This window comes from Nocardia sp. NPDC052112 (assembly GCF_040680135.1).
In the GTDB taxonomy this organism is placed as follows: Bacteria; Actinomycetota; Actinomycetes; order Mycobacteriales; family Mycobacteriaceae; genus Nocardia.
Genome location: NZ_JBFAWD010000045.1, coordinates 1 through 46,411, shown reverse-complemented (window position 1 = coordinate 46,411; position 46,411 = coordinate 1). Strand labels below are relative to the sequence as shown.

Here is a 46,411-nt window from a genome sequence, read left to right as displayed (position 1 = left end):
TCTGGGTTCCGTGTCGTCGAAGCGCATGCGCCGTAGGCGCGAGTCTCGACGGCTCGGACGCGAGACTGAAGGGGGCCGCGAACACGCCGCGCCGCAGGCGCGGCCAATCAAACACTGAGTCCGTGCACCGCCAACCACTGTTGCGGGTCGACGTGCTGTCCGTTGACGATGACCTCGAAGTGCAGATGCGGTCCGGTGGAGTCACCGCGGTTTCCCATGCGGGCGATCTGCATGCCCGCCGGAACGCGCTCGCCGACGGAGACGAAGAAGTCGTACATATGGCCGTAGACGGTAATGCTGCCGTCGTCGTGCCGGATGCGCACCCAGAGCCCGAAGCCCTGTGCGGGACCCGCATCGATGACGGTGCCGTTGGCGACGGCATAGATCGGGGTGCCGATCGGGCCCGCGATATCGATGCCGTTGTGGAATGTGCCCCAGCGCGAACCGAATCCGGAGGTGAAGGTGCCGCGCGTCGGCAAAACCATGCCGGTGATGCCGGGCAGCACCGATCCGGCGGTGACCGGCGCACTGCCCGCCATCCACGGCTGATACTCACCGGAGACGGCAGCCGCCGCCTCGGCCTTGGCGCGTTCCAGCGTGGCGCGGGCCGCGGCCGCCACCACCTCTTGTTCACGGATGCGCTCACCGTTGGCGATGGCATTCAGATAGCGCTTCACCGACGGCGGTGTCGACTGCACCTGCTGCGGATAGGCGAAGGCGACGCGTTGCGCCTCGTCCTTGCCGGGCGTGCGTTCGGTGACGCCCCAGGTGAACGAGGAATCGGCGGCCGCGAAGACGGCGGTGACACAGACTCCGGCGATCAGGATCCGGTGCTTGCGCAACAGTGTGCGGTAGTCGGGTTTGGGCCGGTCCGCCCAGAGCGCGCGCAGGTCGGGTGTCGGTTGCCGACGCAGCCAGACCACGCCGTCCCTACACTCGCCGAGGACCTCGCGTGCCCGCCCCGACAGCGCACGCAACTCGGACCGCCGTCGTTCCCGCGACGCGGCACGCCAATCGGGGGGTATGACACCGATGCCACCCACCCCGGGTACTCGGTCCAGCCGCACACGGCGCGCCTTGTCAAGCATCAGCGCCGACAATAACCCGTGCCGGCCGCCGCGCACGTGCCGAACCACGGGGTCGGTCGCGATTCGGTACCTGATAAAAGCCGAGGATCGGCGTCCACGCGACCTGCGGGACCGTCTACCGTACGTCTAGTGTCCAGAGAATCTCGCCGGTCGACCATTCCACCTTTCTACGTGATGGATGTCTGGAAAGCCGCCGCGGAACGGGCCAGGACGCACGGCGATGTGCTGGTGCTGGCGGCCGGTCAGCCGTCGACGCCCGCACCCGCACCGGTGCTGCGCGCGACGAGGGCGGCGATCGATTCCGAATTACTCGGTTACACAGAGACATTCGGCATTCTGTCGCTCCGCGAGGCGATCGCCGAACACCACCGCGATACCTACGGATACCCGGTCGAACCCGACGATGTCGTGGTGACCACCGGATCCTCCGGCGCGTTCACCCTCATCTTCCTGGCCGCATTCGACGCCGGGGATACCGTTGTGGTGGCCAGGCCTGGATATCCGGCCTACCGCAACTCCCTTGTCGCGCTGGGGTGTCGCGTCATCGAACTCGATTGCGGTGCGGAGACCCGATTCCAGCCGACGGTCGCCATGTTGGCGGCGCTTCCGGAACCGCCCGCGGGTCTGATCGTGGCCAGTCCGGCCAACCCGACCGGCACCATGATCGATCCGGATGAGCTCGCCGCGCTGGCCCGCTGGTGCGATGCGCACGGCACCCTGCTGATCTCCGACGAGATCTACCACGGCATCACCTACCAGGGCGTCAGCGTCGGACGGACGTCATCGGCCTGGGAGACCTCGCGCGAATCCGTGGTCATCGGTTCGGTCTCGAAATACTTTTCCATGACCGGCTGGCGGCTCGGCTGGATGCTGGCGCCGCGCGGATTGCGGCCCGCACTGCAGCGGCTGGCATCCAATATGACCGTGTGCCCGCCCGCGGTCTCGCAGTACGCGGCATTGCACGCGTTCGGTGCCGAGGCCAAGGCGGAACTCGACGGTCACGTTCGGCGCTACGCGGTGAATCGGCAACTGCTGCTGGAGGGGCTGCCGAAGCTCGGCATCACCGACCTGGCCCCGGCCGACGGCGCCTTCTACGCCTACGCCGACATCGGCCATCTCACCGACGATTCCAGGAAGTGGTGCGCCGAGGTGCTCGACCACACCGGCGTCGCCTTGGCGCCCGGTGTCGACTTCGATACCAAGGCGGGGCACCGGACCGTGCGGTTCTCCTTCGCCGGGGCCACCGCGGACATCGAGGCGGCACTCGTTCGGTTGGGTCACTATCTGCGTGGTTGATCATGCTGTCCGACAACGAGTTTGCACAGTTCGGCACCCCGAACGAGCAGATGCGGTAAAACAACGATGGCTGGGTTTCATTCTCTGGGTTTCCTCTCTGATTTCGCACGGATGAACTGATGACGACTGGCACGATGGCACGGTGATAACCGCGACGACCCCGAAAGGCGAACGGCGTCGCCAGGCTTTGGTAGCAGCCGCCGCCGAGTTGTTACTCGAAGGCGGATTCGATGCGGTGCGGCATCGCTCGGTGGCCACGCGCGCCGACCTTCCGCTGGCGTCGACGACGTACTACTTCGAGTCGCTCGATGATCTGATCGCGCGAGCGGTCGAATTCAGCGGCAACGCGGAACTGGACGCGATGCGGCGTCGGGTCGGCGAGGTGAGCCACCGCCGGCGCGGCGCGGAGGCGACCGTCGATCTGGTGTTGGACCTGCTGGTGTGGGCCGACGGACACGACGAGGGCGCACGTGGGCAGCTCATCGCCCGCTATGAGCGTTCGGTGGCCTCGGCTCGGCATCCGGAACTGCGGGAAGTGCAGCTACGACTAAGGGCGCAGCTGGACGAATTGCTCGCCGATGTGCTGCGCCGCTCCGATCGGGCGGTTCGGCCGGAGCAGTTGCGCAGGATGGTCGCGGTGGTCGACGGAGCCGTGGTGGCGGCGCTGAGCGAAATGGATCCGGAACCGCGGCGAATGGCGCGCGGCGCGTTGCTCGAGGTCATCGATATCGTCGCACCCGCGACGCCGCAGCAGGTCGACAGGTTCCGGACACTAGACTGACCGAACGTGAGCCTCGTCCCGAACGTCCTTGCCACCCGGTACGCCAGCCCCGCGTTGGTGCATCTCTGGTCCCCCGAGAACAAGATCGTGCTCGAGCGGCGGCTGTGGTTGGAGGTGTTGCGGGCGCAGTCCGAACTCGGCATCGACGTGCCCGCGGGCGTCATCGCGGATTACGAGCGGGTCATCGATCAGGTGGATCTCGCCTCGATCGCCGAGCGGGAGCGGGTCACCCGCCACGATGTGAAGGCGCGCATCGAGGAATTCAACGCACTGGCCGGCCACGAGCAGGTGCACAAGGGCATGACCAGCCGCGATCTCACCGAGAATGTGGAGCAGCTGCAGATCCGGCTCTCGCTGGAGCATGTGCACGCGCACGGTGTCGCGGTGGCGGCGCGGCTGGCCGAGCGGGCCGCCGAGTACCACACGCTGGTGATGGCGGGGCGTTCGCACAATGTCGCCGCCCAGGCCACGACGCTCGGCAAGCGGTTCGCCTCAGCGGCCGACGAGCTGTTGATCGCGCTGACCCGCCTGCGTGAGCTCATCGACCGCTATCCGCTGCGCGGCATCAAGGGCCCGATGGGCACCGCGCAGGACATGCTCGATCTGCTCGGCGGCGATTCGGCCAAGTTGGCGACGTTGGAGCAGCAGGTCGCGCGGCATCTCGGCTTCGCGAATGTGCTGACCAGTGTCGGCCAGGTGTATCCGCGCTCGCTCGATCACGACGTGCTGTCGGCGCTGGTTCAGGTCGGCGCGGGTCCGTCGTCGTTCGCGCACACCATTCGGCTGATGGCGGGCCACGAGCTGGTCACCGAGGGCTTCCAGCCCGGTCAGGTCGGCAGCTCCGCCATGCCGCACAAGATGAATACCCGCTCCTGTGAGCGCGTCAACGGTCTGCAGGTGGTGCTGCGCGGTTACGCATCGATGGCCGCCGAACTCGCTGGCGCGCAATGGAATGAGGGCGATGTCTTCTGCTCGGTGGTGCGCCGCGTCGCGCTGCCGGATGCCTTCTTCGCCATCGACGGCATGATCGAAACCTTCCTCACCGTGCTCACCGAATTCGGCGCCTATCCGGCCGTCATCTCCCGCGAACTCGACCGATACCTGCCCTTCCTCGCCACCACCCGCATGCTCATGGCCGCCGTCCGGGCCGGTGTAGGCCGCGAAACCGCCCACGAGGTCATCAAGGAACATGCGGTGGCCGTCGCCCTCGCCATGCGCGAACAGGGTCGCGAACCCGATCTGCTGGACCGCTTGGCCGCCGACTCGCGCTTCCCCTTGGACCGCGCGGAATTGGATGCCGCCCTTGCCGACAAGTCCGCCTTCATCGGTGCCGCCGAGGCGCAGGTCTCCGATGTCGCCGCCGCCGTCCAAAAGCTGGTGGACCAGTACCCGGACGCGGCGCGCTACACCCCGTCGCCGATCCTCTAGCCGGGACGGCGATAACCGGCGATAGTGTTCGGCGTGAATCCGTACACGATCTTTGCCGACATTGTGGCTGGGCGGGCGGAGGCCAGCCGGGTGTATGAGGATGATGATGTGGTGGCGTTCATGGACATTCGGCCCATGACGCCGGGGCATCTGCTCGTCGTGCCGAAGGTGGCGGCGCGGAGTCTGGCCGAGTTGGATCCGGTGGTCGGGGGGAAGTTGTTCCAGGTGGCGCAGAAGTTGGCGGCGGCGCTGCGGACCAGCGAGGTGGCGTGTGATGGAGTTAACTTCTTCTTGGCCGACGGGGTGACCGCGGGTCAGGAAGTATTCCATGTGCACCTGCATGTCATTCCGCGGACGCCGGGCGACGGATTCGGATTGCGTGGGCGGCCGACCAGTCCGCACCGTGCCGACCTGAACTATCTGGCGAGTTCGATCCGTGGCGCGCTCGATCGCTGAGCCGTCGCCGGGCCGGGCTGTGACTGCCGGTGCTGGCGTGAAAGTTGCTACCCACCGGGCAGTTTGCCGCGGAAACGCCGGAATTGTGAACCTCTTCTCCAGCGTCTCGGCGTGAGTTACTTTGTAGGCCATTGTCATGTGGTGACGGAGGTAGGTTCGTGCGGCGGACGAAGATAGCTGTTGCGGTGCTGACCTTTGTGATCGCGCTGATGGGCCCCCTGATCGCCGAGTCGGCCACAGCATCGGCCGCACGGATCGACCGGATCGACGAACTGAGCTCGACCCGCTCGGCGTTGTTCATCGAATCGCCATCGATGGGACGGATCATCCAAGTGCAGGTTCTGCACCCCGCGGGTGGCGGCGAGTACCCGTCCTTCTATCTGCTGGACGGACTCGATCCGGGCGTCGACCAGAGCACCTGGACAAATGCCACCGACGCCGAATCCTTTTTCCTGGGTAGGAAGGTCAATGTGGTGCTGCCCGTCGGCGGCCAGGCCAGCTACTACACCGACTGGCAGCGCGACGATCCCGAATTCGGCCGCTACCAATGGGAAACCTTCCTGACCGAGGAGTTGCCGCCGATTATCGACGCCCGATACGGCAATGGCGTCAATGCCATCGGCGGCCTGTCCATGGGCGGTAATGCCGCCTTCATCCTCACCGCCCGCCATCCCGAGTTGTACCGGGCGATCGCGGGCTACAGCGCCTGTCCCGACACCACCCTCGCCATGGGTGCGGTGATGTTCTCCATCGCCAACCGCGGCGGCACGCCGGTGAATATGTGGGGCGGTCCCGGCGACCCCGCCTGGGCCGAACACGATCCCGCACTGCTCGCGGATCGCTTGCGCGGCAAGGCGATCTACCTTTCCACCGGCACCGGCATACCCGGTCCGCACGAGGCCGAGATCAAACCCCAACTGGCCGAGAACATCGTGCTCGGCGGCCCGGTCGAGGTCGGCGTCAACACCTGCGTCGTCTCGTTCGAACAGCGGCTGCGTGCCCTCGGCATCCCGGCCGAGATCGAATACAGCTCAACCGGAACCCACTCCTGGTCCTACTGGCAGGACAGCCTGCACGCCTCCTGGCCGACCATCGGCGCGGCCATCGGAGCCTGACGGGGCGACGGTCAGGCCCGCAGCACGCGGACGATGGCGAATATGACGACGATCGCGGCCAGGAAGACCGCGCCGAGGATGACGATGCCCGCGGGCACGCCGAACAGTTCCACGTTCTCGGTTCGGTAGATCGTCCGGTAGACCTCCGCGTCGCTGGTATCCGCCTCGAAAGCGAAGTCGGAGCGGATATCCGCGGGGTTATCGATCGAGACGCGCAGTTCGGTCAGGAAGTCGCGGCCATTCGTGGTCACCGGTGCCAGTTCCGGATCCGATGTGGCGACGCGGCCCGCGAAGTCGACATGGACACTCTGGGCGGCGGCATCGGGATCGGAGCGGCGCACGCGATGCTCGCTCAGCGTGTAAAGGTGCACGTACTGAGCCTGTTTGGCGGCACTGGACATGCGCATCGGATAGACGAACCGATCCGAATCGAAGCTCAGGCGTACCGGATCCATTGCACCGTCGAGTGGTTGGGTGCTGGTGAGGCGCATGGCGACGAGGGACCAGCCATCGCGCAGATACGGTTCCAGGGTGGTGACCACCTCGGGACGCATCTCGTAGCCGTTGTCGTTGAGCCATTTTCGAATGCCGTCGAGATTGCCGCCGGAAAGGGTTGTCGCCTCCAGCGGTCCGAGTTGGACGCGGTCGAGGACGGTCGGGCCACCACCGGCAGCGCTCATCGCGCCCTCGCCCGTGGCGGCGCTCGAACCCGAGCCGAACCATCGATTTCGGGTGACGACCTTGGGTGCGGTCAAGTTCGCCAGTTCGGTAAAGGTCGCGGTGGAGCCACTCGCGACGGTCGCCGGCTTCGGTGTCGGCACGATCAGCGCCGCCTGCTCGGTACCGGATTTCAGCGCGAGCCGCGTGAGCACCGTCTCCCGCTGCCCGTCCCAGCTGACCAGCGCCGTCTCCTCGCGCACCGAGGCCGGGTGACCGGGTGGATTGGCGACCCCGCCGCACGCGCATGCGGAAGCCGGTGCGAGCGCGCCGATTCCGCTTGTGGCGAACAGCGTCCCCGCGACGGCCAGCAGACGAAGTGCGATTGTGGCGCGCATGGCCGCGAGCCTACTGGGCTTCGCGACCCTGCGTCCGGACCGTCAGGCGCACCGCGTTTCGCGCATCTCCCAGCGTGGACAGTCGCGCTAGCCCGCCGCATCGCGCCCGTACAGCAGTTCCTCGCGCATCGAAAAGCGGCAGACCGTAGGTAATCCGTTCCACCAGATAGGGATTGGCGATGACACGCGTCCGAACGGCACCATCTCGGTGACCCCGCGCCGGAGCACCGCCTCGGCCGCGCCCGCATCGGTGGGCGCGCGGTTCTGCCCGATATGCGCGATGAGCGTGCCGGACCAGCGCAGCCGCAGATCGGCGAGGGCGGGATAGTCGCCGTTATCGGGTCAGATGTAGATAGGGCCAGATGCCCTCGGTCGCGATCCGTCCGGCCGTGGCCCGCCGTGCGTACTGATCGATGACATCGGCGGTCGGCGAGGAGCACCGCCGCATAGACCAGGCCATGGCCGATCCGCACCGGGCGGGCGCGGTACTCGACGAGATCATCCGAGCGGCGGGCGGTGCGCAGCCCGAACAGTAGGGTGGACCCATGGCTCTCGACAGTGGAACCGGAACGATCGCCGGTCCGGGTGATGAATCGGCCGTGGTGGCGGCCCCGATCGCCAAGACGGTGCGCACCGAGCGGGCGCACCACGGCGATGTCTTCATCGACGAGTACGAATGGCTCCGCGAGAAGGAAAACCCGGAGGTCATCGCCTACCTGGAGGCCGAGAACGCCTACACCGAGGCGCGGACCGCGCATCTGGGCGGACTGCGAGGCAAGATTTTCGACGAGATCAAGGCGCGCACTCAGGAGACCGATCTGTCGGTACCGATCCGGATGCGCGAGTACTGGTACTACTCGCGCAGCTTCGAGGGCAAACAGTACGGTGTGCACTGCCGCTGCCCCATCGATGCCGGGGCCGAGGGGATCGACGCCTGGACTCCGCCGCAACTCGAGGTCGATACCGAGATCCCCGGGGAGCAGGTGCTGCTGGACAGCAACGAGGTCGCCGCCGGCCACGACTTCTTCTCGCTCGGCGCGTTCTCGATCAGCCACGACGGCAACCTGCTCGCGTACTCGATCGACACCAGGGGTGACGAGCGCTATCTGCTGCGGTTCAAGGATCTGCGCACCGGCGAGGTGCTCGGCGACGAGATCGCGGATACGGCACCCGGCGCGACCTGGTCGCTGGACGGCACCCATGTCTTCTATCAGACGGTCGACGAATCCTGGCGGCCCGACACCGTGTGGCGGCACCGACTCGGCACGGCCGCGGAGGACGATGTCAAGGTCTTCCATGAGCCCGATGAGCGCTACTGGGTGAGCATCGGCGCGACGCGCTCGGAGAAGTACCTGATGATCTCGGTCAACTCCAAGATCACCAGCGAGGGCTGGGTGCTCGAATCCGATAATCCCGAAGGGGACTTCCGGGTCATCCTGCCGCGCCGCGAGGGCGTCGAGTACGGGGCCGAACACGCGGTGGTCGGTGGCGAGGACCGCTTCCTGATCCTGCACAACGACGTCGTGGACGGGGTGAAGGCGGAGAACTTCGTGCTCGCCGAGGCCCCGGTATCGGATCCGTCGAATATGACGCTGCTGATCGGACATCGCGATGATGTGCGACTCGAGGATATCGACCCGTTCGCCAGTCATCTGGTGCTGAGCTACCGGCGCGAGGCCCTGCCCCGTGTTGCCATTTGGCCGCTGACCGAATCCGGGTACGGCGAGCGGCGCGAACTCGAGTTCGATCTGGAACTCTTCGCGGTCGGTTCCGGCTCCAATCCCGAGTGGGAACAGCCGACGCTGCGGATCGGGCTGACCTCGTTCATCACGCCCACGCAGGTCTTCGACTATGTCCCGGCTACCGGCGCGTTGCTACTGCGCAAGGAGCAACCAGTACTCGGCGGCTTCGACGCGAACGACTATGAGCAGCATCGGGATTGGGCGATCGCCGCGGACGGCACCCGGATTCCGATCTCGCTGGTTCGGAAGAAGGGGTTGCCGGCGGGCCCGAAACCGCTGCTGCTGTACGGATATGGTTCTTACGAGACCCCTATCGATCCGTCCTTCTCGGTATCGCGGCTTTCGCTGCTCGACCGCGGCATGGTGTTCGCGGTGGCGCATGTGCGCGGCGGCGGTGAAATGGGACGGCTCTGGTACGAGCACGGCAAGACGCTCACCAAGAAGAACACTTTCACCGACTTCATCTCTTGCGCAAGGCATCTCATCAATACCGGTGTCACATCGGCGGACCGGCTGGCGGCCGACGGCGGCAGTGCGGGCGGTCTGCTGATGGGCGCGGTGGCGAATCTCGCGCCCGAGCTGTTCAAGGGAATTCTGACCAACGTCCCGTTCGTCGATCCGCTCACCTCGATTCTCGATCCGTCGCTGCCGCTCACCGTCATCGAATGGGACGAGTGGGGAAATCCGTTGGCGGACAAGGGTGTCTACGACTACATGAAGTCCTACGCCCCCTACGAGAACATCGAAGCCAAGGACTACCCGGCCATTCTGGCCGTCACCGGCATCAACGACACCCGCGTGCTCTACGTCGAGCCCGCCAAGTGGGTCGCGAAACTGCGCGCCACCAAGACCGGCGATGCGCCGCTGCTGCTCAAGACCGAAATGAGCGCGGGCCACGGCGGCGTCAGCGGCCGCTACGAGGTGTGGAAGGAAGTCGCGTTCGAATACGCCTGGGTCCTCGACACCCTCGGCCTGGCCGACGCGTAGGTTCGGCGAGCGGCCGGTCCACCCCGGCCGCTCACCCGGCGGGTGCCAATAGCTTGCCGAGTAGCGCCGTGAGCTGGCGGCGCTCGGCGGCGGTCAGCGCCGCGAAGGTCGCATCGAGGAAGGCCGGAATTGCCGCCTCCGCCTCGTGTAGCCGTTCGCGGCCCGCGTCGGTGACGGTCACGGCATAGGAGCGCCGGTCGTGCGGATTGCGTTCGCGCCGTACATAACCCGACTTCTCCAGGTCATCGCAGACGCTGACCATGACGCTGCGATCGATCCGGAGTTCCTCGCTCAGCGTCTGTTGTGAACAGGCGCCGACGGCATCGAGCATTTTCAACACCAACTGCTGACCGACACCCAAACCCTGTGTCGCGGCGTGGATTTCGCCAGCCCTGGCCACGGCTGTCGACGCGCGGCACAGCGCGATATCCGGCCGCTCCGCGGTCAGCCGTGGAAAGTAGGTCGGCTTGGTGTCGGTCGTCATGGTTCCTCGCTATCGGTCGTGTCAGCCTACCATCAACCATCTGCTGGCCAATCATTTGACAGCAGATGATTTGTGGACATACGGTCTGATCAGACGAATTCGGCCCGAGGAGCACCTGATGACAACGCTGGATCTGACCCCGGATGAGTTGCTGTCCACAACCCGTGCCGTGCGCAAACGCCTGGATTTCGACCGTCCGGTGCCGCGCGAGCTGATCGAGGAGTGCATCGATCTCGCGACCCAGGCGCCGACCGGCCGCAATCGGCAGCGCTGGCATTTCATCGTCGTCACCGATCCGGCCAGGCGTCGAGTGGTCGGCGATATCTTCCGTCGCGCGCTCACCGTCGGGACCGGACAGCCGCTGACCGTCGATGATGTGTGGCGCATGAACTACGCCCCGCGTTCGACCGAGCGGGTTTTCGACGGTCTGCGCTATCTCGCCGACAACATCCATCGCGTTCCGGCCATCGTGATTCCGGCCATCGAGGGCCGAACCGATCGCGCCTCGGTCGAGATCCAGTCCGGCGCTTGGGGTTCCATCCTGCCCGCGGTGTGGAGCTTCATGCTCGCCGCTCGAGCCCGCGGACTCGGCACCACCTGGACCAGCGCGCAGGGGCCGCTGGAGCGTGAACTCGCTGCGGCACTTGGGATTCCGTACGACAAGGTGATGCTCGCGGCATTCATTCCGCTGGCCTACACCCTCGGCACCGACTTCAAACCCGCCGTCCGGGTGCCGAGGGCGCAGGTACTGCACTGGGAGCGCTGGTAGGCGCCGTATTCAGAGGCCGCAGGTGCGCATGTTCTCCAGGAATGTCTCGCGATCGCTGTCGCGATATTGCTCGATCCCTTGATATGCGCCGTTCGCGTCCATGATCGTGATGTAGGCATCGGCGATCTGATCCGGTGTCGCCTCCGGAGTGCGGCTGCGCACCTGGTCCACGAAACCCTGTGTCGCCGTGCACTTTTCGTCTTGGCTGAAAATCTGGGGATCGCCCGGATCGGCTAGCGCCGTCGCCGGGGCGATGAGGAGGAGTGGAACGGACAGAGCGCTGAGCAGGGCTGCCTTCACGTCGGAGATACTAGGGCAGATGTGCCGCGGGTGTGGCGCAGTGTTCGTCGGCGGGTCATCCGCCCTGCACGCCGAGTACATCTGCGGCTGGCACCGTGAGGTCATGAACGCTGAGCTGATCGTGTCGATTTCCGGGATCCGGGACACCACGCGGGACGCGGCTATCGAATTCGCGGCCGAAATGGATCGCCGCGATGTACGACTTTCGCTGCTGGTCGCGCCTCGATTGAAGGGTGGCTACCGGCTGCTGGAAGACCCGGCGACACAGGCCTGGCTGCGTGGTCGGCGGGCCCGCGGCGATGCGATCGTGTTGCACGGCTACGACCAGGCGGCGACCAAGCGGCGCCGAGCCGAATTCGCCACCCTGCCCCGGCACGAGGCGCGCCTGCGGCTGACCGCGGCGGATCGGGTGCTCGAGCAGGCGGAATTGCGCACCCGGCTGTTCGCGGCCCCACGCTGGGATGCCTCGGCGGGCGCCATCGAGGCCCTGCCCGAGGCCGGTTTCCGGGTCGCGCTCGGGTTGACCTCGATTCTCGATCTCGAGCGCAATATCGCGCAGAAGGCGCGTGTCTACGGCATGGGCGAGGGGTTCCGCGCCGAGCCGTGGTGGTGTCGGGCGCTGGTGCTCGGTGCGGCCAGGACCGCACGTCGCGGCGGTGTGCTGCGCCTTGCCGTTTCCGCCGCTCAGCTCGGCCGATCCGGTCCGCGACAGGCAATGCTCGACGCGGTCGATCTCGCGCTGTTGCACGGTGCGGCCAGCGAGGTGTACCGCTGGCAGCCGTTCGCCATCGCCAAGGCGGCCTGATCGGGTCTGCCGGCAGCCGTGTAGGGGGTGTGGTCGGCACCCGCCGCACGAGGCGCCGCCGCCCGTAATGGCGTAATCGGGCGGCGGCGCGCAGGGTAATCGATTATCCGCCAGCGCTATTCGGTGCTCGGCCGGACGGGCTCGGCCTTGGCGCTCGGTACGGCCGCGGTCGCATTGTGCGTGAAGCCGCCCGCTTCCTCTCGGGTGAGTGGTTCGGTCTGTGGATGCTTCGCCAGGTGCTCCATACCGCGCGCGATATCGGCGAGCAGTATGTCGGCCATATCGATGCTGAACCCGTGCCGAACCAGCGCGCGCATGATCGTCTCGTGTTCGCGGTTGGCGGGCAGCGGATATGCGGCGATCAGCCACCCCCTGGTCCGCAGCCGATCCGACAGTTCGTAGAGATTGAATCCGACATCCTCGGTCAGTCGCCACGACACCGCTGCGATGCCCCGCTGCGGATCGCCATCGTGGATCATCTCGAACGGACCGAGTTTGCGCAGGCCTTCGGCCAGATGCTGGGCGACGTGGTAGAGCTGGGACTGCAGGCGGGCGTATCCGGTGTGGCCGAGCCGGATGAATTCGTAGTACGAGGTGATCACCTGCCCGCCGGGGCGGGAGAAGTTGAGATTGAAGGTGGCCATGCTGCCGCCGAGGTAGTCCACATTGAAGATCAGCTCCCTGGGCAGATCGGCGGCCTCGCGCCAGAGCGCCCAGCCCGAGCCGAGCGGCGCGAGCCCGGTCTTGTGACCGGAGGCATTGATCGACTTGACCCGTGGCAGCCGGAAATCCCAGATCAGATCCGGCGCGGTGAACGGCGCGAGGAATCCGCCGCTGGCGGCGTCGACATGGAGGGGGATATCCAGGCCGCTGACGTCCTGCAGCCGATCCAGTGCCCGGCTGATCCCGGCGACATCTTCGAACACACCGGTGTAGGTCTGTCCGAAGGTCGGTACCACCATGATGGTGTTCGCATCGCAGTAGGCGGATAAGTCATCGGGATGCATGGTCAGCCGGTCCCCGCGCAGCGGAATCCGGCGGATCTCCACATCGAAATAGCGCGCGAACTTTTCCCAGCACACCTGCACCGGGCCGCAGACGAAATTCGGAGTTCCGGTGCCGCCACGCTTGCGCCAGCGGAATTTGGCGGCCAGACCGCCGAGCATCGCGGCCTCACTGGATCCGGTGGTGGAGGTGCCGAGCGTGCTGGCCGCATTCGGCGCATGCCACAGATCGGCGACCATCCGCACGCAGCGCCGCTCCAATTCGGCGGTCTGCGGGTATTCGTCCTTGTCGACGATGTTCTTGTCCAGGGATTCGTTCATCAGTCTGCGGGCCTGGTCGTCCACCCAGGTCGTGCAGAAGGTCGCCAGATTCATCCGGGAGACGCCGTCGAGCATCAGCTCGTCGTGCACGATCTCGTAGGCGACCTGCGGGATCAACTCGTTTATCGGAAATCCGGCCTTTGGTGCCGACCGGCGCAGGCCCGGCAGTGCGAATAGGTCGTCGGGCTCAAGTCCTTCTGTCATCGAACCGCCTCCGAACAGGGTCGCGTGATGTTTGTGAAACAGCGGCAACCAGCGTCTATCAGCTTGGCATAGCGGCGACCGGATTTTCGGTGTTCCGATCCGGACGACACAGACCGATCGGTCGGCTGATTTCTCCGTGTGCACCGAGCGGTTCATGCCAGAGTGGGCGGGTGGCCGCATCGGTGTGCAGGACCGGGACGAACGGAAAATGTGTGGGGAAGGAGCAGCCCAGACGATGAACGAGGTTTCGCAGATGAACGACGACTCCCGGATCGCGGTGCTGCGCGAGCGGGTGGCCGCTTTGATGCCGCAGGCGAAAACCGATCTCACCCAACTGGTTTCGTTCAAGTCGGTGGCCGACCCGCGGCAGTTCCCGCCGGAGGAGTGCGAGCGGACCGCGCAGTGGGTGGCCGACGCCTTCGCCGGGGCGGGTCTGACCAAGGTCGGTCTGCACGAAACTCCCGACGGCAGTAAGGCCGTCATCGCCTCGCGTCCCGCCCCGAAGGGGGCGCCGACGGTATTGCTCTACTGCCATTACGACGTGCAGCCGCCGCTCGACGACGGTGCCTGGCGCACCCCGGTCTGGGAGTTGACCGAGAAGGACGGCCGTTGGTACGGGCGCGGCAGCGCGGACTGCAAGGGCAATATCGTCATGCACCTGACCGCGCTGCGGGCCCTTGGCGCGGAGCTGCCGCTCGGGGTCACGCTGGTCGCGGAGGGTTCCGAGGAGCAGGGCACGGGTGGACTCGAACAATTCGTCGAGGCCAATCCGGAGCTGTTGCGAGCGGATGCGATTCTGGTCGGCGACTGCGGCAATTTCGCGATCGGCGTGCCGACCTTGACCGAGACCCTGCGTGGCAGTGTGAACGTTGTCGTCACCATCGAAACCCTCGCCGGGCCAATGCATTCCGGTATGTTCGGCGGTCCCGCCCCCGATGCGCTCGCCGCGCTCATCCACCTGCTCGCCTCCTTGCGCGACGAATACGGCAACACCACGGTGGCCGGTCTGCCCAACGATCAGCGTTGGACCGGTGTGCAGTATCCGGAGGACCAGTTCCGTGCCGACGCAGGTGTACTGGGCGGTGTCGAACTCACCGGGGACGGGAGCGTCGCCGATATGCTCTGGGCGCGACCGGCTTTGACGGTGCTCGGCATCGACGCGCCGAAGGTCGTCGGCTCGTCGGGCGCCATCCAGCCCGCCGCGCGGGCCCGACTCAACCTGCGCATTCCACCGGGCACCGATCCGGATCAGGCGCTGAAGCTGCTGACCGCGCATCTGCGGGCACATACGCCATGGCACGCCGACCTCACCGTGGAGACCGAGTCGATCGGCGCACCGTTCCGGTCGGCCAGCGGCGGTCCCGCCCGCACCGCCATGGAGGCCGCGCTCACCGCCGCATACGGCCGCGCGACGACCACCCAGGGCCAGGGCGGCTCGATCCCACTGTGCAATGTCTTCGCCGACACCTATCCGCGGGCGGAGATCATGCTGCTGGGCGTCGAGGAACCCAAATGCCTCATCCACGCCCCCAACGAGAGCGTCGACCCCACCGAGATCGAACGCATGGCCCTCGCCGAGGCCCTGTTCCTCGCCACCTACACCGAACAGGGCCGCTGACTCGTCCGGAAATCAGAGTTCGCGCTGGTCCTCGGGGGCGATGACGGTGAATTCGGTACCGGCGGGGCCCATTTCGGCGAGGCGGCCGAAGTAGATGCCCTGCGCTTCGGGTTGGATGATGCCGAAGTGGATGGGGAAGGCGGTGCGGGGGGCGACCGCGCGCAGGTAGTCGACGGCCTCGCTGATGCGCATCCACGGTGCGGATGCCGGCAGGGCGAGAACGCCGACCGGCACCGGTGGCACCCAGAGCGAGTCGCCGGGATGCACGAGTTGGGCCGGGTCGTCGGGGGTGCCGAGTTGGAAGACGGTGTTATCGATCACCGGGATCTCCGGGTGGATCACCGCGTGCCTGCCGCCGCCTCCGGTGATCTGCAGATCGCCGAGGGTGAGCACGTTGCCCGCATGCACCGGCTCCCATGGTTCGCCGCGCTGCTGTGCGGTCTGCGGGTCGCTGAACAGCCGCGCATTCGGATTGTTGTCGAGCAGGGCCTGGATCCGGTTCGGATCGATATGGTCGGGATGCTGATGGGTGACCGCGATGGCGTCCAGGCCGGTAATGCCCTCGAAGCCGTGCGAAAAGGTGCCCGGATCGAACAGCACCGTCTTGCCGTGCAATTCGACGAGGATGCAGGAGTGGCCGAAGTGGGCTATGCGCATGGGGCCATGCTATTTGACCCGACCCCGACCGTGGCTCGGACAACCCGGACAACTACGCTGCTCAGGTAACCCCAACACCACTTGAGGAGCAACGCGTGGCACGAGTCGTGGTCGAGGTGATGCCGAAGGCCGAGATCCTGGATCCGCAGGGTCAGGCCATCGCCGGCGCGCTCCCGCGCCTGGGATTCGCCGGAGTGTCGGATGTGCGGCAGGGCAAGCGATTCGAACTCGATGTCGACGACAGTGTCAGCGACGCGGAGCTCGAACAGATCGCCGAGGCGCTGCTCGCCAACACCGTGATCGAGGACTGGAAGGTCGTGCGGGTCTCGGCATGAGCGAGCGTAGCGAGCGAATCGAAAACACAGCCGCACTTGCGGGCATGACGGAGCCGAGCGTCAGCGAGGCGCAGTCATGACCGCAAGGATCGGGGTCATTACTTTTCCGGGCACGCTCGATGATGTCGACGCCGCTCGGGCGGTCAAGCTGGCGGGTGCCGAGTCGGTCAGCCTGTGGCATGCCGATGCCGATCTGAAACAGGTCGACGCGGTGGTCGTGCCGGGTGGCTTCTCCTACGGTGACTACCTGCGCGCCGGTGCCATCGCCCGATTCGCCCCGGTGATGGGTGAGGTCGTCAAGGCCGCGGGGCGGGGCCTGCCGATCCTGGGTATCTGCAACGGTTTCCAGGTGCTGTGCGAGGCGGGCCTGCTGCCCGGTGCGCTGACCCGCAACGAGGGGCTGCACTTCGTCTGCCGCGATGAATGGTTGCGGGTCGAAACCTCGAATACCGCGTGGACCTCGCGCTTCGAGCCCGGCGCCCAGATCCTCATCCCGGTCAAGAACGCCGAGGGGCGCTACCAGGCGTCCGAGCGGGTGCTCGACGAACTCGAGGGCGAGGGGCGGGTGGTCTTCCGCTACGCGGGCGACAATCCGAACGGCTCCCAGCGTGATATCGCGGGCATTTCCTCGGCCGACGGCCGGATCGTCGGCCTGATGCCGCATCCCGAACATGCCACCGAACCGCTGACCGGCCCGAGCGACGACGGCCTCGGCCTGTTCCTCTCCGTACTGGACACCCTGATCGCTGCGTAATGGGCCGCGCCTCCGGCGCGAACTCCTCGCCCGTAAGACTCGCTGCGTGGTGATTGCCGTGCCGGACGCCGGTCAAGTGATGCGGGCGATGATGTCGAAATCGACGCCGTCGGCCCGCGCGATAAAGCCGTGCTGTTGGGCCTGGTTGCCGAGGAATCTTCGGGAACCGCCGGGTGTTTCGAGCCGCACGCCCCGACCGAGTACCGCGTGTACGTCGGGCACGCGTAGTGATCCGACCGTTTCGCCGATCGCGCGCAGGGTGGTAGCTCATATTGCTGAAGCTGGTCAGTGCGGGAGCAAAGGTGCCGTGTAGTCGGCGGTAGCGGGTCCTCCGGTCGCGGCCGTCATCGGTGTGCGGGTCCACGAAGAAGATCGATGCCACGTAGAAGTTGTGGTTGGCCTCGGGACCCGCGGTCAGCAGTACGTTCTCGTCGGCGGCCGGGCTGACGCGCAGCAGTGTGTCGGCGCGTCCGGTGTCGGCGAACTGCCGGTTGAAGCGGGAGACATCCGCGCCGACCATCAAGATCATGACGGCATCGGCTCGATCCAATGCGGGGTGGTCGAGGAATTCCCCGAAGTCAGGTGCGCCGAGCGGTACGAAACGCTCCAGCACCAAGGTGCTCGGATCGCCCAGGCTGTGGCGCACCGCCTTGGCCGATTCGCGCGGCCAGATGTAGTCGTTGCCGATGATCGCCCAGTGGCGCACACCGTATTCGCGCTCCAGCCAGTGCACCGCGGGCAAGGTCTGGCCCGCCGGATGCTCCCCGAGCATCAGCACCCCGGGTAGCTCATTGGTCAGGCCCTCGTGTCCGGTGGCGAAACATAGGGCACCCGACTGGCATTGGCGCGCGCGACGGCCGATCGCACCGCCGAGGTGTGCCAGCCGGTGATCGCGTGCACCATTCCGGTGGCGAGCAGCGCGGAAACCTCATCGGCGACCTCGTGCGGATTCCGGCCGCCATCGATATTCGTAGTATGAATTTCGCGGCCGAGAAATCCGGCGCCAGCATTGATTTCGTCGACGGCGAGGGAAATCGCCGCATCGCACGACGCCGCGACGATACCGCCCGGTCCCTGCATCGGGACTATGTTCAGGATCTCGATCGTGCCGTCTGGGCTCTCGCCGAACGCTGACATTCGGTACTCTTCTTCTCGTTCGAGCGAAAATTCATGGCAGGGCGGGAAATAATGACGACCGTTGTAAGCGGATATTCCACGCTGCATGGTGCGCTGCGTGCTGCGGAACGGCGTTGGCTGGCGCATCTCGACGCCGCCCTGTGCGCCAGGCAACTGACGGCCGATCAATGGTCGATGCTGTCGAATCTGTCCACCGAGTTCGGGGTCACCATGAGTGAGCTCGCGGCCAGGTCACAGCTGCCGCCGTCGTCGGCGACCAGGCATGCCGACGCACTCGCCGAACGCGGTCTGATCTTCCGGGTGGCCGCCGAGGACGACCGCCGTCGTATCCTGATCGGCCTGAGCAGGCTCGGTTCGGACCTGGTCGACGCGGTGCGCGCCGAGGAGGAACGCGCCGAACAGGAGTTGCGTTCGCGTATCGGCGTACGGCGTTATGCCGAGCTGATGCGTTTGCTCGAACTCGTTTCCGCCGAGTAGTTCACATCGGTAAGGGCAGCCTCAGTCGTCGGATGAATTAATCCGAATAAATATCGGATTTGCTGCTGCGGGCACGTGAATATCCATTCTTATGGTTATGTTCAGAATGGAAGTATTCGACGCGAGGGGTTCGTCGACGCGCACTCCGACAGTGGCGATTCGGCGCTGATCGATCGGGACGGAAGGTCGGCGGAATGCGGCTCCGAGTCGAACGGGATTCGCACCATCCGGTTCTCGTTGCGTGCGGGCGGCGATATCGATGATCCGCGCTGGGCGCACCAGCAGATACGGGATCTGTTCGAGCTCGAGCCGATCGGATCCCGAGGTCCGTCGCAGGCGTGCCTAGGATCGCAGGCATGCCCGTTTCCACTACCGCTGCCACGGCCGCCGGGTTGTGCGCCTTCATCGACGATGCACCGTCGCCGTTCCACGTGTGCCGGACGGTCGCGCGAGAATTGGACGCCCATGGCTTCACCCCGCTCGCGGAGTCGGCGTCGTGGCCCTCGGACGGTCCGAGCCGCCATTACGTCGTGCGGGGCGGTTCGCTGGTCGCGTGGGCGACGGCCGATTCCACGGGGGTGACGCCATTCCGGGTGGTCGGTGCGCACACCGACAGTCCGAACCTGCGGGTGAAGCAGCATCCGGATCTGGCCGCGGTGGGCTGGCAGTTGGTCGGGTTGGAGCCCTACGGCGGGGCCTGGCTGAATTCGTGGCTGGACCGGGAGCTCGGCATCTCCGGACGACTCAGCGTGCGCGACGGAAACGCGGTGCGCGACCAACTGGTTCGCATCGATGAACCGATGCTGCGGGTGCCGCAGTTGGCAATACACCTGTCCGAGGACCGCCGTGGTGTCACCCTCGATCCGCAGCGGCACGTCAATGCGATCTGGGGCCTGGGTGCGCAGCCGCGCTCGTTCCTCGATTTCGTCGCCGAATACGCCGAGGTCGATCCGCGGGCGGTCCTCGGCTGGGAGCTGATGACCCATGATCTGGCACCGAGCCGGTTGGTGGGCCGGGATCGCGATCTGGTGAGCGCGCCGCGCCTGGACAATCAGGGCACCTGCTATGCGGGACTGCACGCCTTCCTCGCGGCGATCGAGGAACCCGGTGCGGCCATTCCGGTGCTGGCGATGTTCGACCACGAGGAGGTCGGCAGTCAGTCCGACCGGGGCGCGCAGTCCGATCTGCTGCCGACGGTGCTCGAGCGCATTGTGCTCTCGCGCGGCGGCGGTCGCGCCGAATACCTGGCCGCATCGGCCGGATCCGTCTGTGCCTCGGGCGATATGGCGCATGCGACGCATCCCAACTATCCGGACCGGCACGAGCCCGCGCACCGCATCGAGGTCAATGGCGGTCCGGTGCTCAAGGTCAACCAGAATCTTCGCTACGCCACGGATGCGGCAGGCGCGGGCGCCTTCGCCCTGGCCTGCGACCGAGCCGGGGTCCCCCTGCAGCGCTACGTGCACCGCGCCGATCTCCCGTGCGGCTCCACCATCGGCCCGATGACCGCCGCCCGCACCGGCATGTCGACCGTCGATGTCGGTGCCGCACAACTGGCCATGCATTCCGCACGCGAAATCATGGGCGCGGAAGATGTTTCGGCCTACGCCGCCGCGCTTGCGGCCTTCCTGACCCCGGCCCCGCTCGACTCCTAGGCGCCAGGGCGGCCAGGGCTCCACTCTGGGTGCGCCCACCGCCGAATCGGCGAGGCCGTGCTGCGACATTCCACGATGGGGTCTGCATGCCGCCGCGAGGGCGTTCGGTGCCGGCGGCGCATTCGGCAGCAGGCGCCACCAGCGGGCGAAGAGAGCTCCGCACGCGCTTGTTCGCGGCCCGGCAGGCCGTCGCCGATCAGGCTGCTGCGCTGGTCTTATCGCGTTCTGCGGCTTCGGTCGGGTGGTATTCGATGACGGCGACAACGAATATCGCCAGGGTGGTGAGAACGTAGCTGCTGCCGATGAGCTGCTGCCACCAGGCCCAGCCGAGTTCCAGATCCTTCGAATGCGGCAGGAGCCATTGGGGGCCGACCATGAAGAGCACGGTGCCGGCGGCGACGGTGCCGATGAGCCAGCGATTGCGGGTGCCGCGGGCGATGGCGTCGGCGGCGACCAGCATGGCGGGTGCGATCCAAACCCAGTGGTGCGACCAGGAAACCGGTGACACCAGCAGTACCGCGGCCGCGTTCACCAGCAGGGCGGCAACCTGCTGGCCAGCTCTCATCAGCCGGTGCATCCATACCGCCGCGAGGGCGATCGCGATGAGCGACAGCGCGATCCAGATCATCGTGGCCAGTGAATCGGAGACCCCGAGACGGAAGGCCATACCCTTGATCGACTGGTTGCCCGCGAAGTATGGCGGGCCGATGCGACCGGTATCGAACAGGGTGTGGAACCAGTATTCGACCGAATCGCCCGGGAACAGCAGGAATCCGAGTCCGACCGCGACAATCGCGGAGACGATCAGCGTGCCCGCCGCCTTCCAATCCCGACGTAGCAGGAAGTACAGCAGATATCCGGCCGGAATCAATTTCACCGAGACCGCGATGCCGATGAGCATGCCGCGCGGCCAGAACGGTTTGCGGACAAGGCAATCCATGGCGATCGCGGCCATCAGGACCAGATTGATCTGGCCGAAGCCGAAGGTCGCCCGGATCGGTTCGGACATCTGCGCCACCGCGACCATACCGATGACCAGCGCCAGCATGGTCCGCCGCTCGAGGGTCGGGCGCAGCCGCGCGAGCACCAGCCACAGCGTGATGCCGAGGCTGAGCACCGAGGTCGCGGTCACCAGCACCTCGGCCAGCACCAGCGGCATCAGCGCGAGCGGTGCGAAGAACAGGGCGGCCAGTGGGGGATAGGTGAACGGCAGTCCGATCCCTTCGACCGGGGGCATCGGACCGTACAACTCACCGTCGTCGAGCCAAACGCGCGCGCCGTTGCGATAGACCTGGAGATCGATGTAGCCGTTCCACCAGTGCACCACCAGTGAGACGGTGGCCGATACGACGAACAGGCCCACGGCGATCAGCAGCCAGCGCACCTGCTGGTTCGACATCGATAGGCGTGGCGAGCCGGGTTCGAGCCGGGTGTTCGCCGTGGTGACGGGCTGCTCCGCCGGATCCGCAACCCCCGATCGATCGTTCACGGCCAAAGCGTAGCGGTCGCGACGTCGCGCAAGGCGGGCCGACCCTAGGCATTCGGCCCGATCTGCACCATGTTCCGCATCACATTCGCTGCCCTCGAATTCGGTTCGGGCGCGCGCAAAACCCGGTGATCCGGGCGACGCGTCGATGCGACCGGCTGCCCACGACGGGCCACAGCTAAACTTCATGGCGAATCCCCAGCTTCGCGCTCCGGCCCGAAAGGACCCTGGTACTCCGTGACTCCGCAGGTCGACACCGTCAGCGCAGCCGCAGCGACTCCCGATGCCCCGCAGCCGTACAAGGAGCTCGGTCTCAAGGACGACGAGTACGCGCGGATCAAGGAAATCCTCGGCCGTCGGCCCACCGACGCCGAACTGGCCATGTACTCGGTGATGTGGAGCGAGCACTGCTCCTACAAGTCCTCGAAGGTGCATCTGCGCTACTTCGGCGAGACCACCACCGAGGAGATGAAATCCGCGATGCTGGCCGGCATCGGTGAGAACGCGGGTGTTGTCGATGTCGGCGACGGCTGGGCGGTCACCTTCAAGGTGGAAAGCCACAATCACCCCTCCTACGTGGAGCCGTATCAGGGCGCGGCCACCGGCGTCGGCGGCATCGTGCGCGACATCATGGCCATGGGCGCGCGGCCCATCGCGGTCATGGATCAGCTGCGCTTCGGTGCGGCGGACGCACCCGATACCCGGCGCGTTGTCGACGGCGTGGTGCGCGGTGTCGGCGGCTACGGGAACTCGCTCGGGCTGCCGAATGTGGGCGGCGAAACCGTCTTCGACGCCTCGTATCAGGGCAACCCGTTGGTCAATGCGCTGTGCGCGGGTGTGATGCGGGTCGAGGATCTGCATCTGGCCTTCGCCTCCGGTGCGGGCAACAAGATCATTCTGTTCGGCGCGCGCACCGGCCTCGACGGCATCGGCGGTGTTTCGGTGCTGGCGTCGGATACCTTCTCCGGTGACGAGTCCGGGACCGGCCGCAAGAAGCTGCCGAGTGTGCAGGTCGGCGACCCGTTCGCCGAGAAGGTGCTCATCGAGTGCTGTCTCGAGCTGTACGCGGCCAAGCTGGTGGTCGGTATCCAGGACCTCGGCGGTGCCGGATTGTCCTGCGCCACTTCCGAGCTCGCGGCCGCGGGCGACGGCGGTATGCATATCGACCTGACCAAGGTGCCGCTGCGCGCCAAGGGCATGACCCCGGCCGAGGTGCTCTCCAGCGAATCGCAGGAGCGCATGTGCGCGGTGGTCACGCCGGAGAACGTGGACGCGTTCATGGCCGTCTGCCACAAGTGGGATGTGCTGGCCACGGTCATCGGTGAGGTCACCGATGGCGACCGGCTGGTGATCAGCTGGCACGGTGAGACCGTTGTCGATGTGCCGCCGCGCACCGTCGCGCATCAGGGGCCGGTGTACGAGCGCCCGGTGCAGCGACCGGATTTCCAGGACGCGCTCATCGCCGACACCCCGGACACGCTGCCCCGCCCGAAGACTCCGGAGGAACTGCGCACCACCGTGCTGCAGATGGTCGCCAGCCCGCAGCTGTGTAGCCGCCGGTGGATCACCGAGCAGTACGACCGCTACGTCCGCGGCAATACCGTGCTCGCCGAACATGCCGACGCGGGTGTCATCCGGATCGACGAGGAGTCCGGTCGCGGCATCGCGCTGGCCACCGACGCGTCGGGCCGCTACACCAAACTCGACCCCTACACCGGTGCGCAGCTCGCGCTGGCCGAGGCCTACCGCAATGTGGCCACCACCGGCGCGACGCCGAAGGCCGTCACCAACTGCCTCAACTTCGGTTCGCCCGAGGATCCGGGCGTCATGTGGCAGTTCCAGCAGGCGGTCCGCGGTCTCGCGGACGGCTGTGTGGCCCTCGGCATTCCGGTCACCGGCGGCAATGTGAGCTTCTACAACCAGACCGGTCAGGACGCCATCCTGCCGACGCCGGTGGTGGGCGTGCTCGGCGTCATCGACGATGTGCACCGGCGCATCCCGACCGGCCTCGGCCTGGAGCCGGGCGAGACGCTGATCCTGCTCGGCGAGACCGCCGACGAATTCGGCGGCTCGATCTGGTCGCAGGTCGCGCACGATCATCTCGGCGGTGTGCCACCCAAGGTCGACTTCGCCCGCGAGCAGCTGCTCGCCGAGGTGCTGACCGCGGGTTCGCGCGACGGCATGATCAGTGCGGCGCACGACCTTTCCGAGGGCGGTCTGATCCAGACCGTGGTCGAGGCCGCGCTGGCGGGTGAAACCGGCTGCCGTGTCCTGCTGCCCGAGGGTTCGGATCCATTCGTGCAGCTGTTCGCCGAATCGGCGGGCCGGGTGCTCGTCGCGGTGCCGCGCTCGGAGGAGACCCGGTTCACCAAGATGTGCACCGCGCGCGAATTGCCGTGGGTGCGCATCGGTGTGGTCGACCAGGGTTCGGATTCCGTTGAGGTACAGGGCCAGTTCTCGATCACGCTGCACGATCTGCGCGAGGCGCATGAGGGCACGCTGCCGAAGCTGTTCGGGGCCAGTGCCGTTTGAGCACACCGGAGGCTCGTGAAGTCTCGGTAGTCCTACGCGACGGCGTCGGCAAGATCGTCGGCACCGTCGAGCGCTTCTTCCATCCGAACTATGTGGGCCTCATCGTGGCCACGGTGTTCTTCGGCTGGTCGCTGACGCCCTCACTGCTGCCGCGTGATTGGCTGTTCGAAGGTTTGGTCAGCGGTATCAATGCGGCCATCGGCTACGGCGTCGGCTGTCTGTTCGAGTGGGTGTACCGCAAGTGGTTGCGCAAGCCGTTGCGTCGCAAGCTCGCTCGACTGCCCGCATCGGTGACGCGACTGTGGGCGCGGCGGCCGAAGTGGCTCTCGGGCGCGGTCAAGACCACGATCGTGCTGGCCTGCCTCGGCGTCGCGGTGTTTCTGCTGGTCGAGTCGGCCAGGTGGCAGCGCGAAATCACCGCGCTCATGGCCATGGAACCGATCACGACCTCCAGCTTTCTGCGCACCGGTGCGTTGAGCGCCGCGGTCGGTGCGATTGCCATCGGAGTGTTTCGTGCCCTGCGCAGGATCGTCCGCTCTATCGCGTTCGAGTTGATCCGGCGCGCCCACTTTCCGCGCCAACTCGCCGTCCCGACCGGCGTGCTCGTCGTGGTCGTCGTGGCGGTGCTGCTGTTCAACGGCGTTCTCACCAGAGTCTTTTTCGATGTGGCGAACTCGGCCTTCAGCGTGCGTAACGGGCACACCTCGCCGAATGCCGTGCAGCCGCAACTTCCCGAGCGTTCCGGCAGTCCGAATTCGTTGGCGGCCTGGGACACCCTCGGCTCCGAGGGCCGTTGGTTCGTATCGTTCGTGCCGACCGCCGCGCAGATCAGCGAGGTCACTGGAAAGCCAGCGCGCGAACCGATTCGGGTCTACGCCGGTCTGGAGTCGGCCGACGGCCCGCAGGCCCAGGCCGAGTTGGTCGCGGCGGAACTGGAGCGCACCGGTGCGTTCGAGCGCAAGGTGCTGGTGGTGGTGACGACGACGGGCACCGGCTGGGTCGATTCGACCAGTGCCGAATCCATCGAGCTGATGTACGGCGGCGATACCGCGATCGCCGCGACCCAGTATTCGTATCTGCCCAGCGTGCTGTCGTTCCTTTCGGATAAGGACAAGGCCACCCGGATGGGGAAACTGGTCTTCGACAAGGTCTATGAGCACTGGTCGGCGCGGCCGCAAGGGGCGCGACCGAAATTGCTCGTCTATGGCGAGAGTCTGGGCTCACAGGGCTCCGAGGGCGCGTTCACCGGCCTGGCCGATATTCGCGCGCGCACCGATGGCGTGCTGTGGGTGGGACCGCCGAATTCCAACCGGCTCTGGAGCGAATTCACCGCCCGCCGCGATCCCGGCACACCGGAGATCCTGCCGACCTATGCCGACGGACTGGTGGTGCGCTTCACCGACAGTCGCGGCGACCTGTGGAAGCCTGGGGATACCTGGCTGCCGCCCCGGATCGCCTATCTGCAGCACGCCTCCGATCCGGTGGTCTGGTGGTCGCCGGATCTGCTGTTCTCCGAACCGGATTGGCTGCGCGAGCGGCGCGGTCCCGATGTGTCCTCGCGCATGGCGTGGTATCCGATCGCCACGTTCTGGCAGGTCGCCGCGGATCTGCCCAACGCCCAGCGGGTCAGCGACGGACATGGGCACAACTACGGCGATCTGGTGCTCGACGGGTGGGCCGCGATCGCGCAGCCACCGGATTGGTCGGCCGATATGGCAGCGCGGATCCGCGATTATCTGGCGGTATCCGCGGCTCGTGAACGTCAATTGAAATAGCTCCCCACCTGGACTGATGGGTATTCGGCAGGCTACGCACCCCGGCGGGCTCGAACCCCTCGTCGCCGAGCTCGCCCGGGTGCGCGCCCTCAGGCCACGGATTTGAACGGATCGTGCTCGGCGATCAGTTTCTCCATCCGCGCCTCGTCCAAGCGGCGGCTGATGGTCGCCGCCTCCTGTTGGTCGCGAACCACCTTCGCCAGCGTGAAGGTGCTCGACACCAGGAACAGCACGGACATGCCGAGAAAGCCGCGCTGCGCGATATCCAATGGGAGATAGCAGATGCCGACGCCGGTCCCGATGAAGCTGACGCCGAACGCGATCGCGGCTTGCGCGAGAAAGGCCGATGTGGTTTTCGGCTGGGCATTGGGAGTGCTCATGGGTACCGAGTCTGCGGATTCGGCGCGCGATGCGACCGCGTACAACTACTCGAGCGGGATGGGTAGTTGCCGGACCTCGCGGTAAGGGTCACTGCCGCAGGATGATTCGCGAATCCAATCGGTCGGTCGCGGCGCAGCGCCACCACCGACGGCACTGTGATCTGTGCCAGCCATACCGCGTGGCGGTGCGCCAACGCTCCCGCTGATCGAAATGCACCCGCATACTGGTCGGGTGAAGATCGATACGGACCCGTCGTCGCCCGTGCCCGATCCCGACCGCCACGATCTGGGCATCGCGCCGTCTCGCTGACCGATGCTCGACTCCGACCCCACCCTGACGAAGCTGCGTGCACGCGGCATTGTGGCGGTGCGGCGCGCCGAGGACATTATCGATCTCAACTACGTCGGACTGATCTTCGCGACCATCTTCTTCGCGCTGTCGGTGACACCGTCGCTGGTTCCGCGCGACTGGCTGTTCCAGGGCCTGATCAGCGGTATCAATGCCGCGCTCGGTTACGGCCTCGGCTGTGTGCTGGAGTGGCTGTTCCACCTGTGGGCCCGGCCGCGGCTGGCAAAGCTGCTGCGCGATCGGATCGCGCCGCCGCCGACCTGGGTGCGCTATGCGGTGAAGTCGGCGATCCTGTTCACCGCCGCGGTCACCGCGGCCCTCATGCTGGTGCAGTCGGCGCGCTGGCAGCGCGAGATCACCGCGCTGATGGGCATGGAGGGCACCACCACCCCGGCGTATCTGCGCACCGGACTGCTCAGTATCGCGGTGGGGACCGGGGTGGTCGCGGCTTATCGGACATTGCGCGAGATCATCCGGTTCCTGGCCCGCCAGCTCAACCGCTGGGTGCGGGTGCCGCGCGAGCTGGCGCCATCGGCCGGCTTCCTGGTCCTGGTGATCCTGGCCGTCACGCTGTTCAACGGCGTCGCCACGCGCGCCTTCTTCGCGGTGGCCAACTCCGCGTTCAGCGTGCAGAACGATCACACCTCACCGAATGCGGTCCAGCCGGTGCAGCCCGAGCGGTCGGGCAGTCCGGCCTCATTGGCGAAATGGGATTCGCTCGGATTCGAGGGCCGCTGGTTCGTCTCGCACGGTCCCTCCGCTGCCCGGATCACCTCGATCACCGGTAAGCCCGCGCGCGAGCCGATCCGCGCGTATGTGGGGCTGGAGTCGGCGCAGAGCGGTGCCGCGCGGGCCGATCTCGCGGTCTCCGAACTGGAGCGCACGGGTGCCTTCGACCGGAAGGTGCTGGTAGTGGTCACCACGACCGGCACCGGCTGGGTGAATTCGATGGCGGCCGGTGCCATCGAATACATGTACGGCGGCGATACCGCCATCGTGGCCTCGCAGTATTCGTATCTGCCCAGCGTGCTGTCCTTCCTCGCGGACCGTGGCAAGGCATCGGATGCCGGCAAGCAGCTGTTCGACGCGGTGTACGCGCACTGGTCGGCGCGGCCGGAGGGGGCGCGGCCGAAGTTGTTCGTGTACGGCGAGAGCCTGGGCTCGCAGGGGTCGGAGGCGGCCTTCGACGGCCTCGCCGATCTGCGCTCGAAGGTGGACGGTGCGCTGTGGGTCGGGCCGCCGAATTCGAATCGACTGTGGGAGCAGTTCGTTTCGCGCCGCGATCCCGGATCACGCGAGGTCGAACCGATGTACGCCGACGGTCTCGTGGTCCGATTCGCCTCCGACAGTGCCGATCTCGCGCGCCCGAAGACCGAATGGCGCGCCCCGCGCATCGCCTATCTGCAGCACGCCTCCGACCCGATCGTCTGGTGGTCCTCGGATCTGATTTTCTCCCAACCGGATTGGCTCTCCGAACCCCGCGGCTCCGACGTGTCCTCGCAGATGCGCTGGTGGCCGTTCGTGACCTTCTGGCAGGTGACTTGTGACCTGTCCAACGCCCAGGGCGTCACCGACGGACACGGCCATCGGTACGGCAGTCTGGTACTGGACGGCTGGATCGCCGTTGCGGCACCACCGGATTGGACCGTGGAACAGTCCGACAAGATCCGGGCCCAGATCGAGGCCGCCGAGGACTACGAGCGCGAGATCAAATGACATTATTCGGGCGGGTCGCGAAGGCGGCTGTCGCAGCTGGTGTTCCATTGGCATGGAGCAATTGGGCGTTGCCGCGCTTGCAGCTCGAGCTGCGTGGTCGTACCGCTGCCAATGTCGGATTCGCGACCGGCTACGCGCTGGTATTTCGCGGCCGACCGAACTGGTTCTCCGCGCGGGGACTCGGATACGGACTCGCCGCGGCGAGCGTGGTCGCCGCCGGTTATGGTGCGGCCGTGGCCATTCCGGCGATACGCGAGCGCATCGGCGGATTCGCGGACCGGGCTCCGGACGTCCCGCTTGATGAGTGGGTCGCGGTACACATCCCGATCGGAACCGTCTACAGCGAGGAACTCATCTTCCGCGCGACATTGAACCCGTTGCTGGATGACGAGTTCGGGGCAGGAGGTGGTGCGTTGATCGGAGCAGTTACCTTCGGCCTCTGGCACATCTATCCCGCACGCGCCGCAGGCGACAGCGTTCCCGCATCGATTGCCGCGACCGCTGCCGGTGGCGTCCTATTCGACCTGCTGCGCCGCCGCGCCGGCAGTGCCACTGCCCCCGCTCTGCTGCACTTCGCCGTGAACGCCGGTGGCGCGCTCGCGCCGTACCTCGCCGTGGCGGGTTCGCCGAGCAGTTGACCGGCTTTCAGCCGCTGTCACGTAGCGGCTCCCAGCTCGTGGCCGAACCGCCCATCCCGGCGCCAACGGGCCGGACGCGCATACTTGACCGTGACGACCGAACTCGTTGCCGCCATTGACAATTGAAGGGCGCTCTACCAGCATGGCTGCGGTACTCAGTGCTCGGGACACTCACAGGCGCGAGGTTTTCGTCGGCCACGGCAAAGGAGACCAGGCTCATCATGGGGGACGACCAGCACGACGAGGATTCCCGGAACTCGACCCGACCCCAGCAGGAAGTTCCCCCTGAGCGGCGCAGCTGGGCCAGTCGCCACCCTGTCCTCGGCGCGTTACTCTTGCCGGTCATTCCCGGTTTGATCGTCGGCTTGATCATCCTTGTACCGGACAAGTTCTTCGATGCCAAGCAGGACGGAAACTCCTCCGCACAGTCCCCGCCACCGGCCCGGACCGAGCCCGCCGACCGACCGACCACTGTCTCCGCGCCCGCTACTTCCCCGACATCGACCTCGTCGGAGGAGGTTCGCTGGTCCGGCACGGTCAACCTGACCTACCTCGACCTGGACTCCGTCCCGCCCAAGGTGGTATCCGGGAACAATGGCGCCAGCACGTGGGCCAGCTACAACTACTCTTCGTCCAAGAAATTCGCCGAGGCCACGCTCTACGGTCGGCGAGGTGACTTCCTCACCGTGCAGCCCACCATCGCGTCCTGGAGCGATCCGACCAAGCCGACCCGGCAACAGTGCGCCGACCTCATCGCCACCCAGGGCGTCGAATCCCTACCCATCAGCAAGAACAGCAGCTACTGCGTCGAGACCGCGGCCAATCGCGTCGCCTTCATTACCGAACTTTCGGTCAGCGACGCCATCCACGCCTACACGGCCGTGGTGACCGTCTGGTCGGCCACCAGCTGATGGGCCTCGCCCACCACCCCATTCTCGTCTGGTCGTCGGCAGCGACACCCTGCCGATGATCAACGAGGTGCAAACACCTGATAGCCGACACCGGCGTCATCTTCGATGGCGCACAACCACTTCTCGTATGAGGGCAGCTCACCAGCGTGCCGCTGGTCGCCTGATGGCTTCTCGGGTACCCGGCTGGTCCGGCTCGACACCGTCCGCTGAGCGATCGACCCACACTCGGGCCGCAGCGCATATTCTCGCTCGATCCGGCGGGGATTCCCCGGATTCGGCCAAGAGCGCGGGCGCTGGGGCCGGGCGTCTCCCAGTATTCTCGGCATCGTGGCAGGAAAAGCAAAGGTTGATCCGGCGGAACTACGGACAGCAATCGCGGCGGTCAGTGCTTGGCTGCGCGACGATTCGACGCCCGCACCCGCCCGGCCCGAACTGGCCGCCGCGGTCCGCACCACCGCTCGCACCCTCGCCGCCTCAGCGCCCGGCCATTCCGTCGAGGTCCGCGTCCCACCTTTCGTAGCCGTGCAGTGCATCGAGGGACCACGGCACACCAGGGGCACACCACCGAATGTCGTCGAAACCGATCCGCGCACTTGGCTTTTGCTTGCCACCGGTCTTCTCGACTTCGATGTTGCGGTGGCGTCGGGCGCGGTCAGCGCTTCCGGCAGCCGAACCGGCGAAGTGGCCCACTGGCTGCCCATCACACGTGCCACCGCAGAATGACGATCGTCCTGGCCAGTCGCACCGTCCACGTGCGGACTGCTCGGGATTCGCCCACCGTTCACGGCCACTGTGCCCCAGAGTTGCATGAATTCCGTTGGGAGATAAGAGGATTCGCAGACCTAGGGGTATACGGTGTCGGCGGCTCGGGTCAGGCGATCCAGCAGCGCGGTCCTGATGGCCGGGCGGGAGCCGAAGACCAGCGTGAAGGTGGCCTCGCGGACAGAGCGCTCGGCGAGGTTACCGCGGGTAACTGCCCCGCTGCCGACCGCGGTCACCAGAGCCGTCGCCACGCGGACCGCGAGTTCGGAGGCACGGGCGCGGGCCAGGTAGACATCCGACTGGCCGGTGAGCGCATCGTCGAGTTCGGTTCGGATGCGGGCGGCTTCGGCGGCCGAAGCGGTGGTGTCGATGCCGAGCCGTGTGAGTTCGCCGAGGCAGCGCCGCACGATGCCGAGAGCGATCGCGCCGTTGCGCCAGGCAGCCAGGATGAGGGAGGCGTTGAAGCTACGCAGCGAAATCCGGTTGTCCACAGCGGAATCGGGCACCTGGACGCCGTCGAAGGTGAGCGTCACGGTCTTGCTCGCGTCGGCGGCGATGAGCGGGAGCGGGGTGGCGTGGACCGTGGGGCCCGGTTCGGCGGGCACCAGCACGCTGATCAGCGATCCCTCGTCGTCGGCATCGCGCGCCATCACGCCGAGAATGTCCACCAGACCCCACCCGGTGACGAACGGCGCGGCGCCGTCGAGCACATACCCGCCGTCGACGCGGCGCGCGATCAATCCGGGCTGGTCGTTCGCGCCCGCGTAGCTCACCCCGGCACGCACCCGTCCGTGCCGGAGGTCCTCGGTGAGTCGTTCGCGCAGTTCGAGATTTGGTGAGGTGGCGATCCGCCGTGCCACCCCGAGATGTTGCGCCCAGACGAAGGTGGTCGTCAGACATCCGGCCACCAGGATCTCGCCGGCCTGGGTGAAGGTGGCGATATCCATATCATCGGCCATGGTCGCGCCGTAGAACCCGAATTCGGCGAGCAAGTCGAAATGGCTCGCGGGTATTTCGCCGCCGCGGTCGACCGCGTCGGCCTGCGGGGCGAATATCTCATCGGCCAGATAGTGCGCGTGTTCGATCCACGAATTCACGTGACCATCTTGGTGCATGGCGCGAACCCGGTCGCGGCCCGCCTCAGCCGCGAGACCGATCGCGCCGGTGCAGCCCCTTGTAGTCGTAGTACCGCGTGATGAAGAACCCGAGCACCAGCCCGATCGCGAGCCCGAGCACCGCCATCCACACCCCGCGCGCCAACCCCGCCTGGAAGTCCGCGTCGAAGTAGAGAATGGCGCGCACACCGACGAACACCTGGTGCATCGGCTCGAATTTCGCCAGCCAGCCGAGATATTTGGGCGTCGCCTCGATCGGCACGGTGCCGCCCGAGGAGGGCAGCCCGAGAATGATGAACAGGATCAGATTGATCAGCAGCCCCGCCGAGCCGGCCGCCGCGAGCACGGACAATCCGGTGATCCCGGCGGCGATGATGGTCAGCGCGCTGTAGAGGAACAACGTGAGCGGATGATCGATCGGCATATCGAGCAGCTGCGCCACAGCGAGGAATACGCCCGCGACGATATTCGCGGTGATCACCATCACACCCCATTTGATCAGCAGCGTATTGAACCGCGAGATCGGAGTGGCCGGGAAATGCACGTACCACGGCCCGTATTCGGTGGGCACGAATCCGAGCGCGGCATCGATCATGGTGTGGATGGTCATCGAGCCGACGAGCCCGGCGAGCAGGAGTAACAGCGCGTAGAAGAACGCGGTCAAACCCTGTCCGGTGCCGGATGGCAGCGGACGGAACGGCGAGATGACGATGTGCACCGGATCCGCGAGCGCCACCCGCGTCGCACCCGTCAGCTCGGGCGCGGCCCCGCCGCCCGGTGGCGTCAGCTGTGCCCGCACCTGATCGGTCAGCTGCTTGCCGACCTGCTCGTTCACCTGGGTCAGTGCCCGGGTGCCGATGGTGGTGACGATCTCGGTGACGAACGCACCGCTGCGCGGATTCGTCTGCAGTGTCAGCGTCGGGCGCTGGATATCACCGGGCACCACACTGCCCACGCCGAGAATGCCGAGGCGCTTACTGAAATCGCTGGGGATGAGGATCGCGCCGTAGACCGCACCGGACTGCATCTTCAGTTCGGCCTCGTTGATGCCGAGCACTCGCAGATCGACTTTGTCCGCCGGAATACCCTGCCGCAGGGCATCGGTGATCTGTGTGCCGAAATTCACCTGCCGCCCACCGACGGTATCGCCGACATCCTGGTTCACCAATGCGATCGGAAAGTCGTGCAGATGCTGCTCCGGATCGACGACGTAATCCAGGTACAGCGTGCCGAGCAGCGCCATGAACAGCGTCAGCACCGCGATCGGGGCCAACCACATACGTGCGGTAAACCGTGTAACCGACCCGCGGGTGCTCGCACTGTCCGAAGTCGTCACGGCTGGCACGGTAACACCGTGCCGCGTGGAAAAACGGCAGCGTCGCCCGGCGATTGCTGTGCCTCCCCGGTGGCGGTGATCGCGGCGCATGATCCACCCGTAGAATGGCGATTGCCCCCAGCCCGCCCGAACAGGGAGCAAACGGTGACCAACGCCGAGATGCCGGTCGAAACTACCCCCGATCAGGTCGAGAACGAACCACGCGAAGAGTGTGGTGTGTTCGGAGTCTGGGCGCCGAGCGAGGACGTGGCCAAGCTCACGTACTACGGCTTGTATGCGCTGCAACACCGTGGCCAGGAAGCCGCGGGTATCGCCGTCTCCGACGGCTCACAAATTCTGGTCTTCAAGGATCTGGGCCTGGTCAGCCAGGTATTCGACGAGCAGACGCTGGCCGCGATGCCGGGTCATATCGCCGTCGGTCATTGTCGCTATTCCACTACCGGCTCCACCACCTGGGAGAATGCGCAGCCGATCTTCCGTACCACCTCGGTCGGTTCCGGACTCGCGTTGGGCCACAACGGAAATCTGGTCAATACCGCCGAATTGAGCGCGCGCGCACGCGAACTCGGGTTGATCGGTATGCCGCCGGTCTCCGGTGGTCGCCCCGCGCCGATCACCGCCACCTCCGACTCCGATGTGATGACCGCGCTGCTCGCGCACGCCGCGGCGGATTCGAGCATCGAGCAGGCCGCCATGAAGCTGCTGCCGACCCTGAAGGGCGCGTTCTGTCTGACCTTCATGGACGAGCACACCCTCTACGCCGCGCGGGACCCACATGGCGTTCGTCCGCTGTGCCTCGGTCGGCTCGAGCGTGGCTGGGTCGTAGCCAGTGAGACCGCCGCGCTGGATATCGTCGGCGCCGCCTTCGTCCGGGAAATCGAGCCGGGCGAACTGCTGGCGATCGATGCCGACGGTGTGCGGTCCATGCGCTTCGCCAATCCGGAACCCAAAGGCTGCGTATTCGAATACGTCTACCTGGCCCGGCCCGACAGCACCATCTCCGGGCGCTCGGTGCACGCCACCCGGGTGGAGATCGGCCGTCGCCTGGCCAAGGAACATCCGGTCGAGGCTGATCTGGTGATTCCGGTGCCGGAGTCCGGTACGCCCGCCGCGGTCGGTTACGCGCAGGGCTCGGGTGTGCCGTACGGGCAGGGCTTGATGAAGAACGCCTACGTCGGGCGCACCTTCATCCAGCCGAGTCAAACCATCCGCCAGCTCGGCATCCGGCTCAAGCTGAATCCGCTGCGCGAGGTGATCCGGGGTAAGCGGCTCATCGTGGTGGACGACTCCATCGTGCGCGGCAATACCCAGCGCGCGTTGATCCGGATGCTGCGCGAGGCGGGGGCGGTGGAGATCCATGTGCGGATCGCCTCGCCGCCGGTGAAGTGGCCCTGCTTCTACGGCATCGACTTCGCCTCGCGCGCGGAGCTGATCGCCAATGGCGCGGGCGCCGATGACAGCTACGACGACATGGTGGAGGCGGTGCGCCGCTCGATCGGCGCGGACACCCTCGGCTACATCTCCACCGAGGGCATGATCGCGGCCACCGAGCAGCCGCGCTCCCGGCTGTGTTCTGCCTGCTTCGACGGCAATTACCCGATTCCGCTGCCCACCGAGGCGGCCATCGGCAAGAACGTGCTCGAGGGCATACTCAGCGGTCAGTCCGAGGCGATGCTGTTGAGCGAGAACGCGAATGCGAGTGCGTTGAGCCGCCCCTGACGGATCCGACCGCCACGAACCCCTCGGCGACAGCCGGGGGGTTCGATCTTGTTCGGGCCGAGCTCGGGCTGGAATTGTCCGCCGCTGTGCCGTGGCCTCCTCGAGACGCGTCAGCGTTGACTTCGGGCCGAACCTGGTCATTCGTCCGGTGATCCGGTGTTGTCCGCGCACCATTCGCAACGTCCGCAACACCCCTGTGATTTTTTCTTTGAAAACGCAACATCCCAGAAATGGATCCTGGGTACGGTGCCCGACATATCGGAAGTTAACCGTGCCCATCGCAGACCTGTGATCCAGGACACGCGGTGCGGCGCGCTCGAGAAGTGGGGCCTGATGATGGTTTCGAGGAAGCCTGGGCGAGGTGACCGGACGCGACGAATCGCGGCGGTCGGGATGGCGGCGCTGGCCGTGTCCGCGATCGCGGGATGCGGATCGGGGCGTACCGGTGGGGGTGGTGACGGGGCCGGCCTGGTGGCCGGCACCACGGACAAGATTTTCTCGCTCGATCCCGCGGCCGCGTACGACAACGGCTCGCTGCTGGTCGAAACCCAGATCTACTCATATCTGTTGAATTTCGCGCCCGGCGATGCCACGCCGAAGCCGGACGCCGCGGAGAAGTGCGACTTCAGCGCGCCCACGGTGTACACCTGCAAGCTGAAATCGGGCCTGAAGTTCGCCAATGGGAACCCGTTGACCGCCAAGAGCGTCAAGTTCTCCTTCGATCGCATGCAAGGCATCAACGACCCGAACGGTCCCGCCTCGCTGCTGGGCAATCTCGCGAAAACCGAGGCCGTCGACGACTTGACCGTGAACTTCACCTTGAAGGTCGCCAACGATCAGACCTTCCCCGCGATCCTGCCGACCCAGGCCGGTCCCATCGTGGACGAGAAGGTCTTCCCGGCCGATAAGGTGCTGCCGGACGAGGACGTGGTGAAGGCCAAGGGCTACTCGGGCCCGTACACCATCGCCAGCTACGACAAGAACAAGCTGGTCGAATACAAGGCGAACCCGGACTACCAGGGCATCCTCGGCACTCCGAAGACGTCGCAGGTCTCCACGAAGTACTACGCGACCTCCGACAATATGAAGCTCGATCTGCAGAGCGGTGCGCTCGATGTCGCGTACCGATCCTTCACGCCGACCGATATCGAATCGCTGCGCAAGGACAGCAAGGTCAAGGTGGATGACGGGCCCGGCGGCGAACTGCGCTACATCGTCTTCAATCTGAACACCATGCCGGGCGGAACCCCCGAGCAGAAGCTGGCAGTGCGCAAGGCCATCGCCTCGTCGATCGACCGACCCGCGCTGGCCGAGGGGGTCTACAAGAACACCTACCAGCCCGCGTATGGCTTTGTGCCGCAAGGCATGCCAGGTGCGGCCGAGCCGCTGAAGGATCTCTATGGCGCCAAGCCCGATAAGGATGCGGCGGCCAAATTCCTCTCCGGCGCCGGCGTCGCGACCCCGGTGGAACTGAATCTGCAGTACAACCCCGATCACTATGGTTCGAGTAGCTCCGAGGAGTACGCGGCGATCAAATCGCAGCTGGAGTCGAGCGGACTGTTCAAGGTGAATCTGCAATCCACCGAATGGGTCACCTACCAGAAGGAACGGGCCCGTGACGGTTACCCGCTCTATCACTTCGGCTGGTTCCCGGACTACCCGGACGCCGACGACTACCTGACCCCGTTCTTCGCGCCCAACAACTTCCTGCAGTCGCACTTCGAGGACCCGAAGATCACCGCGCAGCTCACCGCGGAGACGACCGAGCAGGACAAGACCAAGCGCATCAAGCTGATCGAGGACGTGCAGAAGGATCTCGCGCAGAACTACCTGCCGACCCTGCCGCTGCTGTCCGGTAAGCAGATCGCGGTGTCGAATCCGAGCGTCAAGGGTGTTACAGACACACTCGACGCGTCCTTCAAGTTCCGGTACACGGTGCTGAGCAAGTGACATCGGGCGAAGCCGGGCCCGAATCTGTTGCCACCGCGGAAAAGCGGGCATCGGATCGGGTCCGGCGCTTCGGGCTGCCATGGGTCGGGAAGTTCGGTGGGGATTCCCGACAGCTGGCGTTGTTGCGGTATTTGGTGATTCGACTGTTCTTGATCCTGCCGACGGCGTGGATCCTGGTCACCGTCGTGTTCTTCCTGATGCGGGTGATCGGCGATCCGATCAGCGCCGCGATGGGCGGACGGATGACCCAGCAACAGATCGAAGTGCGCAAGGAGGCGGCCGGTTTGAACCGGCCGATCCTGACCCAGTACTGGGAGTACATCTCTGGGCTGATGCACGGGGATTTCGGCCACTCCCAGGACAATCGGCAGATCAGCGAGGTGGTGACAACCTACGGCGCGGCAACACTGGAGCTGGTGTTCTGGGCGCTGCTCGTCGCCTTCGCGATCGGCGTGCCGCTCGGCAGATACGCTGCGACACACCGTGATTCGACCGCCGATGCCGGACTGCGGTTATTCGCCATCCTGGCCTACGCGGCGCCGGTCTTCTTCGTCGGCCTGCTGCTGAAGCTGATCTTCGCGGTGAAGCTGGAGTGGCTGCCGGTCGCCGGGCGGGCGAGCACGTCGGTGGAACTGCAACTGCAGCATGTTTCGCCGAAGACCAACATCATGGTGGTCGACGCAATCCTGTACGGGGATACCGGCTATCTGATCGATGTGCTGAAGCACGCGATATTGCCCGCGGTCGCACTCGGTCTGTTGACGGCGGGCATATTCCTGCGCCTGGTGCGCGTCAATCTGATCCAGACGCTGCGCAGTGAATTCGTGGATGCCGCACGGGCCCGCGGACTTTCGGCGCGGGTGGTGACGGGCCGACATGCCGTGCGCAACGCGATGATTCCGATCATCACGGTGATGGGCATGTATATCGCGACAATGCTCGGCGGCGCGGTGCTCACCGAGACCACCTTCGAATGGAAGGGGCTGGGTTATCAGCTCGCGGAATACCTGCATCAGCGCGATTTCATCGCGGTGCAGGGCATTGTCGCGTTCCTGGCGCTGGCCGTCGCGGTCATCAGCTTCCTGGTGGATGTCATTGTCGCGCTGATCGACCCGAGAGTGAGGTTCTGATGACCGCTCCGGAATTGGCGAACGAACCACTGGTGATATCACCGGTGCCGCCGACAAAACGCAGGCGGATCCCTGGATTGCGGCTGTTCACCATGACCGCCGGATTGCAGCGGGTGACGCTGATCGTCGGACTCGGGCTCGTCGCGGTATTCGTATTCGTGGCGATCTTCGCGCCGCTGATCGCACCGTATGGACTCGCCCAGAACTCGTCGGACGGTGTCGCCTTCGTGGCCCAGCAACCGCCATCGGGTCAGCATTGGTTCGGTACATCGGTACGTAGCGAGGACGTGCTGTCCCGGGTGATTTTCGGCGCCCGCACCGCGTTGCTGGTGATCGCGATCTCGCTGCTGATGTCGTTGGTCGTCGGAGTACCGCTGGGATTGGTGTCCGGGTACATCGGACGTGCCCTGGACCGGGTGCTCGTATTGTTCATGGACGCCATCTACGCGTTCCCGACCCTGCTGCTCGCGATCGTGGTCTCCATCGTGGTCGCGGGCGGGCAGTCGAGCAGCTTCGGCGGCGTGCTGTCGGCGTCCGTCGCGATTACGGCGATCTATGTGCCGCAGTACTTTCGGGTGGTCCGCAACGCGACCGTCGCGGTGAAGAACGAACCGTATGTGGATGCGGCCAGGGTCACCGGTGCGTCCACCACTCGAATCATGTTCCGGCACATCCTCGCCAATGTCACTCAGTCGCTGCCGGTGATCGTCACCCTGAACGCGGGCGATGCCATCCTGACACTGGCCGCGCTCGGCTTTCTCGGCTTCGGCATCGAACCGACCCAGGCCGCCGAATGGGGCTACGACCTCAATAAGGCGCTTTCCGATGTCTCCAATGGCATTTGGTGGACGGGCATCTTCCCGGGTACCGCCATCGTGCTGGTGGTGCTCGGGCTGACGCTGGTCGGCGAGAGTCTCAACGAGGTGCTCAATCCGTTGCTGCGCACCCGGCGGGCGGTGAGTCCGGCCACCGTCGTGGGCGACGGCGCGAGCGCCGGGGTCGACGGACTCGAAAAGAACACTCCCGCAACGGAACTAACCGTCGCTGAACTGGAGCTGCTGGAAGGCGATAGCGCCGTCGATAAAGACGGTTCAGCAGGGGAAGGAGTATCGCAATGACGGAAGCGATAGCCGAGAAACACCCGGCGCTGTCCATCGAATCGCTCTCGGTCACCTTCGCCACCGATGCCGGGCCCGTCTACGCGGTCAGCGATGTCTCCTATGAGGTATTTCCGGGCGAGGTGCTGGCCATCGTCGGGGAATCCGGCTCGGGCAAATCGGTGAGCTCGCGCACCGCGATCGGACTGCTGCCGCATACCGCTCGGGTCGAGGGCCTGGTCACCCTCGGTGCGGACAAGGTCACCGCGATGAACGAGCGCCAGCTCACCGCGCTGCGCGGCGGCGCGATCTCGATGATCTTCCAGGAGCCGGGTCGCGCGCTCGATCCGCTGTTCACGGTGGGCTATCAGATCGCCGAGGCACTGCGGGCGCACAGCGATATGAGCCGCAAGGCCGCCAAGGCCAGGGCGATCGAATTGCTGCGCATGGTCGGCCTGCCCGATCCGGAACACCGGGTGGACTACTATCCGCATCAGCTCTCCGGCGGTCAGAAACAGCGCGTGATGATCGCGATCGCGATTTCCTGCGAGCCCAAGGTGATCATCGCCGACGAGCCGACCACGGCACTCGATGTCACCGTGCAGGCCGAAATCCTGGAGCTGCTGCGGGATCTGCGTGATCGCATCGGCAGCGCCATCGTCCTGATCACGCACAACATGGGTGTGGTCGCCGATATCGCCGACCGAGTGGTGGTGATGCACGACGGCAAGGTGGTCGAACAGGCGCCGGTGGACGAGCTGTTCGCGCAGCCGAAGCAGGAGTACACCCGCAAACTCCTCGCCGCCGTACCGCATCTGGGGACCGAACAGTTGGAGCACGGAGCGGTCGAAGAGGTCGCCGCCGCCGAGTCGGTGCTGGAGGTGACCGATCTGGTGGTGCAGTTCCCCGGACCGTTCGGCCGACCGCCGTTCCGTGCCGTCGACAACGTCAGTTTATCCATTCGGCCGGGTGAAACCCTCGGCTTGGTCGGCGAATCCGGCTCCGGGAAGTCGACCATCGGCCGCTGTGTCGCGGCATTGCAGCGCCCGACCTCCGGAGTCGTGAAGATACGCGGACAGAACATCGCGGAGCTGTCGCAGCGGCAGCTGCGGCCGATTCGCCGCCGCTTCGGATTCGTCTTCCAGGATCCGGCCAGTTCGCTGAATCCGCGGCTCACCGTCGGCGAGTGCGTGGCCGAACCGCTGATCGTGCACAAGGCGGGCAGTTCCGCGCAGATCCGCGCTCGGGTCCGCAAACTCCTCGATGACGTGCGGTTGCCCGCGGGCACCGAACGCCGCTATCCGCACGAACTATCCGGCGGCCAACGCCAGCGCGCCAGCCTGGCCAGGGCGCTCGTGCTCGATCCGGACCTGCTGGTGGCCGACGAGCCGACCAGTGCGCTGGACGTCTCGGTGCAGGCGGCGGTGCTGGAGCTGTTCGGACAGCTACAGCAGGAGTGTGGCTGGGCCTGCCTGTTCATCAGTCATGATCTGGCGGTCGTCGACCAGCTGGCGGATCGGATCGTGGTGTTGCGCAACGGCGCGGTGGTGGAGCAGGGCGATCGTGATCGCATTCTGCGCCGTCCGGAGCAGGAGTACACCCAGCGACTGGTCGCCGCGGTGCCGGTGCCCGATCCGGTGGAGCAGCGACGCAGGCGTGCGCAGACGGCGGCCCTATTCGCGACAGAGCAGGCTCCCCCGGACTCGTGAGTGCCAGCGGGTTTGATTCGCCGGGCCGACGGATGGGGGCGACACCTTCCTGGCGTGCCCGGTGAGTCACCCGGGTGCGTGCGAGATCAATCGTCGCATTTGTCCTGGTGGTGGCCATCCAGCGTGATGTCCGCTGCAAGCTCGTTATTCGGCTCCGGTAGCGTGAGCTGGCATCTATCCGCCGATTCGGTTTGGAGCTTTCCCCGAAAATGACTGAACAGACCCCCAGTGGTGCCGGTGCCTCGTACGCCGCAGCCGGCGTGGACATCGAGGCGGGTGACCGCGCAGTCGAGTTGTTCGGGCCATTGGCGAAGAAGGCCAGCCGACCCGAAGTACAGGGTGGGCTCGGCGGATTCGCCGGGCTGTTCGCACTGAAGGGTGGCTACCGTGAGCCGTTGCTCGCGGCCTCCACCGACGGGGTCGGCACCAAGATCGCGGTGGCCCAGGCGATGGACAAACACGACACGGTCGGCCTCGACCTGGTCGCGATGGTCGTGGACGATCTGGTGGTCTGCGGCGCCGAGCCGCTGTTCCTGCAGGACTACATCGCTATCGGCAAGGTCGTCCCGGAGAAGGTGGCCGAACTGGTCTCCGGTATCGCGGAGGGTTGTGTGCGGGCGGGCTGCGCACTGCTCGGTGGCGAGACCGCCGAACATCCCGGTCTGATGGATCCAGACGATTACGACCTCTCCGCGACCGGTGTCGGCGTCGTCGAGGCGGATTCGGTGCTCGGTCCGGACCGGGTGCGTCCCGGCGATGTGGTGATCGCCATGGGTTCCTCGGGTCTGCATTCCAACGGCTACAGCCTGGCCCGCAAGGTGCTGCTCGATATCGACCGGATGTCGCTGACCGGGCAGGTCGAGGAGTTCGGCCGCACCCTCGGTGAGGAGCTGCTGGAGCCGACGATCATCTACGCCAAGGACTGCCTCGCGCTGATCGCCGAAACCGATGTGCGCACCTTCGCACACGTCACCGGTGGCGGCTTGGCCGCGAATCTGGGCCGGGTGATTCCCGCGGGCATGGTCGCCGAACTGGATCGCGGCACCTGGAATCCGGCGCCGGTATTCAAGATGATCGCCCAGCGCGGCCGCGTCGACCGGGTCGAGATGGAGAAGACCTTCAATATGGGTGTCGGCATGGTCGCCGTGGTGGCGCCCGAGGATGTCGACCGGGCGTTGGCCGTGCTCACGGCGCGGCACATCGCCTGCTGGACCCTCGGCACCGTCAAGAAGGCCAAGGATGCCGACGCGGTGCGCGCCGTACTGGTCGGCGAGCATCCGCGCTTCTGAGTCCAATTTGCCGCGCCTTCGGCGCTGCGTGTTCGCGGCCCCCTGGTGTCTCGCGTCCGTTCGATGGCCGCGCCGTCGGCGCGGACACGAGACGGGCCGCGAACGGCGCTCGTAAGACTCGCGCGTAGTGGTTCCGTTTGTCGCGCATGGAAATTCACAACAGCGTCCCGCATCGTCGGATGCGGGACGCTGTTGCTGTGCAAGCCTCGAATGGTTCGTCCGGTCACGCGGCGTCAACGGGTGAAGGGGGAGGCCCGTCGGCCTCCCCCTTCATCGTCTACCGAGTCAGCGGCGCCAGTCGTTGTAGTCGTCGTCCTCGTCCCAGCGGGATGAGGATTCGTCCGCGTCGTGCTCATCGGACAGCACACCACCACTCCGCTGGGAGGTGGGGCTACCCGAAAGCTCGCGCTGAAGGCTCGCGAAGTCAGTCGGCGCGGAGCTGTACTTCAGCTCGCGTGCGACTTTGGTCTGCTTTGCCTTAGCCCGGCCACGGCCCATGGCTGACCCCCTCGCGTCACTGCGGGGCGGCCTGGGGTTTGTTGGCGGCCCCGTTCGAATTAATACTCTTCCTGACAGACACTTTAGCGTGTGTCCGGCGGTCGCGCTTCCAGGAGTGGGGGAAGAACTCCGGAAGTGGTGCCGTTTGCCCGGTTGTCGCCGCCGGGGCGACCGCTCAGACGACCCCGGGAATCGCTCGGATGACCCCGACCCTGGCACCGCCGCCGAGCACCGGCGGTGCCGCGAGTTCGGCATGCGCGGCGGTCCACTCGATGCCCATGCGATGCAGAATGGCCAGCGTCAGGGGGATGCGCGCGCGGTCGTGACCGTCGGCGATCTTGTACGCGAACGCTGTTCCATCCGGTAGCGCACCCGCGTGCACACCGTCCGCGCCGATCTTGCAGACCAGGCCGGGGGTGGCCTGCATGGTCAATAAATCGGGTGCGTTCGTGCCGGAAATCACTCGTGGATTCGCGCGGATCGCATCGGCGACGCGTCGCTGCGGCGAACCGGGCGCCGCGGTCGCCATGGCCGCGAAGGCTCGGGCCAGATTCACCAGCGAGACCGGGATGATCGGCAGTCCGCAACCATCGATGCCGAGATCGGTTTCCGGTTCGCCGGTCAGGTCGGTGATGGTGGCGAGCACCGCCTGTTGCAGCGGATGTGCCTGGTCCAGGTAGCCCTCGGTGGGCCAGCCGTTGACGGCGCAGGTGGCGAGCATGGCCGCGTGCTTACCGGAGCAGTTCATGTACACCCGGCGGGGTTCGGGCAGTGCCATGGCCCTTGCGCGCTCCTCCTGCGGCAGATCGGGCGGGCATTCGAGGGCTTCTCGTCGAAGCCGAAACGGTCGAGCAGTCGCTCGACCAGGGCAACGTGATCCGGTTCGCCGTAGTGCGATGCGGTCGCGATGGCCAGTTCGGCATCGTCGATCGGTTCGAAGCCATTGCGCAGCAAGGTGATCGCTTGCATGGGCTTATTGGTGGAGCGCGGGAAGATCGGGACGTGCACCTCGCCGAGTGCCAGGGTCGGTTCACCGTCGGCGCCGAGGAGCACCACCGAACCGCTGTGCACGCATTCGCGGAAGCCGGAGCGGACGACCTCGACCAGTTCGACGGTCATAGCTCGGCTCCGGTCGGTTCGCCGTGCTGCTCGCGGGCGCTTGCCACATCGACCTGCTGCGCGCGGGCGCTTGCCACATCGACCCGCTGCTCGCGGGCACGGTTGGTATTGGCGTGGCGGCGGCCGTGACGCTCGATCTGCATCCGCACATCATCCGAGATCGTCGGTTCGGTCGCGAGCAGAATCGCGAGGCGATCGGGATCTTGGCCGGTGAACAGGTCGCGGACGGTGATGCCGTGGTCGGGCGTGTACACAATGCGCACCTCGTCGCCGGCGCCGATCGTGCCTTCGGTGAGTACGCGCAGGTAGGCGCCGGTATCGCTGTGCAGCGTGAACCGCTTGACCCATTGGGCTTCGCCGGACCAGTGCTGGAAGGTCGAGCACGGCACCCGGGGTGCGCTCACCTCGAGCAGCGTGTCGCCGATAGCCCAGCGGGCACCGATCACCGCATCGCTGACCGGCAGTCCGGCGATACGCAGATTCTCGCCGAACCAACCCGGGGGCAGTTCGCGGCCGAGTTCCTCGCCCCAGCGCCGCGCGTCCTCCTCGGCGTAGGCGTAGACGGCCTGATGCACGCCGCCGTGATGCTTGGTGTCGCATACGTGATCGCCGTCGAGCCCGAGGGCCCGCACGGCGACGCGATGGGGGATCGGTCGCTTATCGATGGCCGTCCGGCCGACGCGGTTCGGCACCTCCAGCTCGGCGTGGACGACGCACACCGCAAGCACCCGAGCACTATCGGGCTGCATCAGCGGCCACGCAACCGGTCGACGGCGATCCGACCCGCCTGGGGTGCGTCGTCGGCGGGGACCGAATCCGGATCGATGGCGGCGGCGGTCGGGCCCGCGACCAGTTCGGTTTCGGCCGGGATGGCGCGTTTGATCAAGGCCAGCGCGATGGGGCCGTATTCGTAGTGGTCGATGACGGTGCCGAGGCGGCCGACGGCCCGTCCGCCCGCGGTGATATCGGTACCGGTGGTCGGGCGTTCGTCGGCGGAGCCGTCGAGATGCAGCAGCACCAGGTGGCGCGGCGGCTTGCCGAGGTTGTGTACCCGGGCCACGGTTTCCTGGCCGCGGTAGCAGCCCTTGTCCAGGTGCACCGCGCCGTGTTCGGCGATGCCGCCGATCCAGCGGGCCTCGTGCGGGATGGTTCGTTCGTCGGTGTCGAGTCCGATCCTGGGGCGCAGCGCCGCGACGCGCAGTGCCTCGAAGGCCCACATGCCCGCGGGTTCGGCGCCCGCCGCGGTGAGGCGGGCCCAGCGGTCGGCGAGTTGGTCGCGGGGGATGACCAGGTCGAAGGAGTCCGCGGTTGGCCATGGCATCCGCCGTAGGAATCCGCCGTCCGGCAGCGGCACTGCCTCGTAGGTCTCCGGAAGGGTGGCAATGCCGAGTGCTTCGGTCAGCTCGGTAATGCGCGGGCCGAGCAGGCTCAGCACCGCGTGATCGGCGGCCTCGACCGGTTTGGCATCGGCCCAGAAGACCATCTTCGTCAGGAATTCCAACAGCGCCGGCCCGCGCTCGCCCTCGGTGTCGATCCACACCGTGCCGTCCAGTTCGGTAAGCACGAAATGGTGCAGCACCCGGCCGTTGAGATCGAGGTCCAGGTTCTCGGCTGACCGACCGTCACCGAGGTTCGCGATGTGCTGGCTGCTGATGGTGTGCAACCAGGTCAGCCGCTCGGCCCCGGTGATCTTCAGGACGCCGCGATGCGAACGGTCGACGATCGCCACCCGCTGCGCGGCGGCGCGCTGCTCTCCGAAGGGATCCCCGTAATGCCAGGCGACGGCGGCATCCGGCGAACCGGTCGGGCCCGCGACGGCGCCCGCGACAGCGAGGATGGGACTGGGTGCAACGACCACGGACACGTAAACCACTCTAAGCGCGAACCTGATCGGCTGCTGTCAGCGGCCTGTCGACCAGTCCCGAACCGTCCTCCGCTAAGCAATTCACGACGGAGTCGGTAACTCACGACGGAGTCAGTCTTACGAGCGACCCGGCTCGCGTCCGCACGAGTGCGCCGCCATTGAATCGGCCGAGCTGTCGAAGCGTATGCGCCGCAGCCCTACCGCTGAGCGGGCACCTATCCGAGGTCGAACACACCGCTCAGACGCCCCCACGGAGTCTTACGAGCGACCGTTCGTGGTCTGTCTCTGCGAGTTGTCGAAGCGGATGCGCCGTAGGTGCGGGACTTACCCGTCTGGTGTGTATACGTCGGGTGCGGAGCACTCTGCTATCAGTGACCACCGCGGAGCGAGTCTTACGAGCGACCGTTCGTGGTCTGTCTCTGCGAGTTGTCGAAGCGTATGCGCCGTAGGTGCGGGACTTACCCGTCTGGTGTGTATACGTCGGGTGCCGGACACTCCGCTATCAGTGACCAGCACGGAGCGAGTCTTACGAGCGACCGTTCGCGGCCCGTCTCGCGTCCGAGTCGTC

The 46,411-nt window shown here is 66.2% G+C and carries 41 protein-coding genes and 2 pseudogenes; 26 read left to right on the top strand and 17 right to left on the bottom strand.

Going from position 1 to position 46,411, the window contains the following annotated elements:
* Positions 1 to 107: 107 nt before the first annotated feature.
* Positions 108 to 1,088 carry a M23 family metallopeptidase gene (locus tag AB0L58_RS41705; RefSeq protein ID WP_364396807.1) on the bottom strand — a complete coding sequence of 327 codons (981 nt, stop codon included), beginning with the start codon at positions 1,086 to 1,088 and terminating at the stop codon, positions 108 to 110.
* 129 nt (positions 1,089 to 1,217) lie between these two features.
* Between AB0L58_RS41705 and AB0L58_RS41700 the strand changes: the two genes are divergently transcribed.
* The 5 genes from AB0L58_RS41700 (at position 1,218) to AB0L58_RS41680 (ending at position 6,164) form a co-directional block, all read left to right on the top strand.
* The gene (locus AB0L58_RS41700; RefSeq protein WP_364396804.1) at positions 1,218 to 2,384 is read left to right on the top strand and encodes a pyridoxal phosphate-dependent aminotransferase; all 1,167 of its coding nucleotides are present in this window, start codon (positions 1,218 to 1,220) and stop codon (positions 2,382 to 2,384) included.
* 142 nt (positions 2,385 to 2,526) lie between these two features.
* Positions 2,527 to 3,165, top strand: a complete 639-nt coding sequence (locus AB0L58_RS41695; protein ID WP_364396801.1) for a TetR family transcriptional regulator — start codon at positions 2,527 to 2,529, stop codon at positions 3,163 to 3,165.
* A 6-nt stretch (positions 3,166 to 3,171) separates the two neighbouring features.
* Complete coding sequence (purB, locus tag AB0L58_RS41690) at positions 3,172 to 4,593, top strand: adenylosuccinate lyase (protein WP_364396798.1); 1,422 nt, start codon at positions 3,172 to 3,174, stop codon at positions 4,591 to 4,593.
* Positions 4,594 to 4,626: 33 nt separating this feature from the next.
* The gene (locus AB0L58_RS41685; RefSeq protein WP_364396795.1) at positions 4,627 to 5,049 is read left to right on the top strand and encodes an HIT family protein; all 423 of its coding nucleotides are present in this window, start codon (positions 4,627 to 4,629) and stop codon (positions 5,047 to 5,049) included.
* Between the two features lie 158 nt (positions 5,050 to 5,207).
* Entirely contained in the window at positions 5,208 to 6,164 is a 957-nt protein-coding gene (locus tag AB0L58_RS41680) for an alpha/beta hydrolase family protein (protein WP_364396792.1), read from the top strand.
* Between the two features lie 11 nt (positions 6,165 to 6,175).
* Here the strand turns inward: AB0L58_RS41680 and AB0L58_RS41675 are convergent, their stop codons facing one another.
* Complete coding sequence (locus AB0L58_RS41675) at positions 6,176 to 7,219, bottom strand: DUF2330 domain-containing protein (RefSeq protein WP_364396789.1); 1,044 nt, start codon at positions 7,217 to 7,219, stop codon at positions 6,176 to 6,178.
* A 413-nt stretch (positions 7,220 to 7,632) separates the two neighbouring features.
* Here AB0L58_RS41675 and AB0L58_RS41670 point away from each other — a divergent pair, with 413 nt between their 5' ends.
* Both AB0L58_RS41670 and AB0L58_RS41665 read left to right on the top strand, forming a co-directional pair.
* Positions 7,633 to 7,755, top strand: a complete 123-nt coding sequence (locus AB0L58_RS41670) for a hypothetical protein (protein WP_364396786.1) — start codon at positions 7,633 to 7,635, stop codon at positions 7,753 to 7,755.
* Positions 7,756 to 7,764: 9 nt separating this feature from the next.
* Positions 7,765 to 9,948 (top strand): S9 family peptidase, encoded by a 2,184-nt coding sequence (locus AB0L58_RS41665; protein WP_364396783.1) that lies wholly within the window; start codon positions 7,765 to 7,767, stop codon positions 9,946 to 9,948.
* A 31-nt stretch (positions 9,949 to 9,979) separates the two neighbouring features.
* On the opposite strand, the gene AB0L58_RS41660 is transcribed toward AB0L58_RS41665, so the two are convergent.
* The gene (locus AB0L58_RS41660) at positions 9,980 to 10,432 is read right to left on the bottom strand and encodes a MarR family winged helix-turn-helix transcriptional regulator (protein WP_364396780.1); all 453 of its coding nucleotides are present in this window, start codon (positions 10,430 to 10,432) and stop codon (positions 9,980 to 9,982) included.
* A 118-nt stretch (positions 10,433 to 10,550) separates the two neighbouring features.
* Here AB0L58_RS41660 and AB0L58_RS41655 point away from each other — a divergent pair, with 118 nt between their 5' ends.
* Entirely contained in the window at positions 10,551 to 11,201 is a 651-nt protein-coding gene (locus AB0L58_RS41655) for a nitroreductase family protein (protein WP_364396777.1), read from the top strand.
* Between the two features lie 9 nt (positions 11,202 to 11,210).
* Here AB0L58_RS41655 and AB0L58_RS41650 read toward each other — a convergent pair whose 3' ends face one another.
* Positions 11,211 to 11,501 (bottom strand): hypothetical protein, encoded by a 291-nt coding sequence (locus AB0L58_RS41650; protein ID WP_364396774.1) that lies wholly within the window; start codon positions 11,499 to 11,501, stop codon positions 11,211 to 11,213.
* A gap of 103 nt (positions 11,502 to 11,604) precedes the next feature.
* Between AB0L58_RS41650 and AB0L58_RS41645 the strand changes: the two genes are divergently transcribed.
* Complete coding sequence (locus tag AB0L58_RS41645; RefSeq protein ID WP_364396771.1) at positions 11,605 to 12,306, top strand: DUF2334 domain-containing protein; 702 nt, start codon at positions 11,605 to 11,607, stop codon at positions 12,304 to 12,306.
* Positions 12,307 to 12,422: 116 nt separating this feature from the next.
* Here the strand turns inward: AB0L58_RS41645 and AB0L58_RS41640 are convergent, their stop codons facing one another.
* Positions 12,423 to 13,835: a glutamate decarboxylase gene (locus tag AB0L58_RS41640; protein WP_364396768.1), complete on the bottom strand. Its 1,413-nt coding sequence runs from the start codon at positions 13,833 to 13,835 to the stop codon at positions 12,423 to 12,425.
* A gap of 253 nt (positions 13,836 to 14,088) precedes the next feature.
* On the opposite strand from AB0L58_RS41640, the gene AB0L58_RS41635 reads away from it, so the two are divergent.
* Positions 14,089 to 15,453, top strand: a complete 1,365-nt coding sequence (locus AB0L58_RS41635; protein WP_364396825.1) for a dipeptidase — start codon at positions 14,089 to 14,091, stop codon at positions 15,451 to 15,453.
* 12 nt (positions 15,454 to 15,465) lie between these two features.
* On the opposite strand, the gene AB0L58_RS41630 is transcribed toward AB0L58_RS41635, so the two are convergent.
* The gene (locus AB0L58_RS41630; RefSeq protein ID WP_364396765.1) at positions 15,466 to 16,110 is read right to left on the bottom strand and encodes an MBL fold metallo-hydrolase; all 645 of its coding nucleotides are present in this window, start codon (positions 16,108 to 16,110) and stop codon (positions 15,466 to 15,468) included.
* Positions 16,111 to 16,205: 95 nt separating this feature from the next.
* On the opposite strand from AB0L58_RS41630, the gene purS reads away from it, so the two are divergent.
* Together purS and purQ are read left to right on the top strand one after the other, a co-directional pair.
* Positions 16,206 to 16,445, top strand: coding sequence for a phosphoribosylformylglycinamidine synthase subunit PurS (gene purS, locus AB0L58_RS41625; RefSeq protein WP_040686358.1), 240 nt, complete (start codon positions 16,206 to 16,208; stop codon positions 16,443 to 16,445).
* A gap of 76 nt (positions 16,446 to 16,521) precedes the next feature.
* Positions 16,522 to 17,199, top strand: a complete 678-nt coding sequence (purQ, locus tag AB0L58_RS41620; protein ID WP_364396763.1) for a phosphoribosylformylglycinamidine synthase subunit PurQ — start codon at positions 16,522 to 16,524, stop codon at positions 17,197 to 17,199.
* 72 nt (positions 17,200 to 17,271) lie between these two features.
* Here purQ and AB0L58_RS41615 read toward each other — a convergent pair whose 3' ends face one another.
* From AB0L58_RS41615 to AB0L58_RS41605, 3 genes and pseudogenes are all read right to left on the bottom strand, one after another.
* Positions 17,272 to 17,421 (bottom strand): hypothetical protein, encoded by a 150-nt coding sequence (locus AB0L58_RS41615; protein WP_364396828.1) that lies wholly within the window; start codon positions 17,419 to 17,421, stop codon positions 17,272 to 17,274.
* A 100-nt stretch (positions 17,422 to 17,521) separates the two neighbouring features.
* Positions 17,522 to 17,971, bottom strand: a pseudogene (locus AB0L58_RS41610) (ABC transporter substrate-binding protein); the annotation flags it as partial.
* Positions 17,972 to 17,994: 23 nt separating this feature from the next.
* Positions 17,995 to 18,336: an ABC transporter substrate-binding protein gene (locus AB0L58_RS41605; RefSeq protein WP_364396760.1), complete on the bottom strand. Its 342-nt coding sequence runs from the start codon at positions 18,334 to 18,336 to the stop codon at positions 17,995 to 17,997.
* A 51-nt stretch (positions 18,337 to 18,387) separates the two neighbouring features.
* Here AB0L58_RS41605 and AB0L58_RS41600 point away from each other — a divergent pair, with 51 nt between their 5' ends.
* Positions 18,388 to 18,813, top strand: coding sequence for a MarR family transcriptional regulator (locus tag AB0L58_RS41600; protein ID WP_364396757.1), 426 nt, complete (start codon positions 18,388 to 18,390; stop codon positions 18,811 to 18,813).
* Positions 18,814 to 19,169: 356 nt separating this feature from the next.
* Positions 19,170 to 20,468, top strand: a complete 1,299-nt coding sequence (locus tag AB0L58_RS41595; protein WP_364396754.1) for a M18 family aminopeptidase — start codon at positions 19,170 to 19,172, stop codon at positions 20,466 to 20,468.
* 196 nt (positions 20,469 to 20,664) lie between these two features.
* On the opposite strand, the gene AB0L58_RS41590 is transcribed toward AB0L58_RS41595, so the two are convergent.
* Complete coding sequence (locus tag AB0L58_RS41590; protein WP_364396751.1) at positions 20,665 to 21,957, bottom strand: glycosyltransferase 87 family protein; 1,293 nt, start codon at positions 21,955 to 21,957, stop codon at positions 20,665 to 20,667.
* A 234-nt stretch (positions 21,958 to 22,191) separates the two neighbouring features.
* Between AB0L58_RS41590 and purL the strand changes: the two genes are divergently transcribed.
* The gene (gene purL / locus AB0L58_RS41585) at positions 22,192 to 24,486 is read left to right on the top strand and encodes a phosphoribosylformylglycinamidine synthase subunit PurL (RefSeq protein WP_364396748.1); all 2,295 of its coding nucleotides are present in this window, start codon (positions 22,192 to 22,194) and stop codon (positions 24,484 to 24,486) included.
* A complete protein-coding gene (locus tag AB0L58_RS41580; protein WP_364396745.1) occupies positions 24,483 to 26,261 on the top strand; it encodes an alpha/beta-hydrolase family protein in 1,779 nt (592 codons plus the stop codon). The genes purL and AB0L58_RS41580 overlap by 4 nt, the downstream gene beginning before the upstream one ends.
* An 89-nt stretch (positions 26,262 to 26,350) precedes the next feature.
* On the opposite strand, the gene AB0L58_RS41575 is transcribed toward AB0L58_RS41580, so the two are convergent.
* Entirely contained in the window at positions 26,351 to 26,641 is a 291-nt protein-coding gene (locus AB0L58_RS41575; protein ID WP_364396742.1) for a YiaA/YiaB family inner membrane protein, read from the bottom strand.
* A gap of 313 nt (positions 26,642 to 26,954) precedes the next feature.
* Here AB0L58_RS41575 and AB0L58_RS41570 point away from each other — a divergent pair, with 313 nt between their 5' ends.
* The 4 genes from AB0L58_RS41570 (at position 26,955) to AB0L58_RS41555 (ending at position 30,978) form a co-directional block, all read left to right on the top strand.
* A complete protein-coding gene (locus tag AB0L58_RS41570) occupies positions 26,955 to 28,706 on the top strand; it encodes an alpha/beta-hydrolase family protein (protein WP_364396739.1) in 1,752 nt (583 codons plus the stop codon).
* Between the two features lie 68 nt (positions 28,707 to 28,774).
* Positions 28,775 to 29,344: a CPBP family intramembrane glutamic endopeptidase gene (locus AB0L58_RS41565; protein WP_364396736.1), complete on the top strand. Its 570-nt coding sequence runs from the start codon at positions 28,775 to 28,777 to the stop codon at positions 29,342 to 29,344.
* A gap of 221 nt (positions 29,345 to 29,565) precedes the next feature.
* Positions 29,566 to 30,255, top strand: a complete 690-nt coding sequence (locus AB0L58_RS41560; protein ID WP_364396733.1) for a hypothetical protein — start codon at positions 29,566 to 29,568, stop codon at positions 30,253 to 30,255.
* Between the two features lie 327 nt (positions 30,256 to 30,582).
* A complete protein-coding gene (locus AB0L58_RS41555) occupies positions 30,583 to 30,978 on the top strand; it encodes a sterol carrier family protein (protein ID WP_364396730.1) in 396 nt (131 codons plus the stop codon).
* Between the two features lie 119 nt (positions 30,979 to 31,097).
* On the opposite strand, the gene AB0L58_RS41550 is transcribed toward AB0L58_RS41555, so the two are convergent.
* Both AB0L58_RS41550 and AB0L58_RS41545 read right to left on the bottom strand, forming a co-directional pair.
* Positions 31,098 to 32,114: an acyl-CoA dehydrogenase family protein gene (locus AB0L58_RS41550; protein ID WP_364396727.1), complete on the bottom strand. Its 1,017-nt coding sequence runs from the start codon at positions 32,112 to 32,114 to the stop codon at positions 31,098 to 31,100.
* 43 nt (positions 32,115 to 32,157) lie between these two features.
* Positions 32,158 to 33,411, bottom strand: coding sequence for an ABC transporter permease (locus AB0L58_RS41545; protein WP_364396822.1), 1,254 nt, complete (start codon positions 33,409 to 33,411; stop codon positions 32,158 to 32,160).
* A 216-nt stretch (positions 33,412 to 33,627) separates the two neighbouring features.
* Here AB0L58_RS41545 and purF point away from each other — a divergent pair, with 216 nt between their 5' ends.
* The 6 genes from purF to purM all read left to right on the top strand — a co-directional run bounded on the left by purF (position 33,628) and on the right by purM (position 42,362).
* Positions 33,628 to 35,187, top strand: a complete 1,560-nt coding sequence (gene purF / locus AB0L58_RS41540; RefSeq protein ID WP_364396819.1) for an amidophosphoribosyltransferase — start codon at positions 33,628 to 33,630, stop codon at positions 35,185 to 35,187.
* A gap of 393 nt (positions 35,188 to 35,580) precedes the next feature.
* Positions 35,581 to 37,137, top strand: a complete 1,557-nt coding sequence (locus tag AB0L58_RS41535) for an ABC transporter substrate-binding protein (RefSeq protein ID WP_364396724.1) — start codon at positions 35,581 to 35,583, stop codon at positions 37,135 to 37,137.
* A 113-nt stretch (positions 37,138 to 37,250) separates the two neighbouring features.
* Entirely contained in the window at positions 37,251 to 38,267 is a 1,017-nt protein-coding gene (locus AB0L58_RS41530; protein ID WP_364396816.1) for an ABC transporter permease, read from the top strand.
* Between the two features lie 92 nt (positions 38,268 to 38,359).
* Positions 38,360 to 39,385 (top strand): ABC transporter permease, encoded by a 1,026-nt coding sequence (locus AB0L58_RS41525; protein ID WP_364396813.1) that lies wholly within the window; start codon positions 38,360 to 38,362, stop codon positions 39,383 to 39,385.
* Complete coding sequence (locus AB0L58_RS41520) at positions 39,376 to 41,073, top strand: ABC transporter ATP-binding protein (protein ID WP_364396810.1); 1,698 nt, start codon at positions 39,376 to 39,378, stop codon at positions 41,071 to 41,073. The genes AB0L58_RS41525 and AB0L58_RS41520 overlap by 10 nt, the downstream gene beginning before the upstream one ends.
* A 209-nt stretch (positions 41,074 to 41,282) precedes the next feature.
* Positions 41,283 to 42,362 carry a phosphoribosylformylglycinamidine cyclo-ligase gene (purM, locus tag AB0L58_RS41515; protein WP_364396721.1) on the top strand — a complete coding sequence of 360 codons (1,080 nt, stop codon included), beginning with the start codon at positions 41,283 to 41,285 and terminating at the stop codon, positions 42,360 to 42,362.
* 285 nt (positions 42,363 to 42,647) lie between these two features.
* On the opposite strand, the gene AB0L58_RS41510 is transcribed toward purM, so the two are convergent.
* From AB0L58_RS41510 to AB0L58_RS41495, 4 genes and pseudogenes are all read right to left on the bottom strand, one after another.
* Complete coding sequence (locus AB0L58_RS41510; RefSeq protein ID WP_364396718.1) at positions 42,648 to 42,860, bottom strand: DUF3073 domain-containing protein; 213 nt, start codon at positions 42,858 to 42,860, stop codon at positions 42,648 to 42,650.
* Between the two features lie 175 nt (positions 42,861 to 43,035).
* Positions 43,036 to 43,979: pseudogene (locus tag AB0L58_RS41505) on the bottom strand (asparaginase).
* Positions 43,976 to 44,728 carry an MOSC domain-containing protein gene (locus tag AB0L58_RS41500; protein ID WP_364396715.1) on the bottom strand — a complete coding sequence of 251 codons (753 nt, stop codon included), beginning with the start codon at positions 44,726 to 44,728 and terminating at the stop codon, positions 43,976 to 43,978. The pseudogene AB0L58_RS41505 and the gene AB0L58_RS41500 overlap by 4 nt, the downstream one beginning before the upstream one ends.
* Positions 44,728 to 45,843, bottom strand: coding sequence for a folate-binding protein (locus tag AB0L58_RS41495; protein ID WP_364396712.1), 1,116 nt, complete (start codon positions 45,841 to 45,843; stop codon positions 44,728 to 44,730). The genes AB0L58_RS41500 and AB0L58_RS41495 overlap by 1 nt, the downstream gene beginning before the upstream one ends.
* Positions 45,844 to 46,411 lie beyond the last annotated feature (568 nt).

What these genes read in the sequence shown, in the direction of transcription:
- AB0L58_RS41705 (WP_364396807.1), bottom strand. Translation starts at nt 1,088, where the DNA reads ATGCTTGACAAGGCGCGCCGTGTGCGGCTGGACCGAGTACCCGGGGTG.
- AB0L58_RS41675 (WP_364396789.1), bottom strand. Translation starts at nt 7,219, where the DNA reads ATGCGCGCCACAATCGCACTTCGTCTGCTGGCCGTCGCGGGGACGCTG.
- AB0L58_RS41670 (WP_364396786.1), top strand. Translation starts at nt 7,633, where the DNA reads ATGACATCGGCGGTCGGCGAGGAGCACCGCCGCATAGACCAGGCCATG.
- AB0L58_RS41665 (WP_364396783.1), top strand. Translation starts at nt 7,765, where the DNA reads ATGGCTCTCGACAGTGGAACCGGAACGATCGCCGGTCCGGGTGATGAA.
- AB0L58_RS41660 (WP_364396780.1), bottom strand. Translation starts at nt 10,432, where the DNA reads ATGACGACCGACACCAAGCCGACCTACTTTCCACGGCTGACCGCGGAG.
- AB0L58_RS41655 (WP_364396777.1), top strand. Translation starts at nt 10,551, where the DNA reads ATGACAACGCTGGATCTGACCCCGGATGAGTTGCTGTCCACAACCCGT.
- AB0L58_RS41645 (WP_364396771.1), top strand. Translation starts at nt 11,605, where the DNA reads ATGAACGCTGAGCTGATCGTGTCGATTTCCGGGATCCGGGACACCACG.
- AB0L58_RS41640 (WP_364396768.1), bottom strand. Translation starts at nt 13,835, where the DNA reads ATGACAGAAGGACTTGAGCCCGACGACCTATTCGCACTGCCGGGCCTG.
- AB0L58_RS41635 (WP_364396825.1), top strand. Translation starts at nt 14,089, where the DNA reads ATGAACGACGACTCCCGGATCGCGGTGCTGCGCGAGCGGGTGGCCGCT.
- AB0L58_RS41630 (WP_364396765.1), bottom strand. Translation starts at nt 16,110, where the DNA reads ATGCGCATAGCCCACTTCGGCCACTCCTGCATCCTCGTCGAATTGCAC.
- purQ (WP_364396763.1), top strand. Translation starts at nt 16,522, where the DNA reads ATGACCGCAAGGATCGGGGTCATTACTTTTCCGGGCACGCTCGATGAT.
- AB0L58_RS41605 (WP_364396760.1), bottom strand. Translation starts at nt 18,336, where the DNA reads ATGTCAGCGTTCGGCGAGAGCCCAGACGGCACGATCGAGATCCTGAAC.
- AB0L58_RS41600 (WP_364396757.1), top strand. Translation starts at nt 18,388, where the DNA reads ATGACGACCGTTGTAAGCGGATATTCCACGCTGCATGGTGCGCTGCGT.
- AB0L58_RS41595 (WP_364396754.1), top strand. Translation starts at nt 19,170, where the DNA reads ATGCCCGTTTCCACTACCGCTGCCACGGCCGCCGGGTTGTGCGCCTTC.
- AB0L58_RS41575 (WP_364396742.1), bottom strand. Translation starts at nt 26,641, where the DNA reads ATGAGCACTCCCAATGCCCAGCCGAAAACCACATCGGCCTTTCTCGCG.
- AB0L58_RS41570 (WP_364396739.1), top strand. Translation starts at nt 26,955, where the DNA reads ATGCTCGACTCCGACCCCACCCTGACGAAGCTGCGTGCACGCGGCATT.
- AB0L58_RS41560 (WP_364396733.1), top strand. Translation starts at nt 29,566, where the DNA reads ATGGGGGACGACCAGCACGACGAGGATTCCCGGAACTCGACCCGACCC.
- AB0L58_RS41545 (WP_364396822.1), bottom strand. Translation starts at nt 33,411, where the DNA reads ATGTGGTTGGCCCCGATCGCGGTGCTGACGCTGTTCATGGCGCTGCTC.
- purF (WP_364396819.1), top strand. Translation starts at nt 33,628, where the DNA reads ATGCCGGTCGAAACTACCCCCGATCAGGTCGAGAACGAACCACGCGAA.
- AB0L58_RS41535 (WP_364396724.1), top strand. Translation starts at nt 35,581, where the DNA reads ATGGCGGCGCTGGCCGTGTCCGCGATCGCGGGATGCGGATCGGGGCGT.
- AB0L58_RS41525 (WP_364396813.1), top strand. Translation starts at nt 38,360, where the DNA reads ATGACCGCCGGATTGCAGCGGGTGACGCTGATCGTCGGACTCGGGCTC.
- purM (WP_364396721.1), top strand. Translation starts at nt 41,283, where the DNA reads ATGACTGAACAGACCCCCAGTGGTGCCGGTGCCTCGTACGCCGCAGCC.
- AB0L58_RS41510 (WP_364396718.1), bottom strand. Translation starts at nt 42,860, where the DNA reads ATGGGCCGTGGCCGGGCTAAGGCAAAGCAGACCAAAGTCGCACGCGAG.
- AB0L58_RS41500 (WP_364396715.1), bottom strand. Translation starts at nt 44,728, where the DNA reads ATGCAGCCCGATAGTGCTCGGGTGCTTGCGGTGTGCGTCGTCCACGCC.